Source organism: Streptomyces sp. NEAU-YJ-81 (assembly GCF_017592595.1).
GTDB lineage: Bacteria > Actinomycetota > Actinomycetes > Streptomycetales > Streptomycetaceae > Streptomyces > Streptomyces hygroscopicus_B.
The window spans coordinates 224,415-281,233 of sequence record NZ_JAGFNO010000010.1 but is presented as its reverse complement, the minus strand read 5'-3'; the positions used below and the strand labels follow the sequence as shown (position 1 = coordinate 281,233).

Genomic DNA, 56,819 nt, shown 5'->3' with positions numbered 1-56,819 from the left:
TACGGAAGAAGGTCATCCCCCGGATCCGGACCCGGGACATCAGGGCGGCCAGCAGCAGTCCGATGGCCACCGGCAGGGCCGCGTAGAAGACGAGCAGCAACAGCGCGTGGAGGAAGGGGGCGCGCAGGCTCGCGTCGCTGAACAGCGCGCGGTAGTTGTCGAATCCAGCGGGGGTGGCGACCGTCAGCCCGTCCCAGTGCACGAACGACAGCCACACCGACTGCCCGAAGGGGTAGAGCAGGAAGGCGGCGTACACGATCAGCGCGGGCAGGATGTACACATAGCCGATGGCGCGCGGCTCTCCGGGCGCCCGGCGGCGGTAGGCCCTGGTAAGAGCGGTGGGCTTCATCGGGTCCCCGCCGGTGCGGGGGTGGCCTTGTGCTGCTCGCGCTGCTTGGTCATAAACGCGCCGTAGTCCTTCTGCAGGGTCGCGGCGAAGGTGTCCGGGGAGGTCTTGCGGCTGATCACGCCCTGGAGGGCGGCCGAGAGCGTGTCGTAGAAGCTGGGGGTGGAGTAGTCCAGGTACGGGACGAGTCCGTCGGCGGCGCTCAGCCGCTTCCAGCCGGCGATCATCTGGCCGTCGGCGCTGTCCGGGCTCACCTGTTCCGCGGCCTTGCCCGGTACGGCGGGCAGCACTCCGTGCCGGGTCATGACGTCGGCGGCGTGCGCGTCGGTGAGGAAGTCCAGATAGGCGGCGGCCACCTCGGGGTGGCGGGAGCGGGAGGTGATGGACCAGGCGAGGCCCTGACCGCCGGTGGTGACGGGGTCGCCGCCGGCCCTGGCGGGCGGGGGCGGCATGATGCCCAGCTTGCCGCCCATGGACTTCTTGAGGTCGGCGAGCTGCCAGGTGCCGGTCAGCAGGTACGCGCCGTCGCCGGAGGCGAACTTCTTGGCCGCGTCGTCGTAGCCGAGGCCGTTGGCCCCGCCCGGCAGATAGCCGCGCTTCATCCAGTCGGCGAGGGTCGCCGCGGCGTCCTTGGTGGCGGCGTTGTCGAAGCCGTCGCCGCGGCCGAGGACGGTGTCGCGGGCGTCGGCGGCGCCGAGCTGGTCGTGCAGCACCCCGAAGGTGTGGATGGCCGGGTACTTGTCGAGGTTGCCGAACTGGACCGGCAGCTCGCCGCGGTCCTTGAGCCGGGCCAGGCCGTCGGTGAACTCGCCCCAGGTGCGCGGGGGTTGGAGCCCGGCCTGGTTCAGCAGGTCCTTGTTGTAGTAGAGGCCGATGTACTCGCCGGTCTGGGAGATGCCGTAGAGCCGCCCCCTGCCGAAGTCGTTGCCATCGGCGGAGACCCGGTTGAGATTGAGCAGGGTGCCGGGGTAGCGGGTGTTCCAGTCGTAGACCCCGGCGTAGTTGTCGAGCGGGGCGAGCAGCCCGGCCCGGACGAAGGCCACCATGTCCGGGTAGCCCTGGTTGGCCTGGATGACATCGGGCGGATTGTTACCGGAGACGGCCAGCTTCAGGGTGGTCTTCAGATCGGTGAAGCTCCGGGCGACCCGCTTGATCCGCACATTGGGGTACTTCTTCTCGAACTCCCGGTTCAGCTGCTGTATCTCGCCGTTGGTCCCGCCGCGTATCTCCTGGTCCCACACGGTCAGCGTGGTCTTTCCGGCCTTGGCCGGATCGGGTATCGCGGTGGCCGCGCCGGTCCCGGCACCGGCGGCCCCCGAGCCGTCGGTGCCGGGGACACACCCCGCGGCGAGCAGGACGACGCCGACGGCGAGCACGGCCGGGACGGCTCTGCCGCGTGGCCGGCGCGCCCGGGTGCGGGCGAGTTCCATGGGGTTCTCCTCGATGCGGTGGTCAGGAGCGTCAGGACCGTTGGGCACTGTCATGCACCCGGAAGCCGATAGTGGGCAGGGCCCGCGGCCGTGGGCAGTCGCGCACCCGGTCCGGGATCAGCTCGCCCAGGAAGGCGTAGCGGCGGGCGAGTTCGGCCGCGTCCGCTGCGCCGTCGGCAGGCCGCCGCACACGGTTCCACCAGGCGGCCACTTCCGGCCAGCCGGGCGCGGCGAGGGAGCCGCCGAAGTGCTGGACGGAGAGGGCGGCGGTGAGGTTGGCGAAGGCGAGCCGGTCGGTGAGCGGCCAGCCCGCGAGCGTTCCGGTCATGAATCCGGCCACGAAGACATCGCCCGCCCCGGTCGGGTCCAGGGCGTCCACGGGCAGCCCTGGCACCTCGGCGCTCTCCCCGGTGAGCGAGTCGATGGCCACGGCGCCCTCGGCGCCCCGGGTGACGACCGCGATCGGCACCAGCTCCGCCAGGGCGCGCACCGCCCGCTCGGGGCTGTCGGTGCGGGTGTAGCGCTGGGCCTCGGCCGCGTTGGGCAGGAAGGCGTGGGTGTAGGGCAGATCGGGGAGCGCGGCGGGGTCCCAGCGGCCGGATTCGTCCCAGCCGACGTCGGCGAAGATCTTGCTGCCCTGGGCGTGCGCCTGGCGCACCCAGTCCTCCTGGCGTCCCGGTTCGAAGGCGGTCACACAGGCGCGGGAGCGGGGCGGCGCGCCCTGGACGGCGGGCGGCGGGGCCGGATGCTCATGGGTGACCATGGTGCGCTCGCCCTCGTACGCCATGGAGACGGTGACCGGGGAGTGCCAGCCGGGGACGCGCCGCGAGTGGGTGAGGTCCACCCTCTCGCCGAGGGCGAGGCTCTCCCAGCAGTAGTCGCCGTAGACATCGGTGCCGAAGGCGGCGGCGAGCGTGGTGTGCAGTCCCAGCCGGGCCAGGGCGGTGGCCATGTTGGCGATGCCGCCTGGGCTCGATCCCATGCCGCGCGCCCAGGACTCGGTGCCGCGGACGGGGGCGTGGTCGAGCCCGGTGAAGATGATGTCCAGGAACACGGTGCCGGTGAGGTACACGTCGTGCTCGGGGTCCGCGGAGGCGCGCAGCGCCGCGAGCGGGTCGATCGGCTGGATCGGATCGGGTGTTGCGGCCGTGGTGCTCACCGACGTGCCTTTCCTTGTGCGGCATGGCCTGTTCGCGCCCAGGACCCTGGTGGCGTGAGCGACACCTTGCACCTCGGCCGTGTCGAATGCAAGAGGTCGATCACAGTCGCGCACACTCGCTCATCTGGAGTACGTTGCCACCATGCTGCGAGAGACCCGCCACGAGAAGCTGCTGAGCATCCTCGGCGAGGAGGGCGTGCTGCCCATCGGGGAGATCGCCACGCGTCTGGGCATCAGCGAGGCCACCGCCCGCCGGGACCTCACCGAGCTGGGCCGGGCGGGCCGGCTCACCCGGGTCTACGGCGGCGCGGTGGCGGCACCCACCGAGGACGAGGAGCGCCCGTTCGGCGAGGTGGCGGTCGACGACCTGGCCGACAAGGAGGCCGTCGCCCGCGCCGCCGCGGAGCTGGTCGCGGACGGCGATGTGCTGCTGCTGGACATCGGCACCACCACCCTCCAGCTCGCCAAGCTGCTGCGCGGCCGTCCGGTCACCGTGGTGACCAGCAATCTCGCGGTCTACGACGAGCTGCGCGACGACCCGAAGGTGACCCTGATCCTGCTGGGCGGGCAGGTGCGCGCCAACTACCGCTCCCTGGTCGGTTTTCTCACCGAGTCCAACCTCCGCCAGCTTCGGGTCGGCCGGCTCTTCCTCGGCGCGAGCGGGGTCCTCCCCGACGGCAGCGTGCTGGACAGCACCCATGTGGAGGTGCCGGTCAAACGGGCCATGCTCGGCGCCACGCGGGAGGTGGTGCTGCTCGCCACCGCGGGGAAGTTCCCCGGTGACACCGGCCTCGCCCGGATCTGCGGACCGGAGCGGATCGACACCCTGATCACCAACAAGACATCCGACCCGGCGACGCTCGCCGTATTCCGCGAGGCCGATGTGGAGGTAGTGACCGTATGAGGCTGACTGTGCTGGGCGGCGGCGGGTTCCGTATGCCCCTGGTGTACCGGGCCCTGCTCGATGACACCGGGGACGAGGCCGGGCGCTGCACCGAGCTGGTGCTGTACGACACCGACCCGCACCGGCTGGACGCGATCCGCGCGGTCCTGGCCGAACAGGCCGAGGGCCGCCCCACCGCCCCCGCGGTCCGTGCCACCACCGACCTGGACGAGGCGCTGCGCGGCGCCGACTTCGTCTTCTCGGCCATCCGGGTGGGCGGTCTGGAGGGCCGGGCGAACGATGAGCGGATTCCGCTCGGCGAAGGGGTGTTGGGGCAGGAGACCGTGGGCGCGGGCGGGGTGCTCTACGGGCTGCGCACCCTCCCGGTGGCGCTGCGGATCGCGGAGCGGATCGCCACCGTGGCTCCGGACGCGTGGGTCATCAACTTCACCAACCCGGCGGGCATGGTCACCGAGGCGATGCAGCGGGTGCTCGGCGACCGGGTGATCGGCATCTGCGACTCCCCGGTCGGCCTGTGCCGCCGCGCCGCGCGGGCGGTCGGGGCCGATCCGGACCGGGCCGTCTACGACTACGTGGGCCTCAACCATCTGGGCTGGCTGCGCCGGGTGGTGGTGGACGGCCGGGACCGGCTGCCCCAGTTGCTCGGCGACACCGCCGCCCTGGAGTCGTTCGAGGAGGGCAAGCTCTTCGGCGCCGAGTGGCTGCGGGCGCTCGGCGCGCTGCCGAACGAGTATCTGCACTACTACTACTTCAACCGGGAGGCGGTGGCCTCGATCCGCCAATCCCCGGCCACCCGGGGGGAGTTCCTCCGCGACCAGCAGGCCCGGTTCTACGAGACGGCGGGCTCCGGCGCGCCCGGGGCGCTCACGGCGTGGGAGCGCACCCGGCTGGAGCGCGAGGCCACGTACATGGCCGAGAGCCGCGAGGCCACCGGCGGCTGGGAGCGCGACTCCTGCGATCTGGACGGCGGCGGCTACGACCGGATCGCGCTCGCCATCATGCGGGCCATCGCCCGCGATGAGCGCGCCACGCTGATCCTCAACGTGCGCAACCGTACGGCGGTCCCCGGGCTGGACGAGGACGCCGTGGTGGAGGTCCCCTGCCTGGTGGACGCGGGCGGGGCGCGGCCGCTGGCGACCGGCGCGGTGGCGCCGGACCAGCTCGGCCTGATGCTGTCGCTCAAGGCCGTGGAGCGCTCGGCCATCGAGGCGGCCACGACCGAAGCGGGCAGCGATTCGGGCATCGCCCGCGGCGCGGCCCTGCGGGCCCTGGCACTTCACCCCTTGGTGGACTCGGTCAAGGTCGCGGGCCGGATTCTGGACGCCTCCGGGGCGCTCGCCCGCTCATAGCACATGTCCGTTCGGGCATTCCCCAGTATCTGGAGGCGCCCGGTCGGGCTCCGTTCACGCCCTCTTTGGGTAAACGGGCGAGAATCGGGCCTGCCAGGGGGATGATCAGGCATCCGGGTTCCTCACCGTCCGTTGCCTCATCCGTCCTGACCTGCTGAGATAACGGTTGTGAAACGGGCGCATACAGTCACGATCTCCGCGGTGCCAAGGCTGGCCACTCCTGTTGCACGCTTGTAAAACTGCCACGCAAGCCGAAAGAGAAGGCAGGAGGTGCGGCGTGGACGCCGAGGAACGCCGTCGGGAGATCCTCGACACGGCTCGCCGTGCCGGCGTCGTCGATGTGGGCAAGCTCGCCGCCGACCTTGGGGTGTCCAAGGAGACGGTGCGCCGCGATCTGCGGGTTCTGGAACAGCACGGACTGGTGCGGCGCACCCATGGCGGCGCCTACCCCGTGGAGAGCGCCGGTTTCGAGACCACCCTGGCCTTCCGCACCACCATGCATGTACCCGAGAAGTCGCGGATCGCGACCGCGGCCGCCGATCTGCTGGGCGATGCCGAGACGGTCTTCATCGACGAGGGATTCACCCCGCAGCTGATCGCGGAGGCCCTGCCCCGGGACCGGCCGCTCACCGTGATCACCGCTTCCCTCACGACCGCCACCGGCCTCGCCACCCGTGACAACACCACCGTGCTGCTCCTCGGCGGCCGGGTGCGCGGCGGCACGATGGCCACCGTCGACCACTGGGCGACGCATATGCTCTCGGGCTTCGTCATCGACCTGGCCTTCATCGGCGCCAACGGCATCTCCCGCCAGTACGGCCTGACCACCCCGGATCCGGCGGTCAGCGAGGTCAAGGCGCAGGTGGTGCGAGTGTCCCGGCGGAAGATCTTCTCCGGGGTGCACACCAAGTTCGGAGCCGTCAGCTTCTGCCGGTTCGCCGATGTCTCGGACTTCGAAACGATCGTGACCGACACCGGTCTACCGCTGACCGAGGCACATCGCTATTCGCTGCTGGGCCCCCAGATCGTCAGGGTCTGACGCCCTTCCTCCGCTGTTTTCACCTTCCCCACGTCCCTTCGATTGGACCCGTTATGCCAGTCCTGACTCTTCGTGCTGCCCGGATACCGGTGGTGGCCCTGACCGCGGGCGCGCTCCTGACCGGTTGCGCCGGTATGGGGGGCGGCAGCTCAGGCGACAAGACCATCCGCGTCCTGATGGTGAACAACCCGCAGATGGTGGACTTGCAGAAGCTCACCACGAAGTATTTCACCAAGGAAACGGGCATCACGGTCAAATTCACGATGATGCCCGAGAACGAGGTCCGCGACAAGATCAGCCAGGACTTCGCCAATCAGGCGCGCCAGTACGACGTGGCCACCATCAGCAATTTCGAGGTGCCCTTCTACGCGAAGAACGGCTGGCTGATGCCGCTGGACGGCTATGCCGCCAAGGACAAGGCATTCGATCAGAAGGACGTCCTCCCCTCGATGCGGCAGTCGCTGACCGCCGAGGACGGCAAGCTCTACGCCGAGCCGTTCTACGGCGAGTCGTCGTTCCTGATGTACCGCAAGGACGTCCTCGCCGAGAAGCATCTGAAGATGCCCGAGCGGCCCACCTGGCAGCAGGTCGCGGACATCGCGGCCAAGGTCGACGGCTCCCGCAAGGGGATGAACGGCATCTGCCTGCGCGGACTGCCCGGCTGGGGTGAGCTGATGGCCCCGCTGACCACGGTGGTCAACACCTTCGGTGGCACCTGGTTCACCAAGGACTGGAAGGCGCAACTGGACTCGCCCGAGTTCACCAAGGCGACCAAGTTCTATGTCGACCTGGTGCGCAAGCACGGTGAGGCCGGCGCGGCCCAGTCGGGCTTCGCCGAGTGCCTGAACAACCTCACCCAGGGCAAGAGCGCCATGTGGTACGACGCCACCTCGGCCGCCGGATCGCTGGAGGCCGCCAAGTCCCCGGTCAAGGGCAAGATCGGATATGTCCAGGCGCCGGTGGAGAAGACCGACAGCTCGGGCTGGCTCTACACCTGGGCCTGGGGCGTCCAGAAGGCGTCGCGCCACCCCGACAACGCGTGGAAGTTCATCTCCTGGGCGTCCAGCAAGAAGTACGAGGACCTGGTCGGAAAGAACTTCGGCTGGGCCAACGTCCCCGCGGGCAAGCGGTCGTCCACTTATTCCAATCCGGACTACCGCGACACCGCCGGCTCCTTCTCCGAAGAGACCCGCAAGGCGATCCTCAGCGCCAAGCCGCGTGATCCGGGAGTGCAGCCCCGGCCGACCATCGGCATCCAGTTCGTCGACATCCCCGAATTCGCCGATCTGGGCACCAAGGTCGCCCAGGAGATCAGCGCCGCCATCGCCGGGAAGCAATCCGTCGAGTCGGCATTGAAGAAGTCGCAGCAGCTGGCCGAGAAGGTCGGCGAGGAGTACCGATGAGTAATCCGACGACGGCAGTATCCGTAAGCGGCGAGCGGCCACCGACCGCGGCGCCCACCTCCGCACGGCGCCCCGTGGCGCAGCGGAACCGGGCCCGGGAGTGGGCCACCCGGGCGCCGCTGCTGCCCGCACTGATCTTTCTGATCGTGGTCACCCAGCTTCCGTTCGTGGCCACGCTGGTGATCTCGCTCTTCGACTGGAACTCCTTCCGGCCCGACCGCCGCGCGTTCGCGGGGCTGGAGAACTACAAGACGGTGCTCAGCGACGAGGCGCTGCGCGAGTCCATCGTCACCACCGTGCTGCTGACCGCCTCCGTGGTGATCGTCAGCGTGGTGCTGGGGCTGCTGCTGGCGCTGCTGCTGGACCGCAAGTTCCGCGGCCGGGGCCTGGTCCGCACCATGCTCATCGCACCGTTCCTGCTGGTGCCGGTGGCCTCGGCGCTGCTGTGGAAGCACGCGCTGTACAACCCCGAGTACGGCCTGTTCAACGGCGTGCTCAACTGGCTGGGCGGCCCCCAGCCGGAGTGGCTCACCGATACGCCGCTGATCGCGGTGGAGGCGTCGCTGATCTGGCAGTGGACGCCGTTCATGATGCTCATCCTGCTGGCCGGGCTGCAGAGCCGCCCGCTGGACATGATCGAGGCGGCCCGGCTGGACGGGGCGGGGGCCTGGCAGATCTTCCGCTTTCTGACGCTGCCGCATCTGCGCCGCTATCTGGAGCTCGGCACCCTGCTCGGGTCCATCTACATCGTGCAGAACTTCGACGCCGTCTTCACCATGACCCGCGGTGGCCTGGACACCGCCAACCTGCCGTACACCATTTACGAAACCTTCTACAACGCCCACGAGTACGGGCTGGCATCGGCCGCGGGGGTCGTGGTGGTGATCGGCACGATCATCATCGCCACCTTCGCGCTGCGCGTGGTGTCGTCCCTCTTCCGTGAGGAGGCGTCCCGCGCATGACCGCCGTGAGCACCCCGGTGCCCATCACATCCGTTCCGGAAGCCACCCGCCGGGCCAAGCGGCGCGGTGCCGCGCTCGGCGTACTGGCCTGGTTCATCGGCATCGTCTTCGTCCTGCCCGTGCTGTGGATGCTGCTGACCTCGTTCCACTCCGAGGCCGACGCCGCCACCAACCCGCCGTCGCTGGCCGCTCCGCTGACCCTCGACGGGTACAAGGACTTCTTCGGCGTGGGCGGCGGGGCCAGCCCCTGGCCCGCGCTGCTCAACTCGGTGGGCACCTCCCTCTTCTCCACCTGCTTCGTGCTGGTGCTGGCGCTTCCGGCGGCGTTCGCGCTGTCGATCCGGCCGGTGCGCAAGTGGACGGATGTGATGTTCTTCTTCCTGTCCACCAAGATGCTGCCGGTGGTGGCCGGACTGCTGCCGGTGTTCCTGTTCGCCAGGGACATCAACTTCCTGGACAACGTCTGGTTGTTGGTGATCCTCTACACCTCGATGAACCTGCCGATCGCGGTGTGGATGATGCAGTCCTTCCTCGCCGACATCCCGGTGTCCATCATCGAGGCCGCCCAGATGGACGGGGCGCGGCTGCCCACCATCCTGTGGCGGGTCGTCGCCCCGATCGCGGGCCCGGGCATCGCCGCCACCTCGCTGATCTGCTTCATCTTCAGCTGGAACGAAATGCTCTTCGCCCAAGTGCTCACCGGTGTGGTCGCCCAGACCGCCCCGGCGTTCCTGACCACGTTCGTCACCAGCCAGGGGCTGTTCCTGGCCAAGGTGTGCGCGGCGTCGATGGTCATTTCTCTGCCGGTGCTCGCCGCCGGTTTCGCCGCCCAGGACAAGCTGGTCCAGGGCCTTTCGCTAGGAGCAGTCAAATGAGGGCCGCAGTCATCGAAGCCCCCGGCAAGGTCACCGTCGCCACCGTCGCGGACCCCACCCCGGGCCCCCGTGAGGTCGTGGTGGACGTGGCGGCCTGCGGGCTGTGCGGCACCGATCTGCACATTCTGCAGGGGGAGTTCGCGCCCACGCTGCCGATCGTCCCCGGGCATGAGTTCGCCGGTGTGGTCGTGGGCATCGGCAGCGGTGTCACCGAGCTGGAGGTGGGCGACCGGGTCGCGGTCGACCCCTCTCTGCACTGCCACGAGTGCCGATACTGCCGGATCGGCCGGGGCAATCTGTGCGACAACTGGAACGCGATCGGGGTCAGCGTCGCCGGCGGGGCCGCCGAGTTCGCGGTGGCCCCGGTGGCCAACTGCGTCAAGCTGCCCGAGCATGTGGACGTGGCCGACGCGGCCCTGATCGAGCCGCTGTCCTGCGCGGTGCGCGGCTATGACGTGCTCAACGGCAACCTGGGCGCCGAGGTGCTCATCTACGGCTCCGGCACCATGGGGCTGATGATGCTGGAGCTGGCCAAGCGGACCGGTGCCGCCAGCGTGGACATGCTCGACGTCAACTCCGAGCGGCTGGCCACCGCCGGCACCCTCGGCTGCACCCGGTCCGCCGCCTCGGCGGACGAGCTGGAGCAGCCGCGCGGCTGGGACGTGGTCATCGACGCCACCGGCAACCAGGCCGCCATTCAGGACGGCCTGGGCCGGGTGGCCAAGGCCGGAACGTTCCTGCAGTTCGGTGTCTCCGACTATGCGACGCGGGCCACCATCGAGCCGTACAAGATCTACAACCAGGAGATCACCATCACCGGCTCCATGGCCGTGCTGCACAGCTATGAGCGCGCCGCCGGGCTGTTCGCGACCGGCGTGCTGGACCCGAAGATCTTCATCAGCCACCGGCTGCCGCTGGAGGAGTACCCCCAGGCGCTCGACCAGTTCAAGGCGGGACAGGGCCGGAAGATCGTGGTCGTCCCGTAACCGTACGTGGTTGACGGCCCAGGCCCGGGGCACCAGGCTTGGGCCGTCAATGATCACGGTCGGCGGGAGGGCGGGCAGATGGGCAAGGGCGACGCGGTGGTGGTGGGCGGAGGGCTCGCGGGCACACTGGCCGCGGGGGCGCTCCTCGGCCACGTGGACACGGTCACCCTGGTGGAACGCGACCGCTACCCGGAGCAGCCCGCCTTCCGCAAGGGCGTGCCCCAGGGCCGTCATCTGCATGTCTTCCTCAGCGGGGGGCGGCGCGCCCTGGAAGAGCTGTTCCCCGGGCTGAACGGTGAGCTGGAGGCGGCGGGCGCGCACCGTCTGGAGGCGCCGCGCGATGTGATCACCAAGGCCCCCAACGGCTGGCAACGCCGCTTCCACGAGGGCAGACACGCCACGACCAGCTGCACCCGGGCGCTGTTCGACGCCACCGTACGGGCGCGGGTGCTGGCCGAGGCCGAGGGATCCGGGACCCGGGTGGAGGTGCTCCAGGGCACCGAGGCCATCGGGCTGCTCGGCGGCGCGGACCGGGTGACCGGCGTACGGGTGCGGGCGCGCGACGCCGGGCGCACCGGCCGGGAGCTGCCCGCCGATCTGGTTATCGACGCCTCGGGGCGCGGCTCGCGCGCCCCCAAATGGCTGGCGGAACTGGGCGCTCCGGCGCCGCGCGAGGAGATCGTCGACGCGGGGATCGGCTACTGCACCCAGATGTTCCGGCCCGCCGAGCCGCTGGACATGGTGATGGTCATCCAGCCCCGCCCGGACTGTCCGCGCGGTGCGGCCTGGTCCCCGGTCGAGGGCGGCAACTGGCTGCTGACGCTGTCGGGGGTGCGCGGCCAGCATCCGCCGACCGAGGGCTCGGAGGTGCTCGACTTCGTCAAGTCCCTGAACGAGCCGACGCTTTACGAGCATCTGCGGACCTGTGAGCCGGTGTCCCCGCCGTACGGGTTCCGCGACACCTCCAACCGCCGCCGCCACTACGACGCCCCGGGCGCGCTGCCCGAGGGGTTTCTCGCGGTCTCGGACGCCGCCTGCACCTTCAACCCGATCTACGGTCAGGGCATGGCGGTGGCCGCCCTCAGCGGGCTGGCCCTGCGCCGCTGCCTGGCCGAGTCAGCTCTGCGGCCCGGTTTCGCGGCCACGGCCCAGCGAGCCGTGGCCCGGGCGAGCGACACCGCCTGGCTGACCGCCGTCGGCGCGGACCGCCCGTACGCCGCGGACGCGGGCACCACGCCGCCCGGGGCGGCCGAACGGCTGCGGAGCTGGTACTTCGGGCGGCTGGCGGACCGGGCCGCGATCGACCCGGTGGTCGGCGCGGCGTTCCGTGACGTCACGTATCTCGCGGCGGGCCCGTCCCGTCTGCTCTCCCCCGGGGTCGCCCTGCGGACGGCGCTGCTGCCGAGGGCCCGGGGCCTGACGGACCCGCCGCTGCGCGTGGAGAGCTGACCCGGGCCCGGGGCTTCCACCGGGGCGGAGCCCCGGACCCCCGGCCCGTGGGCTCCGCCGCCCCGGGACCCGGGGGATGCGCTCAGGCGGTCGCGTCGCGCAAATGCGCCGCTGCCGCCTGCTCCAGGTGGACCAGGTCGCTGCTGACGGTGGCGAAGGTGAAGCCCTGGGCCAGGCGCCCCGCGGCCGTCGCCCCGTCGGGGCAGTGGATTCCGGCGGCGATGCCCGCGGTCCGTGCCTCCTCGGCGACCTTCGCCAGCGCCGCCTCGAACTTCTCCGCCACCGAGGTGTCGGTCGAGGTCCGGCCGCCGAGCGCGATGGTGAGGTCGGAAGGGCCGATATAGGCGCCGTCGAGCCCGTCCGTGGTACAGATCTCCGCGGTGTTGGCCAGTGCCTGGGCCGTCTCGATCATCACGATGCAGGCGACCTGCTGATTGGACTCGGCCGGGGCTGGGCCCACACGCAGGCCCGAGCGCATCGGGCCGTACGAGCGCACCCCGAGCGGAGGGTAGCGGCAGGCGGCGACCGCGGCTGCCGCCTCCTCGGCGGTGTTGACCAGCGGGACGATGACCCCGCGGGCCCCGGCATCGAGGGCCTGGCCGATCCAGAAACCGTCGTTGGCCGGGACGCGCACCATACCGGCGGCGGTACCGCGGGCGTCGATGGCGGTCATCGCGCCGAGGGTGCCCTTGTAGTCGAGGAGGCCGTGCTGGGCGTCGACGCAGATGTAGTCGTAGCCGAGCCCGGCCAGGCGCTCGGTGCCCACGGGGTTGTCGAGGACGACCCAGTAGCCGATGATCCGCCGGCGGGCGCGCAGCCGGGCGGCGAAGTCGGCGGGGGAAGTGTTCATGCTGTCAGCTTCTCTCGCTCTCTCTCGTTCTGGCTCAGCGCACCGTTCCGCGTAGATCGCGCGGCGGCTCCTTGATGTCGCCCGCCCGCAGTGCGTACTGATCGTCGGACGGCGCCTCGCCCCCGTTCCGACCTGCGCCGGCACACTGTCCGCCGTTATGCGACCTCCCCGCTCCATGCGTGTTGCGAGCGGAGAGCTCGCACGATTGCGCGTAACACGCAAGACTCTGCGCAGTGTCCGCGAGGAAACAGCGCGGAATGCGCAGACTGATAATCTTGCTCAGGGCTGCGCAGAGTCGCGCAGAGTGAGGGAAGGATGGGGGCCACCATGAGCCAGGAGGCCGGTGTGGAGGAGCGCAGACGGCTGCGCGCCGGGGACCGCCGGGAACTGATCGCCCGAATGATCCAGACCGATGGCACAGTCGTCGTGGAGGAGCTGGCCCGCTCGCTGGAGGTGACCCCCTCCACCATCCGCCGGGATCTCGCGCTCCTCACCGAACAGGGCGTCATCGCCCGCACCTACGGCGGCGCGATGAGCGCGGGTCACACCGTCGAGCCCACCCTCGGGCAGCGCAGCGGGCTCGCGGTCGCCGAGAAGGACCGCATCGGGCGCTGGGCGGCCGCCCGGATCGGGCCGGGCGACACCGTCATCCTCGACGCCGGTACCACGACCGGACGGCTCGCCCACCATCTGCGCGCCCGTACCGATCTGACCGTGATCACCAGCGGGCTCACCGCGCTGCGCGAGCTGGCCGAGGCGGACGGCGTCGAGCTGATCACCCTCGCCGGGACGCTGCGCCATGTCAGCCAGGGCTTCGTCGGACCGCTCGCCGAGCTGACCCTGTCCCGGCTGACCGCGGACAAGGTCTTCCTCGGCGCCGACGGGCTGGACGCGCGGCGGGGCATCTGCGAGGCGAGCCTCCAGCAGACCTCGCTCAAGGAGATGATGGCCGACCGCGGCAAGAAGCTGTACGTCCTCGCCGACAGCAGCAAGCTGGGCCAGTCACCGTTCACCGCCTGGGCGCCGCTGGAGCGGCCGTGGACGCTGGTCACCGACAGCGGGGCCACCGATGACCAGCTCGGTCCCTTCCGGGCGCTGCCCGACGTCGAGGTGATCACCGTCTGACGACGGGCCGCTCCGGTGCGGGCGAGGGGGCCGGGAGCCTGGCGCTCCCGGCCCGCTCGGGTCAGTCCCGGTACATCCGCGGCGCGGCCGTCGTCGCGCCCACGAGGCCGAAGCTGTCCTCGACCTCGGCCTTCTCGGCGGTGTTCGGGTAGGGGTTGGTGCAGGGGATACCGGCGGTGGAGCCGGACATCAGGCTCGAACACGGCCCCGGCTTCATGTCCGGCAGGCCGAGGATATGGCCGAGCTCATGCGAGGAGATCCGCACCGTGTTGTAGCCCTCGTCGACGGCCTGGCGGCCGAAGTAGATCGTGCCGCGGCCCAGTCCGGTGGAGAGGGTACGGGGCCAGCCGTTGTCCGCGATGATGCGGACATTGGCCTGCTGCCCGGACGCGGCAGGCTTCAGCTCCACGTTGGCCACGCTCTCGTTCCAGATCGCCGCGCCCTTGGAGACGGCGTCCTTGAACTCGGCCGCCCCGCTGGCGTCGTACGTCACGACCCGCGCGGCGGCGGTGTGCTCCGCCGGGGCGGCGGAGGAGGGAGCGGCCACGGCCTGTCCGGCCGTCAGGGCGAGCACCGCCGTCACCGCGGCGGGTAAGGCACGGACGAACTTGCTGGATCTCACGATCGGCCTCCTTGTGGGGGAAGGACGGACAGAGCAAGTGGGCATGAGCATGGCACGCCGCCCATCTCATCGGCCACTGTGCCCACACACCTTGCCTCATCCGGCCGGTTGTCCACAGGTGGTCGCCGCGGGTTACGGCGGGCCCCCTAGAATCGGCGGATGGCTCTTCCCGACACCGGCCCCGATACGAGCGCCGCGCTCGGCACCGATGCGAGCGACGCGCTCGGCGTGCTGCACCGCGTCTTCGGTTACGACTCGTTCCGGGGAGGTCAGCAGGAGATCATCGACCATGTCGTGGCCGGTGGTGACGCGCTCGTCCTCATGCCGACCGGCGGTGGCAAATCGCTGTGCTACCAGATCCCGGCGCTCGTGCGGAAGGGCGTCGGCGTCGTCGTCTCCCCCCTGATCGCGCTGATGCAGGACCAGGTCGACGCGCTGCGGAACCTCGGGGTGCGGGCCGGGTTCCTCAACTCCACCCAGGACCTGGACGAGCGGCGGATGGTCGAGGCCGAGTTCCTCGCGGGCGAGCTGGACCTGCTCTATCTCGCGCCCGAGCGGCTGCGGGTCGAGTCCACGCTGCGGCTGCTGGACCGGGGCACGATCTCGCTGTTCGCCATCGACGAGGCGCACTGTGTGGCCCAGTGGGGGCACGACTTCCGGCCCGACTATCTGGCCCTGTCCGAGCTGCATGAGCGCTGGCCCACCGTGCCCCGGATCGCGCTGACCGCAACCGCCACCGAGGCCACCCACTCGGAGATCGCGTCCCGGCTGAAGCTGCAGGACGCGCTGCACTTCGTGGCCAGCTTCGACCGTCCGAACATCCAGTACCGGATCGCTCCCAAGAACGAGCCCAAAAAGCAGCTGCTGGAGCTGCTTCAGGCCGAGCACGCGGGCGACGCGGGGATCGTCTACTGCCTGTCCCGCTCCTCGGTGGAGAAGACGGCCGAGTTCCTGGTAGCCCAGGGCATCGACGCGGTGCCGTACCACGCGGGGCTGGACGCGCGGATGCGCGCCGAGCACCAGGCGCGCTTCCTGCGGGAGGACGGTCTGGTCGTGGTGGCCACGATCGCGTTCGGCATGGGCATCGACAAGCCCGATGTGCGGTTCGTGGCCCATCTGGACCTGCCCAAGTCGGTCGAGGGCTACTACCAGGAGACCGGCCGCGCCGGGCGGGACGGGCAGCCCTCCACCGCCTGGCTGGCGTACGGGCTCCAGGATGTCGTCCAGCAGCGGAAGATGATCGACACCTCGGAGGGCGACGACACCCATCGGCGCCGCCTCGGCGCCCATCTCGACGCGATGCTGGCGCTGTGCGAGACGGTGGAGTGCCGCCGGGTGGGGCTGCTGGCCTACTTCGGCCAGGAGTCCACCCCCTGCGGGAACTGCGACACCTGCCTCACTCCGCCGGAGTCCTGGGACGGCACCATCCCCGCGCAGAAGCTGCTGTCCACGGTGGTGCGGCTCAAGCGGGAGCGTAACCAGAAGTTCGGTGCGGGACAGATCATCGACATCCTGATCGGCAAGAAGACGGCCAAGGTCATCCAGTTCGACCATGACGCCCTCTCGGTGTTCGGCATCGGCACGGAGCTGCGCGAGGCCGAATGGCGTGGCGTGGTACGGCAGTTGCTGGCGCAGGGGCTGATCGGCATCGAGGGGGACTACGGCACGCTGGTGCTCTCCGACACGAGCTCGGAGGTGCTGGGCCAGCGGCGCGAGGTCAGGCTGCGGCGCGAACCGGAGAAGGCGCCGCGCGCCGCCAAGGCGAAGACGGGGGCTTCGGGGAAGTCCAAGAAGGCCCCGGTGGATCTGCCGGAGGAGGCCGTGCCGGTCTTCGAGCGGCTGCGCGCCTGGCGTGCGGCGACCGCGAAGGAGCAGGGCGTCCCCGCGTATGTGGTCTTCCATGACGCCACCCTGCGCGAGATCGCGACCCTCTCCCCCACCACGCTCGATGAGCTCGGCACGGTGAGCGGGGTCGGCGAGAACAAGCTGGTGAAGTACGGGCAGGGGATTCTGGATACCCTTGCGTCCTGACGGTACGTCAGTACGCCAATCCCAACGGGGGTTACCGATGGGTGTTACCTGAGGTAACGTCGGTCCGTGCCACAAGAGGGTGGCCGCCGGGGGCTGGGGTGCTCCGGCGGCCACTCATCTCCTCGCGCCGTTCTCGCGCCGTTCCTCACGTCGTACGCGGGCTGTCCTACAGCTCCTTGATGCGGATGTCGCGGTACGAGATCACATCATCGGTGCTGTGGACCTGGAGACCGATGTACCCGGAGGAGTACCGACGGCCGTCCGTACCGGGATCGTCCCCGCGCGGCGGGGTGAACTCCTGGCCGCCGGTGTTCTCGAACTCATTGAGCAGCACACCGTTGCGGTAGATCGAGTAGTGCTGACCGACCACCCGGATCTCATAGTCGTTCCAGCTCCCCTTGGGGGTGACCCCGGCGCCGCTGAGCCCGACCCGGTCGAAACCGTAGATCGATCCGGTCTTGTACATGTCGCCGTCGGGGCGGTCGAGGATCTGCACCTCGTGCCCGTATTTGATGGCGACCCACTCCGGACGGGACTCCTCGGGGTGGTCGTGCACATAGGGGAAGCGCACGAAGACACCGCCGTTGGCATTGCCCGTCCCGGGTGCGTCATCCCGGAACTGGAGCTTCAGCGAGAAGTCGTCGTACGTCCGCTGCGGGAACCACAGCATGCCCATGCCCTCGACCGAGGTGCTGCTGGTGATGCTGCCGTCGTCATTGAGACCGAAGGCCCCGCCGCCCACGTGCTGCCACTTGTCGTAGGACTTCTTGGTGCCGTCGAACAGCGGGCGGTAGCCCTCGTCCTGACCGGGCTTGCCGATCCCGGACTGCTTGGCCGCCTTGTTGATCGCCCGGTATTCGCGCTGGTCGATGACGCCGTCGGTGAGCAGCTTGTCGGTGACGGTGGTGACGTGCTTGAGGAAGAGGGCGTGGGAGGACCAGTCCTTCTCGTCCTCGATCAGCTCATTGATGGTGCAGCGGCTACGGGTGATGCGGTTGGGGACGCCGGTGTCCACCGTGCCGACGATCACCGTAAGGCGCTCGTCCCACTCCGGGCACGCGGGTGCGGGCACCCCGCCGCCCTCGGCCACGGTGAACGCCAGTTGCCGCGCCTCGGAGGTGTTGCCCGCCTTGTCGGTGGCGCGGTACGCGACGGTGTGGCGGCCCACCCGGTCCACCGCCACGGGGGTGGTGTAGGCGAGATACGGACCGCTGTCCAGGGAGTACTCGACCTTCTCCACCCCGGAGTCGTCGTCGGCCGCGGTGAGCGAGACCTTGGCGCTGCCCACATAGGCACCGTCGGAGTTCTTTGTTCCGTCGACCGTCGCGGAGACCGCCGGGGGTGTGGTGTCCTCGGCCGGCGGGGCCACGACGGTGAAGTCCACCGACTTCACCTCCGATACGTTCCCGGCCTTGTCCGCCGCCCGGTAGCGCACCCTGTGGGAGCCCGCGTCATGCACCATCACCGGACCGGTGTAGGGCTGGAACTCCCCCTCGCCCAGGGCGTAGTCGATCCGGTTGACCCCGGAACCGGTGTCGGAGGCGGTGATGGTCACGGTGGCCATGCCGATGTACGCACCGGACGGGTCCTTCTCACCGGAGACGGTGGCGGAGGTCTCGGGCGCCGTGGTGTCGTCCGTCGGCGGCGCCACCACGGTGAAGTCCACCGACTTCACCTCCGATACGTTCCCGGCCTTGTCCACGGCCCGGTAGCGGATGGTGTGCGGGCCCACCTGGTGGACCATCACCGGGGCGGTGTACGGCTGGAACGCCCCGTCCCCTTCCGCGAACTCGATCCGGTCCACGCCCGAGCCCTCGTCGGTGGCGGACACCGTGACGGTGGCCATCCCGATGTACGCGCCGTCCGCGTTCTTCTCGCCCTCGACCTTCGCCGTGGCGTCGGGCGCGGTGGTGTCCTCGCCACCGCCGCCGTCGGTGACCACCAGGATGCCCTGCATCTGGCCGTGGCCGGGGATGGTGCAGTGGTAGCGGTAGCGGCCGGGGCTGAGGGTGACCTCGGCGGTGTGCTTGCCGCCGCTGTCGTCCGAGGGGTTGGCGAGGATGTTCAGCGGGACGTCGTTGTTGTACTCGGGGTCGGAGACATCGAAGGTCAGGGTGTGCGGCATCCCCATCGTGTTGCCGGTGGCCGTGCTGTTCTCGAAGACGATGGTGGTCTTCCCGGCGACCGCGGTGGTGGGCGCCGAGGCGTACTTGGTGATGTCGTCACCCGCGGTCCAGGTGAGGGTCTGCTGTACGGCCTGCCGGGCGTCGTTCTGCCCGTGGGCCGCCGTGGCCGTCGCCGAGCTCAGCCCGAGGATCATGAGCAGCGCGGCGAGGAGGGGCAGCCAGGGTCTGCTGGGTTTGGGGCGCCTTCGTTTCACGGTCACTCCGCCTTCCTGGCCAGATCCTGGGCGAGCGGAGTGGGCTCGCCGCCGGTGTAGGTGATGTGCCACAGCGCCGACTTGGAGTCGGAGGTGAAGAAGCCGCGCCCGTAGTCGAGGACGTAGAGCGAGCCGTCCGGGGCGAACTTCCAGTCCATGAGGTTGCGGATGCCGTCGGCACCCACCGGGATGATCTTCTTCAGGGTTTCGGCGTGCACCGGCAGCCCGCCCTTGCCGACGGTCTTCGGGTCGGTCACCACCGCGTGGCGCGGCTGGTCGGCGTCGTAGAAGTCGCCGACGAACCACTTGCCGTCCCAGTAGGCGGGCCACTTGGTGGTGGAGTCGCTGTCGGCGTCATAGCGGTAGACCGGGCCGTTCATGGTGGCCTGACCGCCGCCCTTGAGCCACGGCAGCAGGAACTTGGCCTCGGACGCCTTGTAGCTGGGGATGCCGTTCGCGTCCCGCGGATAGTCGGGGGCGCCGCCCTGCGGCGAGTACCAGATGGTGTTCCCGGTGATGGGCGGCAGGTTCACCAGACCGTTGTTGTTGGGCGACTCGTTCTTGGGGTGGTCGCAGTCGTACCAGCCCAGGGGCTTGCTGGGGTCGGGCAGATTGCGGTCCCGGTAGGGCTGCTTGTTGCCCATGCAGAACGGCCAGCCGTGGTTGCCCGCCTTGGTGATGGCGGCGAAGGTGTCGTACTTGGCCGGGCCCCAGGTGGTGCTGGGCTCGCCCGCGTCGGGGCCGACCCATCCCGCGTAGAGGATGTCGGTCTTCTGGTCCACGAAGATCCGGGCCGGGTTGCGCACCCCCATCACATAGATCTCGCCACGGGTCTTGCCCCCGCCCTCGTCGGGCTCCTTACCGGTGAAGAGATTGCCCTCGGGGAGGGTGTAGGTGCCGTCGTCCTCGGGGTGGATCCGCAGGATCTTGCCGTTGAGGTTGTTGGTGTTGCCCGCGGTGCGGCGGGCGTCGGAGAAGGAGACGCCCTTGTAGTTCGGCTGCGGGTTGTTACCGGAGTAGCCGTCGCTGAACTGCGAGGAGTTGTTGTCGCCGGTGGCGATGTAGAGATTGCCCTTGGAGTCCCAGGACATCCCGCCGCCCGCATGGCAGCAGCTGTGGATCTGGACCGGCCAGGAGAGCAGGACCTTCTCCGAGCCGAGGTCCAGCTTGTTGTTCTTCAGGTCCAGGGTGAAGCGGGAGACGCGGCGCTCGGCCATCTGGGTGTCCCGGTTGATCCGGGAGTGCGGGGTGTAGTGGAGATACACCCAGCCGTTGTTGAGGAAGTCCGGGTCCAGCTCGATACCGAGCAGCCCCTCCTCGACCTTGATCAGCTCATCGCCGCCGCCCTTGTTGCCGAAGACGGTCAGGGCGCCCGCGAGCGTCACCTTTCCGGTGGCCGGGTCGTAGACATGGATCTGACCCTGGCCCTTGCCGATCTCCGGGTCGTTCCAGTCGGTGACCACGGGCGCGCTGTTGTCACCGCCGCCGCGGCCGATGTACAGCACCCGGCCGTCCTTGGCGACGACGAGGCCGTGCGGCTCGCCGATCTGGTCCGACTGGCCCGGCTGATTGGGCTTGGTGACGCGCTCGGCCTTGTAGTTCGCGTTGATGGTGGCCTTGCAGTCGGCGCTCGAGAGACGGGTGGTCCACAGCAGCGCGCCCCGCAGATGGGCACGGAAGTCGGTCTCCTGGAAGGTGGCGACCGTACCGCCCATCCCGGTGTAGAAGGAGCGGCCGCCGTCGTAGTCACGGCACCAGGAGATCGGGTGGTCCCAGCCGTTGGCGCCGGTGCCCGGCTGGTAGCTGGACTCGCGGACCCGGGCCACGGTGTGCACCGTGCCGGAGGGGTTGTCCTTCCAGTTGAGCCAGGTGTCCGTGCGCTTCCACTCCAGCGGCAGCTCCTTGGTGGCCGGGTGGACGCGGTCGCCGACCTCCACCACGGCCCGCTGGGCGGTGCCCGGGCTGGTGGCCGCCGGGCGGGCGCCGATCAGCCCGCCGTACCAGTCGGAGTACGGCTCGTTGCGGGCCGCGTCATGGATGCCGAGGAAGCCGCCGCCCGCCTTCATGTACGCCTCGAGCCCCGCTTCCTGCTCGGGGTCGAGCACATCGCCGGAACCGGTCAGGAAGACCACGGCGTTGTACTTGCCGAGCTTGGGCTTGGTGAAGACCGAGGCGTCGGCGGTGGCGTCGACGGTGAACCGGGTCGCCGCGGGGCCCTGGTTGCCGATCTTCTCGATGGCCTCGATGCCGGCGTTCACCGTGGCCGGCTCGTCCCCCGCGGAGCCGTGGAACACCAGGACCCGGACGTTGTCCCCGCCGGGCGGGGACGGCAGCGTGAGTGGCGCACGATCCTCGGGCCGGGCGCTGGCGGGGGTCCCGCCCAGCAGGGTCGCGGTGAGCGCGCCGAAGAGCAGTGCCGCCACTCCCGCGCGTCTCTTCCGCAGCCGACCGACTGTCATCCCTCTCCACCTTGAGGGCATTTGGTACGGTTTGTCCCGCATGGGTCACCCATCCCTCTCGCATACCGGAAACCACCGCTGAAGGAAGCTAGACGGCTTTTCGCAACCCGCCAATAGCTATGACCGCAACTCAACGAACTTTGTCCTGAGTGTGGATGAACGAGGCTCCCCCGGCTACCGTGAAAGCACCCCGGGGCATCTGCGCATCGTCAACGGCAGGGGATCCACAGCGATTTGGGAGAACGATGAGCGACGCACCCGGCATCACCTCCAGACGCGGTCTCAGCAGACGGCTCTTCACCGGCGGCGCGGCCGCCGCGGCCGTCGGACCGCTGGCCCTCACCTCCTCCGCCGCCGCGAAGGCGCCGAAGGTCCCGTCCGGCGCGGTCCGGACGGCGACCGCGGGCGGGGTGGTCCGCCATCTCAAGCTCTACGCCGAGAAGCTGCCTGACGGCCAGATGGGTTACGGCCTCGAGAAGGGCAAGGCCACCATCCCCGGTCCGCTGATCGAGCTGACCGAGGGCGACACCCTGCACATCGAGTTCGAGAACACCATGGACGTCACGGCCAGCCTCCATGTGCACGGCCTGGACTACGACGTGGCCAGCGACGGCACCCAGCTCAACCGCAGCGCCGTGGAGCCGGGCGGCACCCGCACCTACACCTGGCGCACCCACGCCCCGGGCAAGCGCGCCGACGGCACCTGGCGGCCGGGCAGCGCGGGCTACTGGCACTACCACGACCACGCGGTGGGCACCCCGCACGGCACCGGCGGCCTCCGGAAGGGGCTGTACGGCCCCGTGGTGGTGCGGCGGGCGGGCGACATCCTGCCGGACAAGCAGTTCACCATCGTCTTCAACGACATGACGATCAACAACAAGGCGGGGCATGAAGCCCCCGAGTTCCGGGCGACGGTGGGCGACCGCGTCGAGATCATCATGATCACGCACGGTGAGTACTACCACACCTTCCATATGCACGGGCACCGCTGGGCGGACAACCGCACCGGGCTGCTGGAAGGCCCGGACGATGTGAGCCGGGTCATCGACAACAAGATCACTGGGCCCGCCGACTCCTTCGGCTTCCAGGTGATCGCCGGGGAGAACGTCGGCCCCGGCGCCTGGATGTATCACTGCCATGTCCAGAGCCACTCCGACATGGGCATGGCCGGGCTGTTCCTGGTCGCCAAGGCCGATGGCACCATCCCCGGCCACGACCCGCACCGGCTGTCCGCGCACCACCACGGATAGGTGGCGAAACGATACAACGGGGCGGGCCGCCCGGCCCGCCCCGTCGTATCGTCGCCGTACCGCCCCGTCAGGCGGTGTGCAGCCGCAGGCCGTACACCGACAGGATCTCGTTGATCGGCTGGTACCAGGTCTCGCCGCCGCCGGAGCAGTTGCCCCAGCCACCCGAGGTCACGCCCTGGGCCTGGTCGCCGCTGATGAACGAGCCTCCGGAGTCACCGCCCTCGGCGCACACACTGGTCTTGGTCATCTGATACACGGCGCCCTGGCTGTAGTTCACGGTCTCGTTCTTGGCCAGGACCGTGCCGCAGTGCCAGTGGGTGGTGGAGCCGGAACGGCAGATGGAGGCGCCGATCGGGGCCTCGTTGGAGCCGCGGACCAACTGGTCGGGAACGGTGCCCCAGCCGAGCACCACCGGCACGGTCCACCAGCCGCTGCCGACGCTGACGTAGGCGTAGTCGTTGCCGGGGAAGGAGGAGCCCTGGAAGTTGCCGATGTACGAGCCGTCCCAGCCGCTGACGGAGCCCCCCGCCTGGCCGCAGTGTCCGGCCGTGACGAAGCCGCCCTGGACCGAGAAGCCTATGGAGCAGCGGACGTTGCCGGTGTAGTACGGGTCGCCGCCGACCGTGCCGGCGGCGAAGGTCGTCGGCGCCTGGGCGGGGGCCTTCTCAACGGTGACCGGGACCGAGGACGAGCGCTTGGCCTCGCGGAGGAAGGCGCGGACGGCGGCGTCGCCCTCGCTGCCCTCACGGACCCGGACCACGACGCCGCCCGCGCGGGGGTCGGCGCTCCAACTGCTCACCCCGGCCGGGGCGGCCTTCTTGCGGGCCTTGTCATCGAGGCGCGCCTTGGCCGCGTCGAGCGCGCCGGCGCTGTGCTTCACGATCCGGGTGGTGGCGCCCGTGGCCCGTACCGACGCGGCCCGCTCGGCGCTGGTGACGCCGACGACCAGCTTTCCGCTGCTCGTGTCGAACCACGAGCCGCCGTAGGACGCGCCCGCGGCGCGCTCGGCCTTGGGCTCCAGCCTCATGGCGGCGGCCTCCTGGCCGAGCCGCTCACGCGCCTGGTCCGCGGTCAGGCCGAGGTCCCGGCCGAGCGCGCGGACGAGGCCGGCGGACGGCGCCGACGCGGCGGCGGGCTTCGCCGCGGGGGCGTCGGCGCCGGATGCCGCGGCGGCGGTCGAGAAGGCCCCGCCGGCGCCCGAGAGGGCACCGAGGACGAGGAGTGCGGACAGTCCGGCACGGACAACGGGCTTCCGTCTCATGGAAGTTCCCCTTCTGTTCGGCGGGTGAGAGCGCTTTCACGTGTCGATCGCGCCGAGCCTAGCGAGCCAGGGGGGAAAGTCCAGACCAAGACCGTGGTCGGTCACACTCGGAACGGCTGCCGCGGCGGGCTCACGGGGCGTCGTCCGGATTCCAGTTGAGCAGCCGCACCTGGGCGACGGTGCGGACATGGCGGCGCATGGCCGCGGCGGCGGCCTTGGGGCGGCGCTCGGCGATGGCGTCCAGGATGCTCTGATGCTGGCCGAGCGAACGCCTGGGACGGCCGGGCTGGCGCAGCGACTCCTCGCGGCTCTCGGCGATCTGGTCGGCGATGGAGCGCATGAACTCGCCGAGCAGCGGGCTGTGCGCGGCCGCGGTGACGGCGGCGTGGAAGCGGCGGTCGCCCTCGATGCCGTAGCGCCCGGACTCGATCTCGTCCTCCATCCAGATCAGGGCCTGCTGGAGGGCCATGAGGTCGTCGTCGGTGCGGCGCTCGGCGGCGAGTTCGGCCAGCTTGGTCTCCAACGCCTCGCGGGCGTCGAGCACATCGGGCAGCCTGCGGCGGCGCTCGACCAGCCGCTCGACGGGCTCGGTGTCGAGGCTGTCGCGCAGCAGGCGCATACCGCCGCCCTGGCGCACCTCGACGAGCCCCTGCACCTCGAGGACGACGATGGCCTGTTTGACGGAGGCGCGGCTGATCCCGAGGCGCTGGGCCAGCTCGCGCTCGGTCGGCAGCCGGTCGCCCGCGCGCAGCCCGCCCTCCTCGACGTAGGCGCGCAGCCTCTCCAGCACCTGCTCGTACAGGCGCTGACGGTTCATCGGTCGCAGCGCGTCCCCGGGCATACGGGCTCCCCCCATCGCGGTTTGTGATGGCCCCGATTCGCAGCGTAGCACCGGGTGGAGGGATGGTGCGGTGGTCTGACGGACCGGTGGAGCACTGACCAATTGGCTGAGCCAATCTGCCACCGATGTCTTGACTGCTGAACCGCCCGGCCCCCAACGTGAGTCAGCCAGCAGGCCACTTGGTCCGACCGTCCCCGGTCCGCCGACCGGGTCCCCGTGACGGGAGCGCTCGATGTCCGACGAATTGATCTCAATACTCGTGCTGGTGGTGGTCTTCGTCATCGCCACTACTCGTTCGATCAACATGGGCGCCCTGTCCTTCGCCGCCGCCTTCGGCGTGGGCGAGCTGGTCGCCGACTTCAGCGCGGACCATATCTTCGCCGGGTTCCCGGGCGATCTGTTCGTGGTCCTGGTGGGGGTGACGTATCTGTTCGCCCTCGCCCGCGCGAATGGCACCACCGACTGGCTGGTGCACGCCTCGATCCGGCTGGTGGGCGGGCGGGTCGCGCTGATCCCCTGGGTGATGTTCGCGATCAGCGGGGTGCTGACCGCGATCGGGGCGGTGAGCCCGGCGGCGGTCGCGATCGTCGCCCCGCTCGCGCTCTCCTTCGCCGCGCGGTACCGCATCAGCCCGCTGCTGATGGGTGCCATGGTGGTGCACGGCGCCCAGGGCGGCGGCTTCTCCCCGATCAGCATCTACGGCTCGATCGTCAACGGCATCGTGGACCGGGAGAAGCTCCCCGGCAACGAGGTCACGCTGTTCCTCGCGAGCCTGGTGGTCAACCTGATCATCGCCGCCGTCGTCTTCGTCGTCTGCGGCGGGCTGAAGCTCCCCAGGACCGCCGTCGCCGCCGGGGAGGAGCGGGAGGACGGGGCGGGGGAGGCGCCGGCCGACGCGGAGGGCCGTCTCACCCCGGCCCGTATCGCCACGCTGAGCGCGCTGGTGGTGCTGGTGGTCGCGGTGCTCGCCTTCGACCTGGACGCCGGGCTCACCTCGATCACCCTCGCCGTGGCCCTGAGCGTCTTCTGGCCGGACCACGGCAAGAAGGCCGTGAACGAGGTCACCTGGCCCACCGTGCTGCTGATCTGCGGTGTGCTCACCTATGTCGGGGTGCTGGATGAGATGGGCACCATCGACTACGCGGGCAAGGCGGTCAGCGACATCGGGATTCCGCTGCTCGCCGCCCTGCTGCTCTGCTACATCGGCGCGATCGTCTCCGCCTTCGCCTCCTCGGTGGGCATCATGGGCGCGCTGATCCCGCTCGCCGTTCCCTTCCTGGCCCAGGGCGACATCGGCGCGGTGGGGATGATCGCGGCCCTCGCGGTGTCGGCGACCGTCGTCGATGTCAGCCCCTTCTCGACCAACGGGGCGCTGGTGCTGGCCAACGCGCCGGATGTGGACCGGGACCGGTTCTTCCGGCAGCTGATGGTCTACGGCGGGATCATGGTGGTGGCGGTGCCCCCGGTCGTCTGGCTGGCGTTGGTGGTCCCCGGCCTCGGCTGAGCGGGCCGACGGGGGCTGCCACCCGGGGTTCAGGCCGCGGCTTCAGCCGGGCGGCAGCGGAACCCAGCGGGATTCGCCCGGGGCGACGGTCAGCGAGCGGTCGGCGAGCCGCACGTCGATCGGGGACTCCTCCGAGTCCGGCACGCTGATCCACAGCCTCCCGGCCCGCACCCGCAGGGCGACGCCCCAATGGCCGCGATAGCGCACCGAGAACCGGTACTCCGACAGCCCGGACAGCTCGGGGAGCGGCACCGGGTCCAGCCACAGGGCGTCCTCGCGGGTCTCCAGCCCGGTCAGGCCGCGCTGCACCAGATCGAGGGTGCCGCCCATGGCGCCGAGGTGGATGCCCTCGCCTGTGGTGCCGCCCTGGACGTCCGCCACGTCGCCGAGCAGCGCCTCCTGGCAGTGCCGCCACGCCTCGGCCCGGCGCGCCCGCACCAGCACCCAGCCGTGCACCAGCTCGCTGAGGGTCGAGCCGTGGCTGGTCCGGGGCAGGTAGTACGCCACGGTGTCCCGCCAGACGTCGTCGTCCAGGACGTAGCCGAGCCGCCGGAAGAGGCCCGACAGCTCGGCGGGGGAGAAGAGGTAACCGAGCATCAGCGCGTCGGCCTGCTTGGAGACCTGATACCGGTTGACGGAGTCGCCCTCGGACTCCAGGATCCGGTCCAGCCGGCGGATGTCGCCGTAGCGGGCGCGGTAGCCGTCCCAGTCGAGTTCGGCCAGCTCTCTGTAGCCCTCGAACTGGCTGATGACGCCCCGGTGGAAGGGGACCAGCAGCCGCCGTGAGACGTCCTCCCAGCGCTCCGGCTCCGCGCGGTCCAGGCCCACCCGCTCGAACAGCTCGCGGCGGCGCGGCTCGGGCAGGGTGCGGGCCATCTCCAGGGCCCGGTCGAGCACCCAGGCGGCGGTGACGTTGGTGTACGCGTTGTCGTCGATCCCGGGGCGGTCGGTGCCGGGATAGCCGTCGTGGTACTCGTCGGGCCCGACCACCCCGCGGATGCGGTACCGCCCGCGGTCCGGATCCATGACGGCGGTGTCCGCCCAGAAGCGGGCGATCTGCACCAGCATCTCCGCGCCCTTGGTGTACAGGAAGTCGGTGTCGCCGCTGGCCTGGCAGTACTGCCACACGTTGTACGCCACCGCCGAGCCCACATGGTGCTGCAGCCGGGAGTGGTCCGGCAGCCAGCGGCCGGAGCGCGGGTTCAGATGCAGCGTCTGGGTCTCCTCACGCCCGTCGCCGCCGCTCTGCCACGGGTACATCGCCCCGGCCCGCCCGGCGTCCGCGGCGGCGCGGCACGCCTGGGGCAGCCGCCGGTGGCGGTAGTGCAGCAGGGCCCGGGACACCTCGGGGAAGTGCAGGTTCAGATACGACAGCACGAACAGCTCGTCCCAGAAGACATGGCCGCGGTACGCCTCGCCGTGGAGGCCGCGGGCCGGGACGCCCACGTCCAGCTCCGCGGTGTGCGGCGAGAGCGTCTGCAGGATGTGGAACAGGTGCAGCCGCAGGATGTGGCCCGCCTCGCCGGGGACCTCCAACGCCGCCTCGCGCCACAGGTGTTCCCATGCGGTGCGGTGGGAGGCGAGCAACTTCCCGAACTCCGGCGCCCGGGCCACTGCGTCGAGGGCGGCCTGGGTCGGATCGCTCATCGCGGGGTCCTTGGAGGTGTACACCGCCACGGTCTTCTCGACGATGACCGGAGCGTCCGGCCCGACCGGCAGGGCCAGGGTGCGCATCGCCGCGCTCTCGGTGAGCCGCTGCCCGCTGCCGGTGGGCGCGCCGCGAACGGCCCGGGTGCGCGCGGCCATGGCCACGCGCACCTCGGAAGTGGTGGTGCGGCAGCTCAGCCATACGGTGTCGGGGCCCCCGGCGCCGGTGCGCCGGTCGATGAGATGGCGGCCCGACAGCGCCGCGTAGCGGGCCACGCCGGTGTTGGCCACGGCACCGTCGAGCCCCGACTCCAGCTCGACGGTGCCGGACCAGCCCTCGGCCCGGAGGGTGATGCGCATCGCCGCCAGGTGCGGATCGCCCATGTGGACGAGCCGCTCCTGGTCGACGTGGAGCACCCGGCCGTGCCGGTCGGTGTACCGCAGCCGCCGCATGAGGATGCCGTGCCGGAGGTCGAGGGTCTGCCGGTAGCCGGTCAGCTCGGCCCCGTCGGGTGTGAGCCAGCCGCCGGTGCCGGCGGGCCGGTCCGGGTCGTGGACGCGGTAGCGCAGCGGCAGCCAGTTCGGCAGGTTGACCAGGTCCTCGTTCTGGACCTGCCGTCCGCCGATCACCGACGTCAGCCGGTTGTAGCAGCCCGCCACATAGGTGCCCGGGTAGTGCGTCTCATCGGCTGCCGCCTCGGAGGCCGCGCCCCGGGTGGCGAGATAGCCGTTGCCGAGCGTGCACAGCGACTCGCGCAACCGCTCCTCGCCGGGCTCATAGCCCTCGTACTCCCACGCCCAGTCCGCCACGGCCGCTCACCGGCTCTCCTCCCTCGACACCCCCATTGTCGTCCGGGCCGCGGGACTTCACCGGCTGCGCCGCGCCCCCGCGCGGCGGGCGCTCAGCAGATCTTGTAGTCGACCCGGCTGCTGTTGTACGAGCAGGTGTCGACCGTGGAGCCGCCGGTCTTGCGGAGGGTGGCCTTGTCGGCGTCGTTGTTCCAGACGTACGCCCGGCGGTCCTGGTACTTGGTGGCCGAGGTGTCGGAGCCGATGCCGGTCCGGACGGTCACGGTCTTGCCCGCGCCGAGGGTGTAGCTCGGGAAGGTGTACTTGTGGTTGCTCGCGTCGACGAGCACCCAGCCCTTCAGGCTGACCCCGCGCGAGGTGGAGTTCTTGATCTGGACGTACTCGCCGTTGAGGCTGGAGGTGCTCCGGTTGTCCGTGCCGGGCGAGTCGTAGTAGATCTTGGAAAGGTGTACGGAGCCCGCGGCACCGGCGGGCGTCGCCGGGTACAGCAGGGCGATCGCGCAGCCGGCGGCGAGCGCCGCGCCGATGCGGGCGGTGTATGCGGACATGAGGTCCCCCCTTGCGTCGTGCATGGTGAAGCAGTGGTAACGCAGGACGGACGGGCGGCCGCGCCCGAAGATGGTTTGGAGTCAGCGAGCTGACTCCTTCGGTGCGGCCGTCCGTCCGTCTTCCCCCCACCTGTGTGGAGGACCAGATTGGACCACGGCTGAACGTGGCGGCAGGGCTGCGCGGCCCTTGCTCCAGGGCCGTATGGCCCTAGCGCGGATCCGATCCGCGGCTATATCCGGCGGGGGTCGCCGGGGGCGAGGCGGCGTCAGCGGCCGAACTGCGCACCGCCGTTGATGTGCAGGACCTGACCGGTGACGTACGCGGCCTCCGGGGAGGCCAGATAGCGGATGGCGGCCGCGATCTCGACGGGCGTCCCGGGCTGCCCGGTGAGCGTCTGCCCGATCTGCTGGGCGATGAACTCGGGCGTGCCGCGCTCGCCGAAGAACTCGGTGTCCTCGACATAGCCGGGGGCCACCGCGTTGGCGGTGACGCCCTCCGGGCCGAGCCGCTTGGCCAGCTCGAAGGTGTAGGTGTGCAGCGCGGCCTTGGTGCCGCCGTACGATCCGGGACCGCGCAGCGCCGCGACCGAGGACAGATGGACGATCCGGCCGCCGGGCCGGGTGAGGTGGGGCACCAGCGCCTCGGTGAGCAGTACGGCGGTCAGCACGTTGGCCGCGAAGTTCCGCTGGTACTGGTCGGCGATGCCTTCGAGGGTGCCGTCGTTGGAGGCCGCGACATTGCCGCCGGCGTTGGTGACGACGACGTCCACCCCACCGTCCGCCGTGATGAACTCGGCGGCGCGCCGGGTCTGCTCGGGGTCGCTGAGGTCCGCACTGGTCCAGGTGACCAGGTCGGGGCCGTAGGCGGCGTTGAGCTTGTCCGCCGCCGTGCGCAGCACCTCGGCGCGGCGCCCGAGGATGACCACCCGGTCCCCTTCGGCGGCGAAGGTCTCCGCGGCCGCCAGTCCTATGCCGGTACCGCCGCCCGACACCACGATCCGTCGCCCCATCACGGGCCTCCTCCGTGCAGCTTATTGAATTCCAGTCACATCTATGAACCGCACGCTAGGGAGAAAGCGCATTCCCGTCAAGGCTCAGTACCCAACAGGCAGGCTGTTGCCTTGCGTTCACTATTGACAGGTTCTGTTGGGGATGGCGCAATGGCGGCGCCCCACTTGTCCCAGCAACAGCCTCAGTAGCTGTTCCAGCAAGGAGGACATGTGCGTTTTCGTTCATCTTTCGCCAGATCCGTGGTCGCGACCGTGGCCTTGGCGCTTGGCGCGCTCGGTCTGCTGACCGGTCCAGGTCCGGCCGCGGCCGACACCCCCTCCGACGACTCCCCGGTCGTCCACGGCCTCCGCGGCGACTACTACCTCCAGTCCGCCCCGGGGGCCTTCGACTTCCACGAGCTGAAGGCCACCAGCCTCGACACCGCCCTGGACTTCGGCAATCTGGATCCGCGGCTGCAGGCCACCACCGGACGGTCCGACGACGTCAGCGTCCGCTGGACCGGCCAGATCACACCGGAGCGCTCCGGTGCGCACACCTTCTCGATCACCGGCGACAACGGCTTCCGGCTGTGGATCGACGGCAAACCGGTCATCGACCACTGGGTGGACGACTGGGACAAGGAGCAGACCTCCCAGCCCGTCGAGCTCACCGCGGGCAAGGCGTACGACATCAAGGTCGAGTACTTCGAGCACTACGGCGGCTCCAACCTCCATCTGTCCTGGACCCCGCCGGGCGCGGCCAAGGCGCCCGTGCCCGCGTCCGCCTTCCGGCTGCCCGCCGACTTCGACTACGACGGCCCGGTGACCAGCGCCGTCCAGCCCGACGGCCGCACCCTGCTGCTGGACTTCGCCCAGCCCCTGACCACTCCCCCGGCCGATCTGACGTCACATCTGACCGCCGTCATCGGCGGCGCGGCCTGGCCGCTCGGGCGCGCCCGGCTGGACGCTTCCGACCCGTCCCGGCTGCTGCTCGCCCTGAAGGAGCCGGTGGTCGGCCGCGGCGGCGAGGCCGTCGTGCGCTACGACGGCGAGGGCGGCCTGGAGGACGGCGACGGCGCCATCGAGCCGTATGTGTCGTTCGGCGGCAACACGTCGACGTATCAGCTGAGCACCCCCTGGGCCAAGGACGTCGGCCCGGACAACGCCCACCCCGAGTACCCGCGCCCCCAGCTCACCCGTGATCAGTGGCGCAACCTCAACGGCAACTGGCAGTTCGCCGCCGCGAAGGAGGGGGAGAAGCCCCCCGTCGGGCAGCGGCTCAAGGAGCGGATCCTGGTTCCCTACCCGGTGGAGTCCAAGCTCTCCGGCGTGGAGCGCCATGAGGACCGCATGTGGTACCGGCGGACGTTCACCGTCCCGGCCGACTGGAAGGTCGGCGACGGAAAGCGGTTGCGGCTGAACTTCGACGCCGTCGACTGGCAGGCCGAGGTGTATGTCAACGGCACCCGGGTGGCCGACCACCGCGGCGGCTACGACCGGTTCAGTGCCGATGTCACCGACGCCCTGCGGCCGGGCCGCACCCAGGAGCTGATCGTCGGCGTCTACGACCCGACGGACGCGGCCGACGGCGAGAACCCGCCGATGGGCAAGCAGCGTCTCGACCCCAGCGGCATCTTCTACACCCCCTCCTCCGGGATCTGGCAGACCGTCTGGATGGAGCCGGTCGCCACCGACCACGTGGACACGCTCAAGCTGACCCCGGACGTCCCCGGCGAAACCCTCACCACCGAGGTCCGCGGGGTGCGGGACGGCGTCCCGGTCACCGCGACCGCCTACGACGGACGGCGCGTGGTCGGCACCGCCACCGGGCGCACCGGGAAGCCGCTCACCGTCCCCGTGCCCTCGCCGCACCTGTGGTCCCCCGACGATCCGCATCTGTACCAGCTGAAGGTCACGGTCGGCCGGGGCCCCTCGGCGGACCGGGTGGAGAGCTACTTCGGCATGCGGAGCATCGCCGTCAAGGAGGTGGACGGCAAGAAGCGCACGGTGCTCAACGGGAAGCCGATCTTCTCCATGGCCACCCTCGACCAGGGGTTCTGGCCCGACGGGCTGCACACCGCGCCGACCGACGAGGCCCTCGCCTACGACCTGAAGATGCACAAGCGCATGGGCTTCAACTCGGTGCGCAAGCACATCAAGGTCGAGCCCGACCGCTGGTACTACTGGGCCGACCGGCTGGGCCTGATGGTGTGGCAGGACATGCCCGCCATGAACACGGTCACCCCGTCCGAGAAGGCGCAGGCGCAGTACGAGCACGAGATGAAGCGGATGATCGACCAGCACATCAGCAGTCCGTCGATCGCCATCTGGGTCACCTTCAACGAGAGCTGGGGCCAGTACGGCGGCCCGAAGGTGCCCGAGCTCGCCAAGGGCTGGGACCCCACCCGGCTCATCGACGGCGCCAGCGGCTGGAACGACACCGGCAACGGCGACCTCGCCGATATCCACGCCTATCCCGGACCGGGCGATCCGCGCCCCGACGCCTCACGGGCGGGCGTCACCGGGGAGTACGGCGGCCTGGGCCTGGCCATACCGGGACACGCCTGGCCCGTGCAGCACACCTATGTCGGCGTGGACAAGGACCAGTACACCGAGGAGTATCTGAAGCTGCTGGACAAGGTGCGCGAGCTGGTCGCGTGCAACGGCAGCAGCGGGGCCGTCTACACCCAGATCACGGATGTGGAGGGCGAGCTCAACGGGCTTCTCACCTATGACCGCAAGGAGATCAAGCCCGATGTGGAGCGGCTGCGCCGGGCCCATCAGGCGCTGATCCGCGACGCGGCGGACCCGGCGTCCATGGAGTGCACCACGTAAGCACACGGCTCGGCCATGGTGGTGACCCGTTCCGGGGCGCGGCAGCCCCGGGGCGGGTCATTCCGTCACCAGCGCCTCGATGGCGGCGACCGTACGGTCCACCACCACGTCGTACAGCCTGCTCTGCGCCTGCGGCAGCCTCGACAGCAGCGGGGCGACCGCTTCCCGCTCCTCCTGGGGGTAGAGGGCCAGCGCCTCGCTCAGGGCGTCCAGTTTGCGGGCGGAGACGGGGCCGCGGTGGGTCTCGTAGACCGCGTGGCCGATGACGGTGGAGCCGATGAGGGTCACCGCCAGCGCGAGATCGTCCTCGGTCAGCCGCAGGGGACGCAGCATCCGGGTCAGGGTCACCAGGGAGGAGATCCGGGCGGGCTGCTGGGTGGCGGCCATATAGGGGAGCAGCTGGCGGTGGGGCAGCAGATAGTCGCGGCTGCTGTGCATCCAGGCGCGCAGCCGCTCCTGCCAGGTCTCCCCCGGCGGGTCCTTGTGCTGGGTCTCGGCCAGGACCCGGTCGGCCACGGCCTGGAGGAGATCGTCGCGGTCGGGGAAGTAGCGGTAGAGCGCCATGGGGGCGGAACCGACCGCCTCGGCGACCTTCTTGACGGTCAGCGCGACCTCCGGCTCGCGGAGCGCCAGCTCCGCGGCGCTGCGGACGATCTGCTCGCGCGACAGGCGGGGCGGGCGCCCACGTCCCCTGCGGACGGTCCCCTCCGCGGTCCCGGCCATCCGGTGTCCTTTCGCTCGCCCCCGTCGTGCCAGGCCCCAAGGCTACGCAAGTCGGCTCGGGTGCCGCTCGTGGCCGTCCGGCGCCTTGAACGCCGCCCCGCGCCGTGCCAGCGTGACGACCCGTCCAGCCCGTCCGAGCCCCGGGAGACCTGACGATGACCGCATCCGACCTGCCCGTGGACATCGTGCGCGCCCGTCGCCACGGCATCGCCGATCTGCTGGCGCGCACCGCGGCGCGGCTGCCCGCCAAGACGGCGGTCGTCGACGGCGCGCTGCGCCAGACCTACGCCGAACTGGACGCGGTGGTGAGCCGGACGGCCGGGGCCCTGGCGGCGCGGGGCGTCGCCAAGGGCGATCGTGTGGTGCTCTTGGCCCGTAACTCCCATGGCTTCGTGGTGGCGTACTTCGCGCTGGCCCGGCTGGGCGCGGTGTCGGTGCCGGTCAACTTCATGCTGACCGCGCCCGAAGTGGCGTATGTCCTGGACCATTCGGGGGCGATCGGGATCATCGCGGGCACGGATCTGCTGGATGTGGCCGAGGGCGCGCTGGCCGAGGCCGCACCGCCCCGGATCGCGCTGCGCGCGGCCCTGGGAGGCGGGCGCGAGGGGTGGGAGGACTTCGCCGCGCTGGGCGCGGAGCGGGGGCATCCGGTGCCCGATCCCGCCCTGGAGGACGACGATCCGGTCCAGCTGATGTACACCTCGGGGACCGAGTCGCGGCCCAAGGGCGCGATCATGACGAGCCGCAATCTGATGGCGCAGTATCAGACGGCGATCGTCGACGGCGGAATGTCGTCCGACGATGTGGAGATCCACGCGCTGCCGCTGTACCACTGCGCCCAGCTCCACGCCTTCCTCACCCCCGATGTCCAGCTGGGCGCCACCTGTCTGGTGCTGCCGGGGCCGGACCCGGCGACGCTGCTGGCCACGATCGAGGCGGAGCGGGTGACCAAGCTGTTCGCCCCGCCCACGGTGTGGATCGCGCTGCTGCGCCATCCGGAGTTCGAGGGCCACGATCTGTCGTCGCTGCGGAAGGGGTACTACGGGGCGGCGCCGATGCCGGTCGCCGTGCTGGCCGAGCTGCGCCGGCGGCTGCCGGGGCTCGCGCTGTACAACCTCTACGGCCAGACCGAGATGTCCCCGATCGCGACCGTGCTGGGCCCGGCCGACCAGGAGCGCAAGGCCGGTTCGGCGGGGCGGCCCGCGCTGAACGTCGAGACCCGGGTGGTGGACGAGGCGGACCGGTCGGTGCCGCCGGGCACGGTCGGCGAGATCGTGCACCGGGGCCCGCACACCATGCTCGGCTACTGGCGCGACCCGGAGCGCACCGCGGAGGCGTTCCGGGGCGGCTGGTTCCACAGCGGCGATCTGGGGGTGCTGGACGAGGAGGGGTGTCTTACGGTCGTCGACCGTAAGAAGGACATGGTCAACAGCGGTGGGGAGAACGTCTCGGGGCGCGAGGTGGAGGAGGCCGTCCACACCCATCCGGCGGTCGGGGAGGTCGCGGTGTTCGGGGTGGAGCATCCGTACTGGATCGAGGCCGTGACCGCGGTGGTGGTGGCCAAACCGGGGCGGGAGGTGACGGAGGAGGAGATCCTCGCGCACTGCCGGGAGCGGCTCGCCGGGTTCAAGGTGCCCAAGTTCGTCCGGCTCGCCGAGGCGCTGCCGAAGAACCCCAGCGGCAAGATCCTCAAGCGTGAACTGCGGGACATCTACCGCGACATGGCCGAGGAGTCCGGGGGCGAGAGCGGCGGCTATATTTGACGTACCAGTTACACAAAATTGTGCGACACTGCTGCGGCACCTGACGTGGATCGGCCGCGCCCCGACGAAGGACCACCGTGACTTCCTTGCCTCCGACCCCCGATGCCCCCGAAGTGGCGATGACCGCCCACCCGCCGCGCTCCGGACCGGTGGTCGCCGTCCTGGCGTTCGGCGGAATCGTCGTCTCCCTGATGCAGACCCTCGTCGTGCCGCTGATCCCGGATCTTCCGGGACTGCTGCACACCTCGGCCTCGGACGCCTCCTGGGCGATCACCGCCACCCTGCTCGCCGGCGCCGTGGCCACCCCCGTGCTGGGCCGGCTCGGCGATATGTACGGCAAGCGGCGGACGCTGTTGCTCAGCCTGACGATGCTGGTGGTCGGATCGGTGGTGTGCGCGCTCTCCGACGCGCTCGCGCCCATGATCGTCGGCCGTGCGCTCCAGGGCTTCTCCGCGGGCGTGATCCCGCTGGGCATCAGCATCATGCGGGACGAGTTGCCCGCCGAACGGCTCGGCTCGGCGATGGCCCTGATGAGCTCCTCGCTGGGCGTCGGCGGCGCCCTCGGCCTGCCCGGCGCCGCTGCGCTGGCCGAACACGCCGACTGGCATGTGCTGTTCTGGGTCTCGGCGAGCCTGGGCGTGGTGGTGATCGCGCTGGTGCTGGCGCTCGTACCGGAGTCCCCGGTGCGCGGCGGCGGGCGGTTCGACCTGGTGGGCGCCATCGGGCTGTCGGCCGGGCTGCTCTGTCTGCTGCTGGCCATCTCCAAGGGCGCCGACTGGGGCTGGGGCAGCACGACCACCATCGGGCTGTTCGGCGGGGCGGTGGTCGTGCTGCTGCTGTGGAGCCGGTGGGAGCTGCGGGTGACCGGGCCGCTGGTGGATCTGCGCACCACCGTGCGCCGTCAGGTGCTGCTGACCAATCTGGCCTCCATCGTCATCGGCTTCGCGATGTTCGGGATGTCGCTGGTGCTGCCGCAGCTACTGCAGATGCCCGAGGCGACGGGGTACGGACTGGGCCAGTCGATGATGACCGCCGGCCTGTGCCTGGGCCCGTCCGGTCTGGTGATGATGGCCATCTCACCGCTGTCGGCGCGGATCACGGCCACCTGGGGCCCCAAGGTGTCGCTGATGCTCGGCGCGGGGGTGATCGCCGCCGGGTACGGCATGGGCGTCTTCCTGATGGACGCCGCGTGGCAGGTCGTGATCATCTCGTGTGTGATCGGCGCCGGGATCGGCCTCGCCTACTCCGCCATGCCCGCGCTGATCATGTCGGCGGTGCCGGTGTCCGAGACGGGCGCGGCCAACGGCCTCAACACCCTGATGCGGTCCATCGGCACCTCGACCGCCAGTGCGCTGGTGGGCGTCGTCCTCGCCCATATGACCACCGCGTTCGGGCCCACCGAGGTCCCGTCCCTGAACGGCTTCCGCACCGCCTTCGTGATCGGCGGCGGCGCCGCGCTGGTGGCGCTCGCGGTCGCCTCGCTGCTGCCGGGCCGCGGTCCGGACCGGCTCACGGCCCCATCGGAGCGGCCCGGCACACCGCAGCCGGTGGCGGGCCGCTGACCCAGGGCCGACGACCGACGGCCGACAGCCGAAGTCACCTCGCAGCCGCCCGTATCTCCCCGCCCGCCCGCGTGGCGGAAGGGGGATACGGGCGGCTTTGTCGTGGCGGGGTCGCATACGGGCCATCATGTGGACAGCGGTTGACGGAACGGGCCTGTGCGGGGCTGAATGATGCGGGTGAGGACTGAGCTGCCCCTGGTCACACGCGACCACATCGACTTCGGTCGAGTGTGGTCCGCTTCCTGTTCCGGCTGACCCGGCAGCGGGCCGTCCCACCGGCCGCCCTCTTCTGATCTCAGGCCCTTCTGATCCCAGGGCCCTCGTCTGCCACTTCCGCGCCTGACGCGCCATCACCCCGCAAACCGCGCCATGTTCCGGTTCCGGGGGTGCTTCTCCCCCTTTCCGCTTTGCCCCCTTTCCCGCTTCCCGAAAGGTCACCCCATGTCCGTGGAGTTCCTCGGCACCGCCGCCACCGACGACGGCTCGCAGCCCGGTCCGCGCTCCGGCGCGGCCTTCGCGGCCCAACCCCCACCCCGGCTGACGGTGGCCCGGGTGACCGTGGACGATCCGCGGGTCGAGCCGCTGCTGCGCGAGCTGGCGTACGAGTACTCCACCCGTTACGGCAGGGCGGCCGACCGTGAGCTGAGCCGCTATCCGGCCGAGGAGTTCGCCCCGCCGCACGGGGAGCTGCTTCTGCTGCTGGAGGGCGGAGAGCCGGTCGCCGGGGGTGCGTACCGGCGGTATGACGGGCGGACGGCGGAGCTCAAGCGGATCTGGACGCACTCGGGCCATCGGCGGCGCGGGCTGGCCCGCCGGGTGGTGGCGGAGTTGGAGCGGTCGGCCGCCGAGCGCGGCTACCGCCGGATCTACCTCACCACCGGGCCCCGCCAGCCGGAGGCGCGCGGACTGTATCTGGCCACCGGCTACACCCCGCTGTTCGATATCTCGGCCGACCCGGAGACCATCGGCCCGCTCCCCTTCGAAAAGGGGCTGTAGGCCCGGCGGAGCCCACTCCGCCGGCACCCGTCCGTCCGCCCGCCCGGCCGCTCCGGGCGGACGGGCACATTCCCCCGTTTACGGTTGACCGTTCTGTGTCAACTGTTGGTGACCGCCCCCACGTGCGGTTTTAGGATGCGGTAATTCTGCCGCGACCCGACCGTCCGAAGGCACGCCATGACCAAAGCCCCGAACGTCGATGCACTACCCGAGCCAACCGTGCTCAAACGCGCGAAGCGACGGCGTCCCGGACTTCTGGTGGCCAATGTGATCGTGCTGGTACTGGCCGCGATGGCGGTCACCACGATATTCACCAACCCTCGTTTCGAGTGGAACACCGTCGCGAAATACTTCTTTGAAATCCGGGTGCTGAAGGGCATCGGGGTCAGCATCGGAATGACCGCGGTGACCATGGCGATTTCTCTGGTGTCCGGCACCCTGGTCGCTCTTATGCGGATGGGCGACTCCCGGCTCATGTCCACGGTCGCGGCGGCGTTTATCTGGGTTTTCCGCAGCATTCCCATGCTGGTGCAGCTACTGTTCTGGTACAACCTCGCCGCCCTTTTTCCGACGCTGTCCCTCGGCATTCCCTGGGGGCCGCGTTTCGTCACCTTCGACTCGAACGACGTCATCGGCCCGCTGACCGCCGCGATCATCGGCCTGACCCTCCATGAGACCGCGTACATCGCGGAGTTGATCCGTTCGGGGCTGCTCGCGGTGCCCGACGGACAGCATCAGGCGGCGTCCGCGCTGGGGTTGACGCCAGCTCAGATCTTCTTCCGCATCACCCTCCCCCAGGCGCTGCGGGTCATCGTCCCGCCGATGGGAAATGAGCTGATATCTCTCCTCAAGGCCACCTCCCTGGTCAGCGTGATCACCCTGGCCGACCTGCTCTACTCGGTCCAGCTGATTTACGCCAAGAACTTCCAGACCGTTCCGCTGTTGATCGTGGCCGCCATTTGGTACATGATCATCACTGGCGTCATCACTCTTCTGCAGCAGCGCCTGGAGCGACGTCTGGGACGGCACACCCTGATTTCGGCCGACAAGGCCGGGAAAGTGAAGAGGATCGAGCACTCGGTATGACCGTGGCATCGGAAAAGCAATCGCAGGCGGTCGTCTCCCTGCGTGGGATCCGTAAGTCGTTCCGTGGCACCGAGGTGTTGCACGGCATCTCCCTGGATATCCACCGAGGTGAGACGGTCTGTCTGATCGGTCCCTCCGGATCCGGAAAGAGCACGCTGCTGCGCTGCGTCAATCACCTCGAGGTGCCGGACCAGGGCGTGGTGGTGGTCGACGGCAGCGTCATCGGCTACCAGCCGCGCGGCCGTACCCTGCATGAGCTGGGCCCCCGGGAGCTGGCCGCCCAGCGCTCGGCGATGGGCATGGTGTTCCAGAGCTTCAATCTGTTCCCGCACCTGACCGCCCGCGAGAACATCGTGGAGGCCCCGCGCAGGGTGCTCGGGCTCTCCAAGTCCCAAGCCGACAAGCGGGCCGTGGAGCTGATGACCCGGGTCGGGCTCGCCCACAAGCTGGACAGCTATCCGGACAAGCTCTCCGGCGGCCAGCAGCAGCGGGTGGCCATCGCCCGCGCCCTGGCGATGCGCCCCAAGGTGATGCTCTTCGACGAGCCGACCTCCGCCCTCGACCCCGAGATGGTGCAGGAGGTGCTCAGCGTCATCAGGGACCTGGCCCGCGAGGGCATGACGCTGGTCGTCGTCACCCATGAGATGCGCTTCGCCGCCGATATCGCTGACCGGATCGTCTTCATGGACGACGGCCGGATCGTCGAAGAAGGTGCACCTGACCAGCTACTGCGCACCCCCTCACACGACCGCACCCGTACGTTCCTGTCGAAGGTCTCCCCATGAGCACCGAACTTCCCCTGCCCGCCAAGACCGTCCGGCGCCTGGAGCTGTGGGACTCCTACCGCTCGTACCAGTACCTGGAGGCCGGGGAGGACTTCCGCGCCTTCGAGCTGGCGCCCGCGCTCGGCCGGGTCCCCGGGTCCGCGCTGGAGTGGAGCGAGGACGTCGAGGTCCGCGCGCGGGACTTCGAGGAGCGCCATCCGGTGATCTCCGCGCATGACCATCTCTCGCTGCGCCCCGCGGACCCGGGGGACTTCGCCGACTACCGCCGCCAGGGCCGGGAGTCGATTCCCTACGAGGGCATCGCCCACTCGGGGGTCGACCTGTTCTTCGACGGCGGCCCGGCCGCGGTGAGCATGATCCGCTCGCATGCCCCCTGGGACTGGGACGACACGGTCAGCGATCTGGCCATGCGCCAGGCGGACCTCGCCCATCAGCGGCTGGCGACGCCCGTCCGTACGCTCGAGGAGGCCGACCGGGCACGGGCCGGCGATCAGGTGGGGGTGGTGCTGACCCTGGAGTCCGCCTCCCCCATCGGCAATGACATCGACCGGCTCGATCTGCTCTACGGTCTGGGCGTCCGCCTGCTCGGCCTGGTCTACAGCGAGAGCAACCAGCTGGGTTCGGGGCTCGCCGACACCGGTGACACCGGTCTGACCCTGCTCGGCCGCCGGGCGCTGCGCCGGATGAACGACCTCGGGCTCATCGTCGACGTCTCGCACAGCGGGGACGCGACGGCCCTGGACGCCGTGCGCCGTTCCGCCGCGCCCGTGGTGATCACCCATGCCGGGTCCCGGGCACTGTGGCCGACCCCGCGGATGAAGCCGGACGATGTGATCCGGGCCTGCGCCGGGTCCGGCGGGTTCATCGGCGTCGAGGCGGCGCCGCATACGACCATCACCGCCCAGCACCCCCGGCACAGCCTGGACTCGGTGATGGAACACATCGAGCGCTGCGTCGATCTGGTCGGCATCGACCATGTGGCCTTCGGCCCGGACACCAACTTCGGCGATCACACGGCCTGGCACCGGACGTTCGCCCCGCTCTTCGGCAAGGACGACGCGCACGGCGGCAAGGCCCCCGAACTGCCGCCGCACGAGGAGGTCGGGCACGTTCGCGGCTGTGAGAACCCCGCGGAGGCCGTCGGCAACATGATCCGGTGGCTGTTCGAGCGGGGCTACTCCGAAGCGGACGTGGCCAAGCTGGCCGGGGGCAACGTACGGCGCGTCGCCGAGACCGTCTGGGGCCGCTGACCGGTCCCGTTCTTCCGCATCCGCTACCCCCCACCTCCCGGAATGGAGCACCCATGCGCAACCGTCCCCATGTCGCCGCATGCGCCCCCCTGCTGGCCTCCCTGACGCTGACCCTGTCCGCCTGTTCGGTGGACGACACCCCCGGCGACGGCAAGGCGAAGAGCAGCCATCCGGCCGCCACGCTCGCCCCCGAGCCCAAGGACAGCGCGCTGGCGGCCGAGGTGCCCGAGGAGTACACCAAGAAGACACTGATCATGGGTGTCAGCGAGTACGCGCCGTATGTCACCTTCGAGTCCGACGGGAAGATCACCGGGCTGGTCCCCGAGCTGTCCGCGCAGCTCTCCTCACTGCTCGATGTGAAGATCAAGGTGGAGCGGACCAACTTCGACGCGGTCATCCCGGGGCTGAAGTCCGGCCGGATCGACCTCAGCGCCCCCTCCGGCGACTTCACCGAGCGTCAGAAGGAGGTCGACTTCGCCGACTTCGCGCAGAGCAGTGTGACGCTGATGGTCCTCAAGGACGCCTCCTTCCGCCCCAAGAACGGTCTCGAGGTCTGCGGGCACAAGGTCGGCGTCGAAAAGGGCGCCGGAACGCAGAACGTGCTCGCCGCGCAGAACAAGCGCTGTGCCGCGAAGGGCAAGCCGTCGGTGGACGTGAAGCTCTACACCGATCTGCCCGCCGCCTCGCTGGCGCTGCAGAGCAAGCGGGTGGACGCGGTGGCCGCACCCAGCGCCTCCAACACCTCGGTCAGCCAGAACGCGCAGGACCGCTTCGAGACGCTTGAGCTCAAGGACATGCTGAACCTGCCCGCCGCGACGGCCATTTACGGCATCCAGGCCAAGAAGGGCACCGGGCTCGCCTCCGTGCTCGTCAAGGGGCTGCAGAAGATGTACGAATCGGGCACCTACGCCAAGCTTTTCGGCCAGTGGGGGCTGCCGCTGTCCACGGTCACCCAGTCCCAGCTCGCCCTCAACGGCTCCAAGCAATCCCAGACCCAGTGAGATCTTCCATGGCACGAACCAGTCGGACCGAAACGAGCGGGGACAGAGAGCGGGCGGCCTGGGAGGAGCCCGCCCGGCTGCTGGACGAGCGGGTGTGGCGACGCACCCTGCGCGTTCCGACGCGGGACGGGATCGCCCTGGCCGCCGATCTGTTCACCGCCGAGGAACGGCCCGGGCCCCGCCCGGTCATCCTCGAACGGACCCCCTACGGCCGCCGCGACATACGCGACTCCGACCGCAGCCGCCACGACGAGCCGGTGCCGACGCCGGAGGAGACCTCGGCGTTCTTCGTCCGCGCGGGGTACCACGTGGTGCGGCAGGACTGCCGGGGCCGCGGGGACTCGGACGGCACCTTCGTGAAGTACCTGGGCGAGGGGCCGGACGGCGCGGACACCATCGACTGGATCGCCGCCCAGCCCTGGTGCGACGGCCGGGTGGCCATGATGGGGGTGTCCTACTCGGCCCACGCCCAGACGGCTGCCGCGGCCGAGTCCCCCACCGGCCTGTCCGCGATGTTCATGGACTCCGGCGGCTTCGCCAGCGCCTACGAGGCCGGGATGCGGATGGGCGGCGCCTTCGAGCTCAAGCAGGTCACCTGGGCCTTCCGGCACGGTGAGGAGAGCCCGGAGGCGGAGCGGGACCCGCTGGTGCGCAAGGCGTTCGCGGGGACGGATCTGCGCGACTGGTTCACCGTGCTGCCGTGGCGCACCGGCGTCTCCCCGCTGCGTCAGGTGGGGAGTTACGAGCACTATCTGCTCGACCAGTGGCGGCATGACGCCTTCGGGGCGTACTGGCGCCAGCCGGCCATCTACGGGCGCGGCCACTACGACCGCTTCCCCGATGTGCCGACCCTGCACATGTCGAGCTGGTACGACCCGTATGTGCGCTCCACCATCGAGAACTTCACCGCCATGGGCCGTCTCAAGCGGTCCCCGGCCTATCTGGTGATGGGGCCGTGGAAGCACGGGCTGCGCTGTGTCACCTTCGCCGGTGATGTGGACTTCGGGCCCGCCGCGACATTCAGCGGCAATGTGGACACCTCGTATCTGTCCTTCCGGCAGCGCTGGTTCGACGCGGTGCTGGGGGGCGGCGACCCGGAGTCGATCCCGCGGGTGCGGTATTTCCTGATGGGCGGCGGGGACGGCAGGCGGGACGAGGCCGGGCGGATGCGGCACGGCGGCCGGTGGCACACCGACACCCAGTGGCCCCCGGCCGGGACCCGGGAGACCGCGTTCTACTGCCACACCTCGGGCGAGCTGAACCGGGAGCGGCCGGCGGCCGAACGGGCCTGGGTGGAGTACGACTTCGATCCGAACGACCCGGTGCCGACGCTGGGCGGCCAGGTCACCTCGGGTGAACCGGTGATGGTGGGCGGCGCCTTCGACCAGGTGCCGGACGAGCGGTTCTACGGTGCCCGCCCGCCGTATCTGCCGCTGAACTCCCGGCCCGATGTGATCTCGCTCGCCACCCCTCCGCTGGAGGAGCCGCTGGTGGTGGCCGGGCCGGTCACGGCGCGGCTGTTCATCTCCTCCTCCGCGCCGGACACCGACTTCACGGTGAAGCTGGTCGATGTGTATCCGCCGAACGAGGACTATCCGCACGGCTTCGCGATGAACCTCACCGAGGGCATCTTCCGCTGCCGCTTCCATGAGTCGTTCGAGCGCCCGGAGCCGCTGGAGCCGGGCGAGGTGTACGAGATCGAGATCCCGGCGCCGGACACGGCCAACCGCTTCGAGGCCGGGCACCGGCTGCGGGTGGACATCTCCTCCAGCGACTTCCCCCGGTTCGACGTCAATTCCAATACCGGGGTGCCGGAGGCGGTGAGCCGCCGCAAGGTGGTCGCGACCAACCGCGTCCACATGGACGCCGATCGCCCCTCGGCGGTGCTGCTGTGGACTCAGCCGGGCTGACGGACCGCGGGCGCGCGGCCGTCACCGCATGATGGTCGCCAGCACGTCCTGCCCCAGCCGGAGCAGGGTGCTGGTGGCCAGCCGGTGGTAGACGTACTTGCCCTCGCGCTCGGACTCGATGAGCCCGGCGTCCCTGAGCTGGCGCAGGGTGCGGGAGACCTGCGTATCGGCGAGCCCCATCCGCTGGGCCAGTTCGGAGGTGGTGATGGGCTCGCCCAGCAGATGGCGGCACACCTCCATCCGGCCCAGGGACGCCAGCGCGGACATCCGGGCCCGCAGCTCCGCCTGGGTGAGCTGATCGGCCGTCCCGTCCTCTCGGGCGGCGAACTGGAGCACCACGGGGTGCGACTCCTCGTCCTTGACGGTCAGATGCGGCCAGACATGGACGGAGGGGAGCAGGAAGAGCGGGCGTGGGCCGATCTCGATCTCGGCGACGGCCAGCTTGTCGTAGCGCACCCGCTCCCCGCCCCGGGAGACCACCGCCGTGGGGCTGAGCCCGGCCAGCACCTCGGCCAGACCCCGCCGCCGGATGTCGCTGCGGACCCGGGCGGCGGCCGACTCCAGCCGGTCGCGGACCGTGCGCCACTCGGAGGCGAAGAACGCCTCGGCGCAGGAGTCGAGGAAGCACAGGAGCCGGCCGCGCAGCCTCTCGGGCGAGGCCACCAGATCGTGGGCCAGCTCCCCGCGCCGGATGGACCGCAGCTCGCACTGGGCCACATAGCGCTCGGCGGCCTCGGGGTCGGTGAGCAGGCTTCGGGCCGGGGGCACGGCCTCGCGGAAGCCGAGCACTCCCTGGGAGCACAGGCCCACGAACTCCTCGAGCGGCAGCTTCTCCAGATGGCGCAGCTCGTCCTCGAAGGGCTGGTCCAGCGGAAGTCCCAGCGGGAACAGCAGCCGGCAGCGGAGCCGGGCCCACAGCGGGGACAGGGCGCTCATCTCATGGGCGAGGGAGGGGGAGATCGCCGTCCCGAGCCGGTGCGTCCAGCGCTGGGCCTCGGGGTGGTGGCCGGGCTCGGCCATGATGTGCAGCACCGACATGAGCTCGGCCAGCGCCGACCGGCCGACGTACACATCGGCCGGTCGTGCGCGCTGGAGGTTGAGCGTGATCCCCACACCCGCACATTACTCGGCGGGTGACGGGCCCGGCCGGGGAGTCTCCCGAATCGGCGCCGGACCCCCAGGTCAGGGGCTTGGGGCGGCCGGGGCCGGTCGCGGGGCCCGGTCAGTCGCGGGGCAGCAGGGGGCCCAGCGGGCCCAGATCCAGGTTGAGGTCGTCCTCGGTCAGCCCGAAGTGCTCCCGCAGCTCGGCCATGTTCTGCTCCAGGGCCATCAGCGTCAGCCCGAGCTTCTCTATCTGTTCATCGCTGATGCCGCCCTGCTCGACGCGGCGCAGCGCCTGCCGCTCCATGAGCTGCCGCAGCAGTTCGACGATGGTGAGCACCAGACCGGCCAGGCTCTTGCGGACCGACTCCTCGTCCACTTCGATCCGCCGACCGGGCCGGGGAGCGCGGTCAGCCGTCATGGCGGACCTCCTCCCTTCCTCCTCGTTCCTCCTCCTCGTTCTCCACCCGTACGGAGGCGATCAGGGCGCGCAGGGAGATCCGCACCAGGTCGATGTCGGCGATGGTCAGGGTGATCTCCCCCGCGATCACCACGCCTCCGGCGAGCACCCGGTCGAGCAGGTCGACCAGGGCCACCTCCCTGCGCTCGATCGCACGGGTCACGACGGCGCCTCCTTAGGCCGGTCCTCTCCTTCCTGGCCTTCCTGGCCTTCCTGTCCTTCCTGTCCCTCCCGCTTCGGCGGAGCGGTGAAGGAGTACGGCGGCCAGGGGCCGCTGACCTCCAGAGTGACGGCGAGGTAGCGCTCTCCCAGCGCGGTCACCAGGGCGGTGAACTCCTCGGTCAGGCCGTCGGGCACCAGATAGGAGTTGTTCAGCACCATCCATCCCTCGTACGCGGCCAGCGCGGTGTCCTGCGGTGGATGGGCGGCCGTCGCCACCGCCAGCGCGGCGAGGGAGGCGTGGATCTCCTCCGCCCGCTCGGTCGCCCGCAGATGCGCGGTCTCCTGGTCCTGCCGCTGGGCCCGCCGGCGCAGCAGATAGGCGGTGCCGGGGCTGTCCTCGCCGCCGACGGGCTCGTCCGGGTCGGGCAGGAAGGACCTGGGGTCGACATACGCCTTGACGCCCCACTCGGTGCGGCCCGCCACCCGCCGCAGCGTGGCCGTGAAGTCCTCCCGGCGCTCCTGGAGCATCGCGCGGACCCGGTCGTCGTCGTGGTAGAGCGTGGCGAAGCGCAGCGGGATGACCTGGCCCTGGCGGGCCGCGCCGTTGATCACCCGGTGGTGGGCGCGGGCCGTGCGCTCCAGCCACTCCAGGTCCTCCAGATGGCCGCGCAGCGCGTCCTCGTCGAACTCCTCCAGGGGTACGGAGCCCACGACGGCGGCCAGCCCCGCCTTCTCCACCAGGCGCACCGGCTCGTCCGCCACACCGGTGAGCCCCTGCGGCGGGGCGCCGTCCTCGGGGGCGGCCGTCACCGCGTACAGCCAGGTGGCGAGGGAATCGGTCACCGTTCGTCCTCCCGCTCCGCGCCGCGGTCCACCTCGCGCGCGCCGCGGCCGTCCTCCAGCTCGCCGACGCGCCGCCGCAGCCGCTCGTTCTCCTCCAGGACGTCCCGGGCGCCGGAGGAGAGCGTGGGGTCGTGCTCCCACCAGTCGATGCCCATCTCCTTGGCCCGGTCCACGGAGGCGACCAGCAGCCGGATCTTGATCGTCAGCAGTTCGATGTCCAGCAGATTGATCTGGATGTCACCGGCGATGACGATGCCCTTGTCGAGCACCCGCTCCAGGATGTCGGCCAGGCTGGAGGGCTCGGATCCACGGCGGGCCGGTTCGCGTGCGCCGCCGGTGCGCCGGACCGGAGCGTTCCAGTCGGAGCTCTGGTTCATGTCCGGTCCTCCCCCCTGCCCCGGTAGTAGCGCTCGGTGCGGCGGTAGGAGGAGAGTTCGCCGCAGTCGTCCAGCTCGACCTGGTACTCGGCGAGGATGTCGGTGGAGTCCGGTATCCGGTGGGTCTCGACGACCTCGATGCCGATGATCCAGCCGTCCTCCCCGCGCTCCAGCGAGGTGACGCCCTCCGCGGCCCGCCCGGTGAGCCCCTCGACATGGCGCGCCGCACTCCGCGCGGCGCCGCGGGCGTCGAGGGCGGAACGCCGGGGCCGCTCCCGCTCATGGCCCTGCTCGTGCCGGTCCCGTTCCGCACGGGGCCGGGTGCGCGGCCGCTCCTCGTGGTGGCGTTCGTCGCGGTGGCGATCCTCGTCGTGGCGCTCCTCGTCGTGGCGCTCCTCACGGCGGCGCTCCTCGCGAGGCCGTTCCTCGGGGGGCACGGCTCATACCTCCAGGCCCCCGCCGGGCGGCCCCTGGGACATCAGCCTGCGAACCAGCTCGTCCTCCTCGCGGGCCGCCTCCTCCTCGGTGAGCTCTCCACTCTCCCGGGCCTCCGCGACCTCTTCCAGCCGCTGCTTGATCACCTCGGGGTCGTAAAGCTGCCGATGGGCCTCGTCATGGAGCCGTTCGGCGATCCAGACGACACCTCGCACCGGGGCCAGCGGCAGCGTGGCCAGGCCGGTGAACAGTCCCATGGCTACTCGTCGCCTTCCTCTCCTTCGAGCAGTGCGTCGGCCACGAAGTCGTACGGCGCCAGCGGGCCGAGCAGCCGCATCCGGACCCGGCCGTGCCAGTGCTCGGCGAGCTCCTCGGCCGCCTCCTCGAACGCCTGCCGCTTCGCGTCCTCCACCAGGAACGAGGCGTTGACCAGCCCTTCGGCGGACGCCGCCTCCTGCGACACCGAGCCCAGCGCGTACGGCCCCAGCCGCCGGTCGAGCTCCAGCGCGTCCACGCTGCGCTTCGCGTCGATGGTGTCCATGACGAGCCGGCCGAGCTGGATCCGCTGCTCGTACCCCTCCTCCTCCGGCAGCCCCCGCAGCTCCTCGCGGAGCCGTCTGGCCTCCGGCTGTTCGGTCACCACCTCGCGCAAGACCGCGTCCTGCTCATACCGGGCCCGCACGGTGAGCTGCGAGCGGCCGCGGAGCCGGTCCAGGCCGCGGACGAAGTCGTCATGCCCCTCGGCCAGCAGCTCGTCGGTCACCGCCGCGGTGTCGCGCACCACGGTGCCGAAGCGGAACGGCAGCACCGGTGGGCCCTGCTCGGCCAGGCTGTCCAGCACCTTGGCATGGGTGCGCAGATCCTCGGGGGTGCCCAGCGGTTTGCCGACGGGCACCTCGCTGACCACCGCGGCCTGGCCGCGGTGGCGGACCAGGGTCACCGGGGCCTCCGGATCCCCGACGGCGGGCAGGTCCTTGACCGCCTCATCGGTCCGGTCGTCCGTGACGACCCCGTAGACATAGCAGGCACGTGCGTCCTCGGCCATCACCGCTCGCGCTCCCTGTGGCTGGTGGAACCCCTCGTGCGCCGGGGCCTGCCCCGCTCCTCGGGCTCGGGCTCCCGGTCCTCGTCGTCATCGTCCCGCAGCAGATCCGAGACCGATTCCTTGACGCCTTCCAGGGCGCCCTTGGTCTTCTTCTTGCCGCCGCCCTCGCGGAGGTCGTCCATGAGGCCGGGCAGGCCGTGGGTCTCGGTGCCGCTGCGGGCGAGGTCGAGTCGGTTGGTCGCCTCCGCGAACCGCAGATACGTGTCCACACTGGCGACGACGATCCGGGCGTCGATGGTCAGAAGCTCGATGCCCACCAGGGACACCCGCACATACACATCGATGACCAGGCCCTTGTCCAGGATCAGGTCGACCACGTCGACCAGGGCGCTGGAACTCGCCCGGTCCAGATACTGGCTCTGCTGCTGGCGTGCTACGGTCACCGCGCTCACCCGTTCCCGGGGCGGGATCCCTCAGCGGCGCGTGCGGCGCCGTGCGGGCTCCTCGTCCTCGTACTCCTCCTCGTCTTCGTCCCGGGGCTCCTCGTCCTCGTACTCCTCGGACTCCTCGGGCTCTTCCTCCTCGTCGTACTCCTCGCGCTCCTCGCCTTCCTCGCCTTCCTCGCCCTCCCCCTCCTCTCGCTCGTCCCCCTCCACGATCTCGCCGTCGTGCACCACACCGCGCCAGCCCACGACCTCGTCGGGGTCGAGCAGCACCTCGCGCATGAGATGACGGCGGAAGTGCTTCAACTCCAGCCGCACCCGGCGGCCCTGGGCACGCCAGAGGTTGCCGGTGCGCTCCATGAAGCCCTGCGGCCAGTACTCCAGGACGAACAGGATCCGGGTGAGCTCGGGGGCCAGCTCATGGAAGGTGATCGTGCCGTCCACATGGCCCTTGTCGGCCCGTGACGTCCAGATGATCCGCTTGTCGGGCACCTGCTCGACGACCTCTGCCTGCCACTTGCGGTGCGACCAGAAGACCTGGGCCTTCCACTCGGATTCCGTCCCGGGCACGTCCTCGTCCTCGCCCTCGCCCTCCTCCTCGCCCTTGTTCTGGACGTCCTCGACCTTCTTCATGTACGAGGGGAAGTTCTCCCACTCCGTCCAGAGGTTGTAGGTGAGGGAGAGGGGCGCGCCCACGTCGATCTGCTCCACGATGTTGGTGACCTTGAGCTTCTTGCCGCCCTTGCCGCCACCGTCGCCGCCACCGCCGAGGCCCGGGATGAAGCTCTTGGCCTTGTCGACGACCTTTTCCTTGACCTGGTCCTTGACCTTCTCCTTGGCCGTGTCGACGACCTTGTCCTTGGCCTGTTCCAGCCCGCCCTTCAGCCCGCCCTTCAGCCCGCCCTTCAGTGCGCCGCCCATCCCGGGGTTCCCCCCCAGGTGGGTGACCGATTCCAGAGCTTTTTCGCCCAGCGCCATCAGCAGGCCCTGTGCTTCCTTCGCCAGGCGGTCGGTGGGAAGCGCGCCGCGCCCACCGGCCCGTCCCTTGGGGGTTTCCTCAGCCATGGCCCTCACCTCTGGCTTCGTCACGCGGGCCCTTCGGAGCCGTCCGCTTCCTGGCCTGCGCCGGACGGTCGGCCGACTTGCCCTGCTGCTTGCCGGTGCGCTCGCGTGGTTCGCGCTCCTCGTGCTCGTCCGGCTCCTCGTCCTCCCCGGCCTCCGGCTCCCCGCCCCCCGCGCCGCCGGTGCGCAGCGCCGAGGCGCGGTGCTCCAGCCGGTCGCTCAGGGCGTCGATGCGGCTACTGGCCGCCGACATGGCCGCCTCCCGGCCCGCGGAGACCAGCCGGCTGCCGATCTCCTGGCCCAGCTTGCCGAGCTCGGAGGACTTCAGCGCCTGGGCGCCCGGTGGGCTGATTCCGGAGAGCCGCTTGCCCGCGGCGAGACCGGCGAGGCCGAGGACCAAGGCCCCCCTGTGGCCGCGCCCGAAGAGATAGCCACTGGCGAAGGCCAGCGCCACCCGGGAGTTCTTCATGATCGCTCCTCCTCCCGGAGCTGAACGAGACAGCCGTTCGGGTATATATAGCCAAGTATGGTGCATTTCACCCTATTAAGTGACCCGTCAGGCCGCGAGCACCGGATGCAGCACCACCTTGGTGTAGCCCTCCACCCGCTTGTCGAACTTCTCGTACGCCTGCGGGGCCTGGGCCAGCGGGAGTTCATGCGAGACCACAAAGCTGGGCCTGGCGCGACCGGCGATGATCAGGTCGCGCAGCTGGCGGTTGTAGCGCTTGACATTGCACTGGCCCGTGCCCATGCGCTGGCCCTTCTCGAACATCCGGCCGATGGAGACCAGCAGCTGACCGTGTTTGGCGTGCTCGTCGGGGGCGCCGGGGTCGGAGGGGACGTACAGCCCCGGCACGCCGAGCCGTCCGGTCGGCCGCACCGTATCGACCAGCGAGTTGAGCACCACCGCGGGCTCCTCATGACCGGCTTCGCGCCCCTGGGCCTGGTAGCCCACGGCGTCGATGCCCTTGTCTGTGCCCTCGCCGCCGGTACGGTCCAGGATCTGTCGCACCGCGTCGTCCTTGCTGAAGTCGATGGGGATGGCGCCGATCTCCTCGGCCTTGGCCAGCCGCTCGGGGACCCGGTCGACCACGAACACCTTGGCGGCGCCGCGCAGCAGCGCGGAGTAGGCGGACATCAGCCCCACCGGGCCCGCGCCGTAGACGGCCACGCTCTCGCCCGGGGAGACCTCGGCCAGCTCACAGCCGTGATAGCCGGTCGGGAAGATGTCGGCGAGCAGGATGAAGTCGGTCTCGAACTCCTCGCCCGCGGGCAGCTTCAGGCAGTTGAAGTCGGCGAAGGGCACCCGCAGCCGCTCGGCCTGGCCGCCCGTGTAGGGGCCCATCGCCACATAGCCGTAGGCACCGCCCGCGAAACCGGGGTTGACGGTGAGACAGAAGCCGGTGTCGCCCGCGAGGCAGTTCTTGCAGAATCCGCAGGCCACGTTGAACGGCATGACGACGCGGTCGCCCTTGGACAGCGTGACGACGCCGGGGCCGGTCTCCTCGACGACGCCGAGGTTCTCGTGCCCGAAGACGATGCCGGGCTCGGCCGCCGTACGGCCTTCGTACATATGCAGATCGGAGCCGCAGATCGCGCTGGAGGTGACGCGCACGATCACATCGTTCGGATGCTCGATCCGAGGATCCTCGACGTCCCTCACCGCCACCGAATAGGGCTTCTCGTAGACGACGGCTTTCACCTGGATCACCTCCGCGTCGGATGCTGACAAGCGGCGGTGGTGGCGGGAACAGCGCGGTCCCAGGGTGTCTCGGCCACCACCGGGTACTTCCAGCGAAACGCCGTCGGACGCCCGGCGCAACCGGGTCCCGGCGCGGCCACCCGGCCCCGGGCCCTGCCCGGGCGTACTCGGCCGTGATCCGTGGGCCTGGTCGACCGTGATCCCGGGGCCTACTCGACCGTGATCCAGTCCAGAGTGCGCTGGACGGCCTTCTTCCAGCCCGCGTAGCCCTCCTCCCTGGCCTTCTGGTCCCATTGGGGCTCCCACCGCCTGGACTCGCTCCAGTGGGAGCGCAGCTCATCGGTGTCCCGCCAGAATCCTGTGGCCAGCCCCGCGGCGTAGGCGGCGCCCAGGGCGGTGGTCTCGGCGATGACGGGGCGGCTGACCGGTACGCCCAGCACATCGGCCTGGATCTGCATGCACAGCTCGTTGTCGGTGACCCCGCCGTCCACCCGCAGGACGTCCAGGTGGATGTCGGCGTCCCGCTCCATGGCCTCGACCACGTCCCGGCTCTGGTAGCAGATGGCCTCCAGGGTGGCCCGGGCGATATGGCCATTGGTGTTGAAGCGGGTGAGGCCGACAATCGCGCCCCGGGCGTCGGAGCGCCAGTACGGGGCGAAGAGCCCGGAGAAGGCGGGCACGAAGTACACCCCGCCGTTGTCCTCGACGGTGCGGGCGAGCCGCTCGCTCCCGGGAGCGTCGTCGATCATCTTCATCTGGTCGCGCAGCCACTGGACGGCCGAGCCGGTGACGGCGATCGAGCCCTCCAGGGCGTAGGCGGGAGGGCTGTCGCCGAACTGGTACGCCACGGTCGTGAGCAGCCCGCTGGTCGAGCGGATCAGCTCCGCTCCCGTGTTGAGCAGCAGGAAGTTACCGGTGCCATAGGTGTTCTTGGCCTCGCCGGGGGCGAAGCAGACCTGGCCGACCGTGGCCGCCTGCTGGTCGCCGAGGACGCCGGTGATGGGGGTGGCGGTGCGCAGCGGGCGGGAGGTGCGGGCCTGGCCGAACGCCTCGGGGTGGGAGGAGGGGTTGATCGTCGGCAGCATCGCGCGCGGAATGCCGAAGATCTCCAGCAGTTCGTCGTCCCAGTCCAGCGTCTCCAGGTTCATCAGCATGGTGCGGCTGGCGTTGGTGACATCGGTGGCGTGGATGCCGGCGCCGGGGCCGCCGGTGAGGTTCCACAGCACCCAGGCGTCGGTGTTGCCGAAGAGGGCGTGGCCGCGCTCGGCGGCCTCGCGGACGCCCTCGACGTTCTCCAGAATCCATTTGATCTTGCCGCCGGAGAAGTAGGTGGCGGGCGGCAGCCCCGCCTTGCGGCGGATGATCTCGCCACGGCCGTCCCGTTCGAGGGCGGCGGCGATGGTGTCGGTGCGGGTGTCCTGCCAGACGATGGCGTTGTAGTACGGGCGGCCGTTGCGCGGATCCCAGATCACGGTGGTCTCGCGCTGATTGGTGATGCCCATCGCGGCCAGGTCGGCGGGCGAAAGGCCGCCCGCGCGGAGGGCGTTCTGCATCACGGAGTTGGTGCGCTCGTAGATTTCCACCGGATCGTGCTCGACCCACCCCGCGCGCGGCAGGATCTGGCGGTGCTCGAGCTGGTACCGAGCCACCTCGTCGCCGTCGTGGTTGAAGATCATGAAGCGGGTGCTGGTGGTTCCCTGGTCCACCGCACCGACGAATTCCGGCATGATGCCGCCTCTCGTGGGTGGGGCCCGGCCCGGATCGGCTATTCGGGGGTGGGGGTGCGGCCCACCTCCGGTGTGGCCACCGGGAGGTAGCGACTGATCAGGACCTTGTAGAGGGCGGCGCCGATCAGCCCGCCGACCAGCGGGCCCACGATCGGCACCCAGAAATAGATGTCCCCGTACTGGTCCCGCCAGGCGCTGTGATAGCCGGTGAGGTAGCTGGCGAGCCGGGGGCCGAAGTCACGGGCCGGGTTGATGGCGTACCCCGCGTCGGCGCCCCACGCCATGCCGATCGCGACCACGATCAGGCCGATGATGAGCGGCCCCAGATTGGCCTTGGGGGCCGAGTTCAGCAGATCGGTGACGGCGAAGATGAGCAGCACCAGGATCGCGGTGCCGATGATCTGGTCGCGCAGCGCGCCCCATTCGCTGACCGGAAGGGCGCCGTTACCGGGGAGGGTGGAGAAGACGAACTGGGTCTTGAAGGTGTGCCCCGGGTCGGCGTGGCCCAGCACCTCGGTGTAGTTCCAGCGCACCAGCAGGGCCCCGACGAACGCGCCGAGCGTCTGGGCCCCCACGTACGGCAGGACCTTGCTCCAGGGGAAGCCCTTGAAGGCCGCCAGGGAGACGGTGACCGCCGGGTTGATATGAGCCCCGCTGAGCCGCGCCGCCACATACACACCGAGGGTGACGCCCAGGCCCCAGGCCCACGAGATGGAGTCGTGGTCGCCGAGACCGCCCGGGGGCTTGGTGAGGGCGCCGCCGGCCACGACCTGGGCCACGACGCCGCAGCCGAAGAGGATCAGCACCATGGTGCCCGCGAACTCCGCGCAGAGTTCGCCGAGCAGTGCCGACCTCGGATGGTTCGCCTTCGGGGCAGCCTTCGGGTCAGTCATGCGCCCATCCTGGGCGCGCGGCGGCACGGCGGCCCGTCTTGCTGGGCCGTCCGGGGCATGGACGATCATGGACGGGTTGGGGAAGCGAATCATCGACGGGTCATGGACGGCGAAAGCCGGTCTGTACGGATCAGGGTGCGGCCCTGTACCAAGGTCAGGACACCATCACCCATCGCCCTCCAGCGGAAACAGGACGACACGGATGCCGACCACCCAAGCCCCGACGAACTGGGCCGGGAACATCACCTTCTCCGCCGCCCGGCTGCACCGCCCGGACACCGTCGACGAGCTGCGGCGGATCGTCCGCTCCGCCGACCGGGTACGGGTGCTCGGCACGGGCCACTCCTTCAACCGCATCGCCGACACCGAGGGCGATCTGGTGAACCTGGACCGGCTGCCGCACCGGGTGGAGATCGACCCCGGGAAGCGCACCGCGACCATCGCGGCGGGCATGCGCTACGCCCATGTGGCCCAGGCCCTGCACGCGGAGGGCCTGGCCCTGGCCAACCTCGCCTCGCTGCCGCACATCACGGTCGCGGGGGCCTGTGCCACCGCCACCCACGGCTCGGGGAGCGCCCAGCAGTGTCTGGCGGCGGTGGTCGCGGGGCTGGAGATCGTCGGCCCCGACGGCGAGGTGACCCGGATGGACCGGGACGAGGACCGGGACCGGCTGAACGGGGCCGTGGTCGGGCTCGGCGGACTGGGCGTCGTCACCGCCATGACGCTGGACATCGAGCCCACCTACGACGTGGCCCAGTGGGTGTGGACCGGGCTTCCGCTTGACCGGCTGGACGACAGCTTCGAGGAGATCTTCGGCGCCGCCTACAGCGTCAGCGTCTTCACCGACTGGCACTCGGGCGAGGGGGTGGTATGGCTGAAGTGCCGCACCGATCTGCCCGATCCCCCGGAGCCCGGGCAGCCGTGGCTGGGGGCCGTCCCGGCCGACCGCCACCACCACCCGGTGCCCGCGATGCCGCCGCTGCACTGCACCGAGCAGTTGGGCGCGCCGGGGCCGTGGCATGAGCGGCTGCCGCACTTCCGCCCGGACTTCACCCCCAGCAACGGCGATGAGCTGCAGTCGGAGCTGCTGCTGCCGCGCGAGGCCGCCTCGGCGGCGTTCGCCGCGCTGCGCGGTCTCGGCGACCGGATCGCGCCCGTGGTGCAGGTGTCCGAGGTCCGTACGGTCGCGGCGGACGAGCTGTGGCTGAGCCCCGCGTACGGCCGGGACAGCGTCGCCTTCCACTTCACCTGGGTCCCCGACCACGAGGCGGTGATCGAGGTGGTGGCCGCGCTGGAGGAGGCGCTGCTGCCGCTGGGGGCGCGGCCGCACTGGGGCAAGCTGACGACGGCCGCCCCCGAGCGGATCCTCTCCTCGTACGACCGGGCCGCCGACTTCGCACGGCTGCTGGCCGAGTACGACCCGGCGGGGAAGTTCCGCAACGCCTATCTGGACGGCTACTTCCCCACCGGGTGACCCCGTTCCCCACCGGGTGACCCCGTCGGTCCGCCCGGGCGGGGCGTCAGGGACCGGTCCTCAGCCGGTCCAGGACCATTCGGCGACCTCGGGCATATCGGTGCCGTGCTCGCGGATCCAGGCGCGGTGGCGGGTGCGGGCGTCCTGCATCCGCTGCCGTACGGCCACGGCGCGCCCCGCGAGCCCCGGGGTCCGGTCGATGACGTCCATCACCAGCCGGAAGCGGTCCAGGTCGTTGCGGACCACCATGTCGAACGGTGTCGTCGTGGTGCCCATCTCCTTGTAGCCGCGCACATGCAGGTGCGGGTGGACGGCCCGGCGGTAGGACAGCCGGTGCACCAGCCACGGATATCCGTGGTAGGCGAAGATCACCGGCCGGTCGCGGGTGAACAGGGCGTCGAACTCGTGGTCCGGCATCCCGTGCGGATGCTCCTCCTTCGGCAGCAGCCGGGTCATGTCGACGACGTTGACCACGCGCACGGCCACATCGGGCAGATGGCGGCGGAGGATTCCGGCGGCCGCGACGACCTCCTGGGTGGGCACGTCGCCCGCGCCGGCCAGCACCACATCCGGCTCCCCCGCGCCGTTCTCGGTACCGGCCCAGTCCCAGGTCCCGGCGCCGCGGGCACAGTGGGCGCGCGCCTGGTCGAGATCGAGCCAGTCGAAGCAGGGCTGTTTGCCCGCGACGACGACATTGACGTAGTCGCGGGTGCGCAGGACATGATCGGCCACGCTGAGCAGGGTGTTGGTGTCCGGCGGCAGATAGACGCGCACGACCTCCGGGCTTTTGTTGAGCACATGGTCGACGAAACCGGGGTCCTGGTGCGAGAAGCCGTTGTGGTCCTGGCGCCACACATGCGAGGTCAGCAGATAGTTGAGCGAGGCCACGGGGCGCCGCCACGGCAGTGAGCGGGACACCTTCAGCCATTTGATGTGCTGGTTGACCATGGAGTCGACGATGTGCA

General features: G+C 70.4%; 50 protein-coding genes (2 of these 50 cut by a window edge). 22 read left to right on the top strand and 28 right to left on the bottom strand.

Features of this window, described 5'->3' with window-relative positions; translation table 11 throughout:
* The 3 genes in view from J5X86_RS23745 to J5X86_RS23735 are tightly spaced (at most 31 nt apart) and all read right to left on the bottom strand, a layout consistent with a single transcriptional unit that may run on beyond the window.
* On the bottom strand, window positions 1-349 hold the 5' end (the start) of the coding sequence (locus tag J5X86_RS23745; protein ID WP_208518752.1) for a carbohydrate ABC transporter permease. It extends 560 nt beyond the left edge of the window; only the first 349 of its 909 coding nucleotides appear in the window; its start codon is at window positions 347-349; the stop codon falls past the left edge of the window.
* Window positions 346-1,776: an extracellular solute-binding protein gene (locus J5X86_RS23740; protein ID WP_208518785.1), complete on the bottom strand. Its 1,431-nt coding sequence runs from the start codon at window positions 1,774-1,776 to the stop codon at window positions 346-348. Before J5X86_RS23740 ends, J5X86_RS23745 begins: the two co-directional genes overlap by 4 nt.
* A gap of 31 nt (window positions 1,777-1,807) precedes the next feature.
* On the bottom strand, window positions 1,808-2,935 hold the full coding sequence (locus tag J5X86_RS23735; protein ID WP_208518751.1) for a PfkB family carbohydrate kinase: 1,128 nt from the start codon (window positions 2,933-2,935) through the stop codon (window positions 1,808-1,810).
* A 142-nt stretch (window positions 2,936-3,077) separates the two neighbouring features.
* On the opposite strand from J5X86_RS23735, the gene J5X86_RS23730 reads away from it, so the two are divergent.
* From J5X86_RS23730 to J5X86_RS23695, 8 genes are all read left to right on the top strand, one after another.
* Window positions 3,078-3,839: a DeoR/GlpR family DNA-binding transcription regulator gene (locus J5X86_RS23730; protein WP_208518750.1), complete on the top strand. Its 762-nt coding sequence runs from the start codon at window positions 3,078-3,080 to the stop codon at window positions 3,837-3,839.
* Window positions 3,836-5,188, top strand: coding sequence for a 6-phospho-beta-glucosidase (locus tag J5X86_RS23725; protein ID WP_208518749.1), 1,353 nt, complete (start codon window positions 3,836-3,838; stop codon window positions 5,186-5,188). The genes J5X86_RS23730 and J5X86_RS23725 overlap by 4 nt, the downstream gene beginning before the upstream one ends.
* Before the next feature lie 277 nt (window positions 5,189-5,465).
* Entirely contained in the window at window positions 5,466-6,227 is a 762-nt protein-coding gene (locus J5X86_RS23720; RefSeq protein ID WP_020866433.1) for a DeoR/GlpR family DNA-binding transcription regulator, read from the top strand.
* A gap of 53 nt (window positions 6,228-6,280) precedes the next feature.
* On the top strand, window positions 6,281-7,630 hold the full coding sequence (locus tag J5X86_RS23715) for a sugar ABC transporter substrate-binding protein (RefSeq protein WP_208518748.1): 1,350 nt from the start codon (window positions 6,281-6,283) through the stop codon (window positions 7,628-7,630).
* Window positions 7,627-8,592, top strand: a complete 966-nt coding sequence (locus tag J5X86_RS23710; RefSeq protein ID WP_208518747.1) for a carbohydrate ABC transporter permease — start codon at window positions 7,627-7,629, stop codon at window positions 8,590-8,592. Before J5X86_RS23715 ends, J5X86_RS23710 begins: the two co-directional genes overlap by 4 nt.
* Entirely contained in the window at window positions 8,589-9,467 is an 879-nt protein-coding gene (locus J5X86_RS23705) for a carbohydrate ABC transporter permease (RefSeq protein WP_078639161.1), read from the top strand. Before J5X86_RS23710 ends, J5X86_RS23705 begins: the two co-directional genes overlap by 4 nt.
* On the top strand, window positions 9,464-10,453 hold the full coding sequence (locus J5X86_RS23700) for a zinc-dependent alcohol dehydrogenase family protein (RefSeq protein ID WP_059146081.1): 990 nt from the start codon (window positions 9,464-9,466) through the stop codon (window positions 10,451-10,453). The genes J5X86_RS23705 and J5X86_RS23700 overlap by 4 nt, the downstream gene beginning before the upstream one ends.
* A 78-nt stretch (window positions 10,454-10,531) precedes the next feature.
* Window positions 10,532-11,902 carry an NAD(P)/FAD-dependent oxidoreductase gene (locus J5X86_RS23695; RefSeq protein WP_208518746.1) on the top strand — a complete coding sequence of 457 codons (1,371 nt, stop codon included), beginning with the start codon at window positions 10,532-10,534 and terminating at the stop codon, window positions 11,900-11,902.
* An 82-nt stretch (window positions 11,903-11,984) separates the two neighbouring features.
* Here the strand turns inward: J5X86_RS23695 and J5X86_RS23690 are convergent, their stop codons facing one another.
* Window positions 11,985-12,752 (bottom strand): HpcH/HpaI aldolase/citrate lyase family protein, encoded by a 768-nt coding sequence (locus J5X86_RS23690; protein ID WP_208518745.1) that lies wholly within the window; start codon window positions 12,750-12,752, stop codon window positions 11,985-11,987.
* Window positions 12,753-13,079: 327 nt separating this feature from the next.
* On the opposite strand from J5X86_RS23690, the gene J5X86_RS23685 reads away from it, so the two are divergent.
* Complete coding sequence (locus tag J5X86_RS23685) at window positions 13,080-13,877, top strand: DeoR/GlpR family DNA-binding transcription regulator (RefSeq protein WP_243981148.1); 798 nt, start codon at window positions 13,080-13,082, stop codon at window positions 13,875-13,877.
* Window positions 13,878-13,938: 61 nt separating this feature from the next.
* Here the strand turns inward: J5X86_RS23685 and J5X86_RS23680 are convergent, their stop codons facing one another.
* Window positions 13,939-14,499 carry a snapalysin family zinc-dependent metalloprotease gene (locus J5X86_RS23680; RefSeq protein WP_078639166.1) on the bottom strand — a complete coding sequence of 187 codons (561 nt, stop codon included), beginning with the start codon at window positions 14,497-14,499 and terminating at the stop codon, window positions 13,939-13,941.
* A gap of 159 nt (window positions 14,500-14,658) precedes the next feature.
* Between J5X86_RS23680 and recQ the strand changes: the two genes are divergently transcribed.
* Window positions 14,659-16,530, top strand: a complete 1,872-nt coding sequence (gene recQ, locus J5X86_RS23675; RefSeq protein WP_208518743.1) for a DNA helicase RecQ — start codon at window positions 14,659-14,661, stop codon at window positions 16,528-16,530.
* Between the two features lie 166 nt (window positions 16,531-16,696).
* Here recQ and J5X86_RS23670 read toward each other — a convergent pair whose 3' ends face one another.
* Together J5X86_RS23670 and J5X86_RS23665 are read right to left on the bottom strand one after the other, a co-directional pair.
* Window positions 16,697-18,850 (bottom strand): OmpL47-type beta-barrel domain-containing protein, encoded by a 2,154-nt coding sequence (locus J5X86_RS23670; protein ID WP_243981233.1) that lies wholly within the window; start codon window positions 18,848-18,850, stop codon window positions 16,697-16,699.
* Between the two features lie 62 nt (window positions 18,851-18,912).
* Complete coding sequence (locus J5X86_RS23665) at window positions 18,913-21,369, bottom strand: ThuA domain-containing protein (RefSeq protein ID WP_208518742.1); 2,457 nt, start codon at window positions 21,367-21,369, stop codon at window positions 18,913-18,915.
* A gap of 245 nt (window positions 21,370-21,614) precedes the next feature.
* Here J5X86_RS23665 and J5X86_RS23660 point away from each other — a divergent pair, with 245 nt between their 5' ends.
* Window positions 21,615-22,619: a multicopper oxidase domain-containing protein gene (locus tag J5X86_RS23660; RefSeq protein ID WP_208518741.1), complete on the top strand. Its 1,005-nt coding sequence runs from the start codon at window positions 21,615-21,617 to the stop codon at window positions 22,617-22,619.
* A gap of 67 nt (window positions 22,620-22,686) precedes the next feature.
* Here the strand turns inward: J5X86_RS23660 and J5X86_RS23655 are convergent, their stop codons facing one another.
* On the bottom strand, window positions 22,687-23,880 hold the full coding sequence (locus tag J5X86_RS23655) for a S1 family peptidase (protein WP_208518740.1): 1,194 nt from the start codon (window positions 23,878-23,880) through the stop codon (window positions 22,687-22,689).
* A 130-nt stretch (window positions 23,881-24,010) separates the two neighbouring features.
* Window positions 24,011-24,721: a FadR/GntR family transcriptional regulator gene (locus J5X86_RS23650; protein WP_078639171.1), complete on the bottom strand. Its 711-nt coding sequence runs from the start codon at window positions 24,719-24,721 to the stop codon at window positions 24,011-24,013.
* A gap of 232 nt (window positions 24,722-24,953) precedes the next feature.
* On the opposite strand from J5X86_RS23650, the gene J5X86_RS23645 reads away from it, so the two are divergent.
* The gene (locus J5X86_RS23645) at window positions 24,954-26,225 is read left to right on the top strand and encodes an SLC13 family permease (protein WP_208518739.1); all 1,272 of its coding nucleotides are present in this window, start codon (window positions 24,954-24,956) and stop codon (window positions 26,223-26,225) included.
* A gap of 42 nt (window positions 26,226-26,267) precedes the next feature.
* Here J5X86_RS23645 and J5X86_RS23640 read toward each other — a convergent pair whose 3' ends face one another.
* The 3 genes from J5X86_RS23640 to J5X86_RS23630 form a co-directional block, all read right to left on the bottom strand.
* Entirely contained in the window at window positions 26,268-28,682 is a 2,415-nt protein-coding gene (locus tag J5X86_RS23640; RefSeq protein ID WP_208518738.1) for a glycoside hydrolase family 65 protein, read from the bottom strand.
* Window positions 28,683-28,774: 92 nt separating this feature from the next.
* Window positions 28,775-29,230 carry a lamin tail domain-containing protein gene (locus J5X86_RS23635; protein ID WP_208518737.1) on the bottom strand — a complete coding sequence of 152 codons (456 nt, stop codon included), beginning with the start codon at window positions 29,228-29,230 and terminating at the stop codon, window positions 28,775-28,777.
* 266 nt (window positions 29,231-29,496) lie between these two features.
* Window positions 29,497-30,240, bottom strand: coding sequence for an SDR family NAD(P)-dependent oxidoreductase (locus tag J5X86_RS23630; protein ID WP_078639175.1), 744 nt, complete (start codon window positions 30,238-30,240; stop codon window positions 29,497-29,499).
* Window positions 30,241-30,492: 252 nt separating this feature from the next.
* On the opposite strand from J5X86_RS23630, the gene J5X86_RS23625 reads away from it, so the two are divergent.
* Window positions 30,493-33,054 carry a PA14 domain-containing protein gene (locus J5X86_RS23625; protein ID WP_308124697.1) on the top strand — a complete coding sequence of 854 codons (2,562 nt, stop codon included), beginning with the start codon at window positions 30,493-30,495 and terminating at the stop codon, window positions 33,052-33,054.
* Between the two features lie 57 nt (window positions 33,055-33,111).
* Here J5X86_RS23625 and J5X86_RS23620 read toward each other — a convergent pair whose 3' ends face one another.
* Entirely contained in the window at window positions 33,112-33,777 is a 666-nt protein-coding gene (locus J5X86_RS23620; RefSeq protein ID WP_208518735.1) for a TetR/AcrR family transcriptional regulator, read from the bottom strand.
* Between the two features lie 155 nt (window positions 33,778-33,932).
* Between J5X86_RS23620 and J5X86_RS23615 the strand changes: the two genes are divergently transcribed.
* The 8 genes from J5X86_RS23615 (at window position 33,933) to J5X86_RS23580 (ending at window position 44,130) form a co-directional block, all read left to right on the top strand.
* Complete coding sequence (locus J5X86_RS23615; protein ID WP_208518734.1) at window positions 33,933-35,540, top strand: acyl-CoA synthetase; 1,608 nt, start codon at window positions 33,933-33,935, stop codon at window positions 35,538-35,540.
* 119 nt (window positions 35,541-35,659) lie between these two features.
* A complete protein-coding gene (locus tag J5X86_RS23610; RefSeq protein WP_208518783.1) occupies window positions 35,660-37,102 on the top strand; it encodes an MFS transporter in 1,443 nt (480 codons plus the stop codon).
* Window positions 37,103-37,543: 441 nt separating this feature from the next.
* Window positions 37,544-38,098, top strand: coding sequence for a GNAT family N-acetyltransferase (locus J5X86_RS23605; protein ID WP_243981147.1), 555 nt, complete (start codon window positions 37,544-37,546; stop codon window positions 38,096-38,098).
* 177 nt (window positions 38,099-38,275) lie between these two features.
* Window positions 38,276-39,184, top strand: a complete 909-nt coding sequence (locus J5X86_RS23600; RefSeq protein ID WP_208518733.1) for an amino acid ABC transporter permease — start codon at window positions 38,276-38,278, stop codon at window positions 39,182-39,184.
* Window positions 39,181-39,969 carry an amino acid ABC transporter ATP-binding protein gene (locus tag J5X86_RS23595; protein WP_208518732.1) on the top strand — a complete coding sequence of 263 codons (789 nt, stop codon included), beginning with the start codon at window positions 39,181-39,183 and terminating at the stop codon, window positions 39,967-39,969. Before J5X86_RS23600 ends, J5X86_RS23595 begins: the two co-directional genes overlap by 4 nt.
* Window positions 39,966-41,219, top strand: coding sequence for a dipeptidase (locus J5X86_RS23590; protein ID WP_208518731.1), 1,254 nt, complete (start codon window positions 39,966-39,968; stop codon window positions 41,217-41,219). The genes J5X86_RS23595 and J5X86_RS23590 overlap by 4 nt, the downstream gene beginning before the upstream one ends.
* Before the next feature lie 53 nt (window positions 41,220-41,272).
* Window positions 41,273-42,220, top strand: coding sequence for a transporter substrate-binding domain-containing protein (locus tag J5X86_RS23585; RefSeq protein ID WP_208518730.1), 948 nt, complete (start codon window positions 41,273-41,275; stop codon window positions 42,218-42,220).
* A gap of 8 nt (window positions 42,221-42,228) precedes the next feature.
* On the top strand, window positions 42,229-44,130 hold the full coding sequence (locus J5X86_RS23580) for a CocE/NonD family hydrolase (protein WP_208518729.1): 1,902 nt from the start codon (window positions 42,229-42,231) through the stop codon (window positions 44,128-44,130).
* 21 nt (window positions 44,131-44,151) lie between these two features.
* Here J5X86_RS23580 and J5X86_RS23575 read toward each other — a convergent pair whose 3' ends face one another.
* From J5X86_RS23575 to J5X86_RS23510, 14 genes are all read right to left on the bottom strand, one after another.
* Window positions 44,152-45,243, bottom strand: a complete 1,092-nt coding sequence (locus tag J5X86_RS23575; protein ID WP_208518728.1) for a helix-turn-helix domain-containing protein — start codon at window positions 45,241-45,243, stop codon at window positions 44,152-44,154.
* 109 nt (window positions 45,244-45,352) lie between these two features.
* The gene (locus tag J5X86_RS23570; RefSeq protein WP_208518727.1) at window positions 45,353-45,652 is read right to left on the bottom strand and encodes a gas vesicle protein K; all 300 of its coding nucleotides are present in this window, start codon (window positions 45,650-45,652) and stop codon (window positions 45,353-45,355) included.
* Complete coding sequence (locus J5X86_RS23565) at window positions 45,642-45,854, bottom strand: gas vesicle protein (RefSeq protein WP_208518726.1); 213 nt, start codon at window positions 45,852-45,854, stop codon at window positions 45,642-45,644. Before J5X86_RS23565 ends, J5X86_RS23570 begins: the two co-directional genes overlap by 11 nt.
* Window positions 45,851-46,696 (bottom strand): GvpL/GvpF family gas vesicle protein, encoded by an 846-nt coding sequence (locus J5X86_RS23560; protein WP_208518725.1) that lies wholly within the window; start codon window positions 46,694-46,696, stop codon window positions 45,851-45,853. Before J5X86_RS23560 ends, J5X86_RS23565 begins: the two co-directional genes overlap by 4 nt.
* Window positions 46,693-47,073 (bottom strand): gas vesicle protein, encoded by a 381-nt coding sequence (locus tag J5X86_RS23555; protein WP_208518724.1) that lies wholly within the window; start codon window positions 47,071-47,073, stop codon window positions 46,693-46,695. The genes J5X86_RS23560 and J5X86_RS23555 overlap by 4 nt, the downstream gene beginning before the upstream one ends.
* Window positions 47,070-47,510 carry a gas vesicle protein GvpO gene (gene gvpO, locus J5X86_RS52505; protein WP_208518723.1) on the bottom strand — a complete coding sequence of 147 codons (441 nt, stop codon included), beginning with the start codon at window positions 47,508-47,510 and terminating at the stop codon, window positions 47,070-47,072. The genes J5X86_RS23555 and gvpO overlap by 4 nt, the downstream gene beginning before the upstream one ends.
* Before the next feature lie 3 nt (window positions 47,511-47,513).
* Window positions 47,514-47,765 (bottom strand): gas vesicle protein GvpG, encoded by a 252-nt coding sequence (locus J5X86_RS23545; RefSeq protein WP_208518722.1) that lies wholly within the window; start codon window positions 47,763-47,765, stop codon window positions 47,514-47,516.
* A 2-nt stretch (window positions 47,766-47,767) separates the two neighbouring features.
* Entirely contained in the window at window positions 47,768-48,553 is a 786-nt protein-coding gene (locus tag J5X86_RS23540) for a GvpL/GvpF family gas vesicle protein (RefSeq protein WP_208518721.1), read from the bottom strand.
* Entirely contained in the window at window positions 48,553-48,996 is a 444-nt protein-coding gene (gvpJ, locus tag J5X86_RS23535) for a gas vesicle protein GvpJ (protein ID WP_208518720.1), read from the bottom strand. The genes J5X86_RS23540 and gvpJ overlap by 1 nt, the downstream gene beginning before the upstream one ends.
* A 30-nt stretch (window positions 48,997-49,026) precedes the next feature.
* Window positions 49,027-50,061: an SRPBCC family protein gene (locus J5X86_RS23530; RefSeq protein WP_208518719.1), complete on the bottom strand. Its 1,035-nt coding sequence runs from the start codon at window positions 50,059-50,061 to the stop codon at window positions 49,027-49,029.
* Window positions 50,054-50,527: a hypothetical protein gene (locus J5X86_RS23525; protein WP_208518718.1), complete on the bottom strand. Its 474-nt coding sequence runs from the start codon at window positions 50,525-50,527 to the stop codon at window positions 50,054-50,056. Before J5X86_RS23525 ends, J5X86_RS23530 begins: the two co-directional genes overlap by 8 nt.
* A gap of 87 nt (window positions 50,528-50,614) precedes the next feature.
* Window positions 50,615-51,760, bottom strand: coding sequence for a glutathione-independent formaldehyde dehydrogenase (locus J5X86_RS23520; protein ID WP_208518781.1), 1,146 nt, complete (start codon window positions 51,758-51,760; stop codon window positions 50,615-50,617).
* Window positions 51,761-51,969: 209 nt separating this feature from the next.
* A complete protein-coding gene (glpK, locus tag J5X86_RS23515; RefSeq protein ID WP_208518717.1) occupies window positions 51,970-53,487 on the bottom strand; it encodes a glycerol kinase GlpK in 1,518 nt (505 codons plus the stop codon).
* Between the two features lie 38 nt (window positions 53,488-53,525).
* Window positions 53,526-54,380: an MIP/aquaporin family protein gene (locus tag J5X86_RS23510; protein ID WP_078639192.1), complete on the bottom strand. Its 855-nt coding sequence runs from the start codon at window positions 54,378-54,380 to the stop codon at window positions 53,526-53,528.
* A gap of 202 nt (window positions 54,381-54,582) precedes the next feature.
* Between J5X86_RS23510 and J5X86_RS23505 the strand changes: the two genes are divergently transcribed.
* Window positions 54,583-55,854, top strand: coding sequence for an FAD-binding protein (locus J5X86_RS23505; protein WP_208518716.1), 1,272 nt, complete (start codon window positions 54,583-54,585; stop codon window positions 55,852-55,854).
* A 60-nt stretch (window positions 55,855-55,914) separates the two neighbouring features.
* Here J5X86_RS23505 and J5X86_RS23500 read toward each other — a convergent pair whose 3' ends face one another.
* Window positions 55,915-56,819, bottom strand: the final stretch of a protein-coding gene (locus J5X86_RS23500) for a phosphoketolase (protein WP_208518715.1). The gene runs 1,531 nt beyond the window's last position; 905 of the gene's 2,436 nt are visible here — the last part of the coding sequence; its start codon lies beyond the right edge, outside the window; it ends in the stop codon at window positions 55,915-55,917.

Excerpts from the sequence above, each read along its gene's own strand:
- J5X86_RS23740 (WP_208518785.1), bottom strand. The coding sequence starts at position 1,776 with ATGGAACTCGCCCGCACCCGGGCGCGCCGGCCACGCGGCAGAGCCGTC.
- J5X86_RS23730 (WP_208518750.1), top strand. The coding sequence starts at position 3,078 with ATGCTGCGAGAGACCCGCCACGAGAAGCTGCTGAGCATCCTCGGCGAG.
- J5X86_RS23725 (WP_208518749.1), top strand. The coding sequence starts at position 3,836 with ATGAGGCTGACTGTGCTGGGCGGCGGCGGGTTCCGTATGCCCCTGGTG.
- J5X86_RS23715 (WP_208518748.1), top strand. The coding sequence starts at position 6,281 with ATGCCAGTCCTGACTCTTCGTGCTGCCCGGATACCGGTGGTGGCCCTG.
- J5X86_RS23710 (WP_208518747.1), top strand. The coding sequence starts at position 7,627 with ATGAGTAATCCGACGACGGCAGTATCCGTAAGCGGCGAGCGGCCACCG.
- J5X86_RS23705 (WP_078639161.1), top strand. The coding sequence starts at position 8,589 with ATGACCGCCGTGAGCACCCCGGTGCCCATCACATCCGTTCCGGAAGCC.
- J5X86_RS23700 (WP_059146081.1), top strand. The coding sequence starts at position 9,464 with ATGAGGGCCGCAGTCATCGAAGCCCCCGGCAAGGTCACCGTCGCCACC.
- J5X86_RS23695 (WP_208518746.1), top strand. The coding sequence starts at position 10,532 with ATGGGCAAGGGCGACGCGGTGGTGGTGGGCGGAGGGCTCGCGGGCACA.
- J5X86_RS23690 (WP_208518745.1), bottom strand. The coding sequence starts at position 12,752 with ATGAACACTTCCCCCGCCGACTTCGCCGCCCGGCTGCGCGCCCGCCGG.
- J5X86_RS23685 (WP_243981148.1), top strand. The coding sequence starts at position 13,080 with ATGAGCCAGGAGGCCGGTGTGGAGGAGCGCAGACGGCTGCGCGCCGGG.
- recQ (WP_208518743.1), top strand. The coding sequence starts at position 14,659 with ATGGCTCTTCCCGACACCGGCCCCGATACGAGCGCCGCGCTCGGCACC.
- J5X86_RS23670 (WP_243981233.1), bottom strand. The coding sequence starts at position 18,850 with ATGATCCTCGGGCTGAGCTCGGCGACGGCCACGGCGGCCCACGGGCAG.
- J5X86_RS23665 (WP_208518742.1), bottom strand. The coding sequence starts at position 21,369 with ATGACAGTCGGTCGGCTGCGGAAGAGACGCGCGGGAGTGGCGGCACTG.
- J5X86_RS23660 (WP_208518741.1), top strand. The coding sequence starts at position 21,615 with ATGAGCGACGCACCCGGCATCACCTCCAGACGCGGTCTCAGCAGACGG.
- J5X86_RS23655 (WP_208518740.1), bottom strand. The coding sequence starts at position 23,880 with ATGAGACGGAAGCCCGTTGTCCGTGCCGGACTGTCCGCACTCCTCGTC.
- J5X86_RS23650 (WP_078639171.1), bottom strand. The coding sequence starts at position 24,721 with ATGCCCGGGGACGCGCTGCGACCGATGAACCGTCAGCGCCTGTACGAG.
- J5X86_RS23645 (WP_208518739.1), top strand. The coding sequence starts at position 24,954 with ATGTCCGACGAATTGATCTCAATACTCGTGCTGGTGGTGGTCTTCGTC.
- J5X86_RS23635 (WP_208518737.1), bottom strand. The coding sequence starts at position 29,230 with ATGTCCGCATACACCGCCCGCATCGGCGCGGCGCTCGCCGCCGGCTGC.
- J5X86_RS23630 (WP_078639175.1), bottom strand. The coding sequence starts at position 30,240 with ATGGGGCGACGGATCGTGGTGTCGGGCGGCGGTACCGGCATAGGACTG.
- J5X86_RS23620 (WP_208518735.1), bottom strand. The coding sequence starts at position 33,777 with ATGGCCGGGACCGCGGAGGGGACCGTCCGCAGGGGACGTGGGCGCCCG.
- J5X86_RS23615 (WP_208518734.1), top strand. The coding sequence starts at position 33,933 with ATGACCGCATCCGACCTGCCCGTGGACATCGTGCGCGCCCGTCGCCAC.
- J5X86_RS23610 (WP_208518783.1), top strand. The coding sequence starts at position 35,660 with ATGACCGCCCACCCGCCGCGCTCCGGACCGGTGGTCGCCGTCCTGGCG.
- J5X86_RS23605 (WP_243981147.1), top strand. The coding sequence starts at position 37,544 with ATGTCCGTGGAGTTCCTCGGCACCGCCGCCACCGACGACGGCTCGCAG.
- J5X86_RS23600 (WP_208518733.1), top strand. The coding sequence starts at position 38,276 with ATGACCAAAGCCCCGAACGTCGATGCACTACCCGAGCCAACCGTGCTC.
- J5X86_RS23595 (WP_208518732.1), top strand. The coding sequence starts at position 39,181 with ATGACCGTGGCATCGGAAAAGCAATCGCAGGCGGTCGTCTCCCTGCGT.
- J5X86_RS23590 (WP_208518731.1), top strand. The coding sequence starts at position 39,966 with ATGAGCACCGAACTTCCCCTGCCCGCCAAGACCGTCCGGCGCCTGGAG.
- J5X86_RS23585 (WP_208518730.1), top strand. The coding sequence starts at position 41,273 with ATGCGCAACCGTCCCCATGTCGCCGCATGCGCCCCCCTGCTGGCCTCC.
- J5X86_RS23580 (WP_208518729.1), top strand. The coding sequence starts at position 42,229 with ATGGCACGAACCAGTCGGACCGAAACGAGCGGGGACAGAGAGCGGGCG.
- J5X86_RS23570 (WP_208518727.1), bottom strand. The coding sequence starts at position 45,652 with ATGACGGCTGACCGCGCTCCCCGGCCCGGTCGGCGGATCGAAGTGGAC.
- J5X86_RS23555 (WP_208518724.1), bottom strand. The coding sequence starts at position 47,073 with ATGAACCAGAGCTCCGACTGGAACGCTCCGGTCCGGCGCACCGGCGGC.
- J5X86_RS23545 (WP_208518722.1), bottom strand. The coding sequence starts at position 47,765 with ATGGGACTGTTCACCGGCCTGGCCACGCTGCCGCTGGCCCCGGTGCGA.
- J5X86_RS23540 (WP_208518721.1), bottom strand. The coding sequence starts at position 48,553 with ATGGCCGAGGACGCACGTGCCTGCTATGTCTACGGGGTCGTCACGGAC.
- J5X86_RS23530 (WP_208518719.1), bottom strand. The coding sequence starts at position 50,061 with ATGGCTGAGGAAACCCCCAAGGGACGGGCCGGTGGGCGCGGCGCGCTT.
- J5X86_RS23525 (WP_208518718.1), bottom strand. The coding sequence starts at position 50,527 with ATGAAGAACTCCCGGGTGGCGCTGGCCTTCGCCAGTGGCTATCTCTTC.
- glpK (WP_208518717.1), bottom strand. The coding sequence starts at position 53,487 with ATGCCGGAATTCGTCGGTGCGGTGGACCAGGGAACCACCAGCACCCGC.
- J5X86_RS23510 (WP_078639192.1), bottom strand. The coding sequence starts at position 54,380 with ATGACTGACCCGAAGGCTGCCCCGAAGGCGAACCATCCGAGGTCGGCA.
- J5X86_RS23505 (WP_208518716.1), top strand. The coding sequence starts at position 54,583 with ATGCCGACCACCCAAGCCCCGACGAACTGGGCCGGGAACATCACCTTC.